Origin of the sequence: Mesorhizobium sp. WSM4311 (assembly GCF_002295115.1) — a bacterium.
Classification (GTDB): Bacteria; Pseudomonadota; Alphaproteobacteria; order Rhizobiales; family Rhizobiaceae; genus Mesorhizobium.
Genome location: NZ_NSFV01000014.1, coordinates 57,086 through 113,150 on the forward strand (window position 1 = coordinate 57,086; position 56,065 = coordinate 113,150).

54 protein-coding genes and 2 pseudogenes (2 of these 56 cut by a window edge) are annotated in these 56,065 nt (G+C 63.4%); 17 read left to right on the forward strand and 39 right to left on the reverse strand.

Going from position 1 to position 56,065, the window contains the following annotated elements; genetic code table 11:
- The 5 genes from CK226_RS27915 to CK226_RS27930 all read right to left on the reverse strand — a co-directional run.
- Positions 1-2,921 carry the 5' portion of an efflux RND transporter permease subunit gene (locus CK226_RS27915; RefSeq protein WP_095793532.1) on the reverse strand. It extends 223 nt beyond the left edge of the window, so only the first 2,921 of its 3,144 coding nucleotides appear in the window; it begins with the start codon at positions 2,919-2,921; the stop codon falls past the left edge of the window.
- Between the two features lie 3 nt (positions 2,922-2,924).
- Positions 2,925-4,220 (reverse strand): efflux RND transporter periplasmic adaptor subunit, encoded by a 1,296-nt coding sequence (locus CK226_RS27920; protein ID WP_095793533.1) that lies wholly within the window; start codon positions 4,218-4,220, stop codon positions 2,925-2,927.
- Complete coding sequence (locus tag CK226_RS34545) at positions 4,204-4,416, reverse strand: hypothetical protein (RefSeq protein ID WP_142887664.1); 213 nt, start codon at positions 4,414-4,416, stop codon at positions 4,204-4,206. The genes CK226_RS27920 and CK226_RS34545 overlap by 17 nt, the downstream gene beginning before the upstream one ends.
- Positions 4,413-4,781 (reverse strand): hypothetical protein, encoded by a 369-nt coding sequence (locus CK226_RS35785; protein ID WP_245437866.1) that lies wholly within the window; start codon positions 4,779-4,781, stop codon positions 4,413-4,415. Before CK226_RS35785 ends, CK226_RS34545 begins: the two co-directional genes overlap by 4 nt.
- A 132-nt stretch (positions 4,782-4,913) precedes the next feature.
- The gene (locus CK226_RS27930; protein WP_095793534.1) at positions 4,914-5,594 is read right to left on the reverse strand and encodes a hypothetical protein; all 681 of its coding nucleotides are present in this window, start codon (positions 5,592-5,594) and stop codon (positions 4,914-4,916) included.
- 224 nt (positions 5,595-5,818) lie between these two features.
- Between CK226_RS27930 and CK226_RS27935 the strand changes: the two genes are divergently transcribed.
- From CK226_RS27935 to CK226_RS27965, 7 genes are all read left to right on the forward strand, one after another.
- Positions 5,819-6,544 carry a response regulator gene (locus CK226_RS27935; RefSeq protein ID WP_095775152.1) on the forward strand — a complete coding sequence of 242 codons (726 nt, stop codon included), beginning with the start codon at positions 5,819-5,821 and terminating at the stop codon, positions 6,542-6,544.
- Complete coding sequence (locus CK226_RS27940) at positions 6,541-7,782, forward strand: ATP-binding protein (RefSeq protein ID WP_095793535.1); 1,242 nt, start codon at positions 6,541-6,543, stop codon at positions 7,780-7,782. The genes CK226_RS27935 and CK226_RS27940 overlap by 4 nt, the downstream gene beginning before the upstream one ends.
- 317 nt (positions 7,783-8,099) lie before the next feature.
- A complete protein-coding gene (locus CK226_RS34550) occupies positions 8,100-8,444 on the forward strand; it encodes a hypothetical protein (RefSeq protein WP_095789334.1) in 345 nt (114 codons plus the stop codon).
- Positions 8,444-9,616 carry an acyltransferase gene (locus CK226_RS27950; protein WP_095793537.1) on the forward strand — a complete coding sequence of 391 codons (1,173 nt, stop codon included), beginning with the start codon at positions 8,444-8,446 and terminating at the stop codon, positions 9,614-9,616. Before CK226_RS34550 ends, CK226_RS27950 begins: the two co-directional genes overlap by 1 nt.
- Positions 9,613-10,719: a glycosyltransferase gene (locus tag CK226_RS27955; protein WP_095793538.1), complete on the forward strand. Its 1,107-nt coding sequence runs from the start codon at positions 9,613-9,615 to the stop codon at positions 10,717-10,719. Before CK226_RS27950 ends, CK226_RS27955 begins: the two co-directional genes overlap by 4 nt.
- A gap of 4 nt (positions 10,720-10,723) precedes the next feature.
- Positions 10,724-11,755 carry a glycosyltransferase gene (locus tag CK226_RS27960; RefSeq protein WP_095793539.1) on the forward strand — a complete coding sequence of 344 codons (1,032 nt, stop codon included), beginning with the start codon at positions 10,724-10,726 and terminating at the stop codon, positions 11,753-11,755.
- On the forward strand, positions 11,755-13,539 hold the full coding sequence (locus tag CK226_RS27965; protein ID WP_095793540.1) for an ABC transporter ATP-binding protein: 1,785 nt from the start codon (positions 11,755-11,757) through the stop codon (positions 13,537-13,539). Before CK226_RS27960 ends, CK226_RS27965 begins: the two co-directional genes overlap by 1 nt.
- Positions 13,540-14,072: 533 nt before the next feature.
- Here CK226_RS27965 and minE read toward each other — a convergent pair.
- The 11 genes from minE to CK226_RS28020 form a co-directional block, all read right to left on the reverse strand.
- A complete protein-coding gene (gene minE, locus CK226_RS27975) occupies positions 14,073-14,345 on the reverse strand; it encodes a cell division topological specificity factor MinE (RefSeq protein ID WP_027047075.1) in 273 nt (90 codons plus the stop codon).
- Positions 14,342-15,157, reverse strand: coding sequence for a septum site-determining protein MinD (minD, locus tag CK226_RS27980; protein ID WP_010910549.1), 816 nt, complete (start codon positions 15,155-15,157; stop codon positions 14,342-14,344). Before minD ends, minE begins: the two co-directional genes overlap by 4 nt.
- A 105-nt stretch (positions 15,158-15,262) precedes the next feature.
- Positions 15,263-16,084 carry a septum site-determining protein MinC gene (gene minC / locus CK226_RS27985; RefSeq protein WP_095793541.1) on the reverse strand — a complete coding sequence of 274 codons (822 nt, stop codon included), beginning with the start codon at positions 16,082-16,084 and terminating at the stop codon, positions 15,263-15,265.
- A 228-nt stretch (positions 16,085-16,312) separates the two neighbouring features.
- A complete protein-coding gene (locus CK226_RS27990) occupies positions 16,313-17,473 on the reverse strand; it encodes a hypothetical protein (RefSeq protein ID WP_095793542.1) in 1,161 nt (386 codons plus the stop codon).
- Positions 17,457-18,770 carry an XRE family transcriptional regulator gene (locus CK226_RS27995; protein WP_210202261.1) on the reverse strand — a complete coding sequence of 438 codons (1,314 nt, stop codon included), beginning with the start codon at positions 18,768-18,770 and terminating at the stop codon, positions 17,457-17,459. Before CK226_RS27995 ends, CK226_RS27990 begins: the two co-directional genes overlap by 17 nt.
- Before the next feature lie 120 nt (positions 18,771-18,890).
- On the reverse strand, positions 18,891-19,946 hold the full coding sequence (locus CK226_RS28000; protein ID WP_095793543.1) for a DUF4917 family protein: 1,056 nt from the start codon (positions 19,944-19,946) through the stop codon (positions 18,891-18,893).
- Positions 19,947-20,158: 212 nt separating this feature from the next.
- Positions 20,159-20,605, reverse strand: a complete 447-nt coding sequence (locus CK226_RS28005) for a DUF488 domain-containing protein (protein ID WP_095793544.1) — start codon at positions 20,603-20,605, stop codon at positions 20,159-20,161.
- A gap of 3 nt (positions 20,606-20,608) precedes the next feature.
- Positions 20,609-21,229 carry a DUF488 domain-containing protein gene (locus tag CK226_RS28010; protein WP_095793545.1) on the reverse strand — a complete coding sequence of 207 codons (621 nt, stop codon included), beginning with the start codon at positions 21,227-21,229 and terminating at the stop codon, positions 20,609-20,611.
- A 31-nt stretch (positions 21,230-21,260) separates the two neighbouring features.
- Entirely contained in the window at positions 21,261-21,944 is a 684-nt protein-coding gene (locus CK226_RS34555) for a hypothetical protein (protein WP_142887662.1), read from the reverse strand.
- Between the two features lie 302 nt (positions 21,945-22,246).
- Entirely contained in the window at positions 22,247-22,396 is a 150-nt protein-coding gene (locus CK226_RS28015; protein ID WP_095793546.1) for a hypothetical protein, read from the reverse strand.
- Positions 22,397-22,410: 14 nt separating this feature from the next.
- A complete protein-coding gene (locus CK226_RS28020) occupies positions 22,411-22,707 on the reverse strand; it encodes a DUF2934 domain-containing protein (RefSeq protein ID WP_095793547.1) in 297 nt (98 codons plus the stop codon).
- A gap of 174 nt (positions 22,708-22,881) precedes the next feature.
- Here CK226_RS28020 and CK226_RS28025 point away from each other — a divergent pair, with 174 nt between their 5' ends.
- Positions 22,882-23,349, forward strand: coding sequence for a hypothetical protein (locus CK226_RS28025; protein ID WP_142887661.1), 468 nt, complete (start codon positions 22,882-22,884; stop codon positions 23,347-23,349).
- Positions 23,350-23,383: 34 nt separating this feature from the next.
- On the opposite strand, the gene CK226_RS28030 is transcribed toward CK226_RS28025, so the two are convergent.
- The 8 genes from CK226_RS28030 to CK226_RS28065 all read right to left on the reverse strand — a co-directional run bounded on the left by CK226_RS28030 (position 23,384) and on the right by CK226_RS28065 (position 27,998).
- Positions 23,384-23,533: a hypothetical protein gene (locus CK226_RS28030; protein WP_010910556.1), complete on the reverse strand. Its 150-nt coding sequence runs from the start codon at positions 23,531-23,533 to the stop codon at positions 23,384-23,386.
- Positions 23,534-23,548: 15 nt separating this feature from the next.
- The gene (locus CK226_RS28035) at positions 23,549-23,866 is read right to left on the reverse strand and encodes a DUF2934 domain-containing protein (RefSeq protein WP_095793549.1); all 318 of its coding nucleotides are present in this window, start codon (positions 23,864-23,866) and stop codon (positions 23,549-23,551) included.
- Positions 23,867-23,981: 115 nt separating this feature from the next.
- Positions 23,982-24,593 carry a BA14K family protein gene (locus CK226_RS28040; protein ID WP_179301140.1) on the reverse strand — a complete coding sequence of 204 codons (612 nt, stop codon included), beginning with the start codon at positions 24,591-24,593 and terminating at the stop codon, positions 23,982-23,984.
- Between the two features lie 83 nt (positions 24,594-24,676).
- Positions 24,677-25,198, reverse strand: a complete 522-nt coding sequence (locus tag CK226_RS28045; protein ID WP_095793551.1) for a DoxX family protein — start codon at positions 25,196-25,198, stop codon at positions 24,677-24,679.
- A 536-nt stretch (positions 25,199-25,734) separates the two neighbouring features.
- Positions 25,735-26,214, reverse strand: coding sequence for a tetratricopeptide repeat protein (locus tag CK226_RS28050; protein WP_095793552.1), 480 nt, complete (start codon positions 26,212-26,214; stop codon positions 25,735-25,737).
- 176 nt (positions 26,215-26,390) lie between these two features.
- A complete protein-coding gene (locus tag CK226_RS28055) occupies positions 26,391-27,362 on the reverse strand; it encodes an MBL fold metallo-hydrolase (protein ID WP_095793553.1) in 972 nt (323 codons plus the stop codon).
- 112 nt (positions 27,363-27,474) lie between these two features.
- Positions 27,475-27,696: a DUF680 domain-containing protein gene (locus CK226_RS28060; RefSeq protein WP_095793554.1), complete on the reverse strand. Its 222-nt coding sequence runs from the start codon at positions 27,694-27,696 to the stop codon at positions 27,475-27,477.
- A gap of 53 nt (positions 27,697-27,749) precedes the next feature.
- A complete protein-coding gene (locus tag CK226_RS28065) occupies positions 27,750-27,998 on the reverse strand; it encodes a DUF680 domain-containing protein (protein WP_095793555.1) in 249 nt (82 codons plus the stop codon).
- A 422-nt stretch (positions 27,999-28,420) separates the two neighbouring features.
- Here CK226_RS28065 and CK226_RS28070 point away from each other — a divergent pair, with 422 nt between their 5' ends.
- From CK226_RS28070 to CK226_RS28080, 3 genes are read left to right on the forward strand one after another with little or no spacing between them, the layout of a single operon-like run.
- Positions 28,421-32,551 (forward strand): Pls/PosA family non-ribosomal peptide synthetase, encoded by a 4,131-nt coding sequence (locus CK226_RS28070; protein ID WP_095793556.1) that lies wholly within the window; start codon positions 28,421-28,423, stop codon positions 32,549-32,551.
- A gap of 26 nt (positions 32,552-32,577) precedes the next feature.
- Positions 32,578-33,003, forward strand: coding sequence for a GNAT family N-acetyltransferase (locus tag CK226_RS28075; RefSeq protein WP_179296016.1), 426 nt, complete (start codon positions 32,578-32,580; stop codon positions 33,001-33,003).
- Positions 33,004-33,006: 3 nt separating this feature from the next.
- Positions 33,007-33,645 (forward strand): 4'-phosphopantetheinyl transferase superfamily protein, encoded by a 639-nt coding sequence (locus tag CK226_RS28080; protein WP_095793558.1) that lies wholly within the window; start codon positions 33,007-33,009, stop codon positions 33,643-33,645.
- A gap of 7 nt (positions 33,646-33,652) precedes the next feature.
- Here CK226_RS28080 and CK226_RS28085 read toward each other — a convergent pair whose 3' ends face one another.
- The 3 genes from CK226_RS28085 to CK226_RS28095 all read right to left on the reverse strand — a co-directional run bounded on the left by CK226_RS28085 (position 33,653) and on the right by CK226_RS28095 (position 36,015).
- Positions 33,653-34,747 carry a KamA family radical SAM protein gene (locus CK226_RS28085; RefSeq protein WP_095793559.1) on the reverse strand — a complete coding sequence of 365 codons (1,095 nt, stop codon included), beginning with the start codon at positions 34,745-34,747 and terminating at the stop codon, positions 33,653-33,655.
- Positions 34,748-34,945: 198 nt separating this feature from the next.
- Complete coding sequence (locus CK226_RS28090) at positions 34,946-35,836, reverse strand: NmrA family NAD(P)-binding protein (protein WP_095793560.1); 891 nt, start codon at positions 35,834-35,836, stop codon at positions 34,946-34,948.
- Positions 35,833-36,015, reverse strand: coding sequence for a DUF1127 domain-containing protein (locus CK226_RS28095; RefSeq protein ID WP_095793605.1), 183 nt, complete (start codon positions 36,013-36,015; stop codon positions 35,833-35,835). The genes CK226_RS28090 and CK226_RS28095 overlap by 4 nt, the downstream gene beginning before the upstream one ends.
- 214 nt (positions 36,016-36,229) lie before the next feature.
- Between CK226_RS28095 and gcvA the strand changes: the two genes are divergently transcribed.
- A complete protein-coding gene (gene gcvA, locus CK226_RS28100) occupies positions 36,230-37,141 on the forward strand; it encodes a transcriptional regulator GcvA (protein ID WP_095793561.1) in 912 nt (303 codons plus the stop codon).
- A gap of 253 nt (positions 37,142-37,394) precedes the next feature.
- Here the strand turns inward: gcvA and CK226_RS28105 are convergent, their stop codons facing one another.
- A complete protein-coding gene (locus CK226_RS28105; protein ID WP_095789312.1) occupies positions 37,395-37,607 on the reverse strand; it encodes a 4-oxalocrotonate tautomerase family protein in 213 nt (70 codons plus the stop codon).
- Between the two features lie 124 nt (positions 37,608-37,731).
- A complete protein-coding gene (locus tag CK226_RS28110; protein ID WP_095793562.1) occupies positions 37,732-38,490 on the reverse strand; it encodes an SDR family oxidoreductase in 759 nt (252 codons plus the stop codon).
- A gap of 103 nt (positions 38,491-38,593) precedes the next feature.
- On the opposite strand from CK226_RS28110, the gene CK226_RS28115 reads away from it, so the two are divergent.
- On the forward strand, positions 38,594-39,487 hold the full coding sequence (locus CK226_RS28115; RefSeq protein ID WP_095793563.1) for a LysR family transcriptional regulator: 894 nt from the start codon (positions 38,594-38,596) through the stop codon (positions 39,485-39,487).
- Positions 39,488-39,607: 120 nt separating this feature from the next.
- Entirely contained in the window at positions 39,608-40,543 is a 936-nt protein-coding gene (locus tag CK226_RS28120) for a hypothetical protein (RefSeq protein WP_095793564.1), read from the forward strand.
- A 301-nt stretch (positions 40,544-40,844) separates the two neighbouring features.
- On the opposite strand, the gene CK226_RS28125 is transcribed toward CK226_RS28120, so the two are convergent.
- From CK226_RS28125 to CK226_RS28140, 4 genes are all read right to left on the reverse strand, one after another.
- Positions 40,845-41,228 carry a hypothetical protein gene (locus CK226_RS28125; protein WP_095793565.1) on the reverse strand — a complete coding sequence of 128 codons (384 nt, stop codon included), beginning with the start codon at positions 41,226-41,228 and terminating at the stop codon, positions 40,845-40,847.
- Between the two features lie 228 nt (positions 41,229-41,456).
- Positions 41,457-42,584 carry a substrate-binding protein gene (locus tag CK226_RS28130; RefSeq protein WP_095793566.1) on the reverse strand — a complete coding sequence of 376 codons (1,128 nt, stop codon included), beginning with the start codon at positions 42,582-42,584 and terminating at the stop codon, positions 41,457-41,459.
- A 71-nt stretch (positions 42,585-42,655) separates the two neighbouring features.
- Positions 42,656-42,928, reverse strand: coding sequence for a hypothetical protein (locus CK226_RS28135; RefSeq protein WP_010910579.1), 273 nt, complete (start codon positions 42,926-42,928; stop codon positions 42,656-42,658).
- Between the two features lie 90 nt (positions 42,929-43,018).
- Positions 43,019-44,596, reverse strand: coding sequence for an HD domain-containing phosphohydrolase (locus tag CK226_RS28140; protein ID WP_095793567.1), 1,578 nt, complete (start codon positions 44,594-44,596; stop codon positions 43,019-43,021).
- 266 nt (positions 44,597-44,862) lie between these two features.
- On the opposite strand from CK226_RS28140, the gene CK226_RS28145 reads away from it, so the two are divergent.
- Positions 44,863-46,686 carry an adenylate/guanylate cyclase domain-containing protein gene (locus CK226_RS28145; RefSeq protein ID WP_095793568.1) on the forward strand — a complete coding sequence of 608 codons (1,824 nt, stop codon included), beginning with the start codon at positions 44,863-44,865 and terminating at the stop codon, positions 46,684-46,686.
- 563 nt (positions 46,687-47,249) lie between these two features.
- Here the strand turns inward: CK226_RS28145 and CK226_RS28150 are convergent.
- A pseudogene (locus CK226_RS28150) lies at positions 47,250-47,771 on the reverse strand (zinc-binding dehydrogenase); the annotation flags it as partial.
- Positions 47,772-47,777: 6 nt separating this feature from the next.
- Between CK226_RS28150 and CK226_RS28155 the strand changes: the two are divergent.
- Positions 47,778-48,302, forward strand: a pseudogene (locus tag CK226_RS28155) (substrate-binding domain-containing protein); the annotation flags it as partial.
- 59 nt (positions 48,303-48,361) lie between these two features.
- On the opposite strand, the gene CK226_RS28160 reads toward CK226_RS28155, so the two are convergent.
- Both CK226_RS28160 and CK226_RS28170 read right to left on the reverse strand, forming a co-directional pair.
- A complete protein-coding gene (locus tag CK226_RS28160; protein WP_142885529.1) occupies positions 48,362-49,384 on the reverse strand; it encodes an ABC transporter ATP-binding protein in 1,023 nt (340 codons plus the stop codon).
- 906 nt (positions 49,385-50,290) lie between these two features.
- Complete coding sequence (locus tag CK226_RS28170) at positions 50,291-51,841, reverse strand: serine hydrolase (RefSeq protein ID WP_095793571.1); 1,551 nt, start codon at positions 51,839-51,841, stop codon at positions 50,291-50,293.
- A 175-nt stretch (positions 51,842-52,016) separates the two neighbouring features.
- Between CK226_RS28170 and CK226_RS28175 the strand changes: the two genes are divergently transcribed.
- Complete coding sequence (locus tag CK226_RS28175) at positions 52,017-53,663, forward strand: acyl-CoA synthetase (RefSeq protein ID WP_095793572.1); 1,647 nt, start codon at positions 52,017-52,019, stop codon at positions 53,661-53,663.
- A 69-nt stretch (positions 53,664-53,732) separates the two neighbouring features.
- Here CK226_RS28175 and CK226_RS28180 read toward each other — a convergent pair whose 3' ends face one another.
- The 3 genes from CK226_RS28180 to CK226_RS28190 all read right to left on the reverse strand — a co-directional run.
- Positions 53,733-54,548, reverse strand: a complete 816-nt coding sequence (locus CK226_RS28180) for a hypothetical protein (RefSeq protein WP_245437867.1) — start codon at positions 54,546-54,548, stop codon at positions 53,733-53,735.
- A 40-nt stretch (positions 54,549-54,588) separates the two neighbouring features.
- A complete protein-coding gene (locus CK226_RS28185; RefSeq protein ID WP_142887659.1) occupies positions 54,589-55,815 on the reverse strand; it encodes a hypothetical protein in 1,227 nt (408 codons plus the stop codon).
- 235 nt (positions 55,816-56,050) lie between these two features.
- Positions 56,051-56,065, reverse strand: partial view of a class I SAM-dependent methyltransferase gene (locus CK226_RS28190; RefSeq protein WP_095793606.1) — the final stretch only. Its footprint extends 618 nt past the window's final position; only the last 15 of its 633 coding nucleotides appear in the window; the start codon falls outside the window, past its right edge — the gene reads right to left on this strand; it ends in the stop codon at positions 56,051-56,053.

A 56,065-nucleotide genomic window follows, 5' to 3' on the forward strand; every position in this document is an offset into this window, starting at 1 on the left:
GACGTCATCAGGATCGGCCGCAATCGTTGTCGCGCCGCCTCCAGCGTCGCCTCGACCAGCCCCATGCCGGCCGCCTGCCGCTCTATGGCGAACTCGACGATCAGGATGGCGTTCTTGGAAGCCAGCCCGATCGTGGTCAGCAGGCCGACCTTGAAATAGACGTCGTTGGTCTGGCCGAACAGCGTTGCCGCCGCGAGCGCGCCGAAAATGCCGATCGGCACAGACAGCATGACCGCGAACGGGATCGACCAGCTCTCGTAGAGTGCCGCCAGGCACAGGAACACGACCAGGGCCGAGATCGCATAGAGCGACAGCGCCTGGTTGCCCGAAAGCTGCTCCTGATGCGACAGCCCGGTCCATTCGTGGGAATATCCGGGCGGCAGCTGCGCCACCAGCCTGTCGATCTCGTCCATCGCTGCACCCGAGCTCACGCCCGCGGCCGCCGCGCCCTGGATCTCGACCGCCGCCGAGCCATTGTAGCGTTCCAGCCTGGGTGAACCGAATGTCCAGTGGCTGGAGGCGAAGGCCGAGAACGGCACCATGGCGCCGCTGGCATTGCGCACCTGCCATTTGTCCAAATCCTGCGGCTGCATGCGGAAATTCGGATCCGACTGCAGATAGACCGGCTTGACGCGTCCGCGATCGATGAAATCGTTGACATAGTCGCTGCCCCAGGCGGTCGACAGCGTGTTGTTGATATCGGCAAGGCTGACGCCGAGCGCGCTGGCTTTTTCCTGGTCGATGTCAACCGAGAATTGCGGCTGGTCCTCCTGGCCGTTGGGGCGCGTGTTGGCGAGCACCTTGCTCTGGCCGGCCAGGGCTAGAAGCTGGTTGCGCGTCTGGATCAGCGCGTCATGGCCGGCGCCATTGACGTCCTGCAGGTAGAAGTCGAAGCCGTTGGTGTTGCCAAAGCCCTGGATGGCGGGCGGCGCGAGCGCGAAGACCTGCGCGTCCCTGATCTTGGAGAAAGCCCCCATGGCGCGGCCGGCGATCGCCTGCGCGGCGGAAGCCGGCGATTTGCGCTGGCTGAAATCCTTCAGCCGCACGAAACCGATGCCGACATTCTGCCCGGCGCCACCGAAGCCGAAGCCCGACGCGGTGAAGACACCTTCGACCGCATCCTTCTCGTCCTTGAGATAGTGCTCGGTCACCTGTGCCAGCACGCGCTCGGTGCGGTCCTGCGTCGCGCCGACCGGCAATTGCACGCTGGTGATCAGGATGCCCTGGTCTTCTTCCGGCAGGAACGAGCTCGGCAGCCTGGCAAACATCCAGCCCATGGCAATGACGATGGCGAGGAAGACGGCCAGGAAGCGCCACGACCGGTTGATGATACCGTGCGAGCCATCGCGATAGGCTGTCGTGCCGCGGTCGAAGACGCGGTTGAACCAGCCGAACGGACCGGTCTGCGTCGCATGGTCCTTGGGCCGTCGCAGGATCGTGGCGCACAGAGCCGGCGTCAGCACCAGTGCGACCAGCACGGACAGCACCATGGCCGAGACAATGGTCACCGAGAACTGCCGGTAGATGATGCCGGTCGAGCCGCCGAAGAAGGCCATAGGCACGAACACCGCCGACAGCACGGTGGCGATGCCGACCAGCGCGCCGGTGATCTCGTTCATCGATTTTCGCGTCGCCTCTTTAGGCGAAAGGTCTTCCTCCTGCATGACGCGTTCGACATTCTCGACCACGACGATGGCATCGTCGACCAGCAGGCCGATGGCCAGCACCATGGCAAACATCGTCAGCGTGTTGACCGAATAACCGAACAGCGACAGCACGCCGAACGTGCCGAGCAGCACCACCGGCACGGCGATGGTCGGGATGATCGTCGCCCGCAAATTCTGCAGGAAGACGAACATCACCAGGAACACCAGCACGATCGCCTCGGCCAGCGTCTTGACCACCTCCTCGATCGACAGCCGCACGAAGGGCGAGGTGTCGTAGGGGTAGACGACCTCGACGCCTTGCGGGAAGGTCGAGCTCAGCCGGTTGATCGTCGTGCGTACCGCCTCCGCGGTGCTGATGGCGTTGGCGCCGGTCGCCAGATTGACCGCGAGACCCGCCGCCGGCTTGCCGTTGTAATTGGCCTGCGTCGTGTAGCTTTCAGCACCGAGCTCAACGGTGGCGACGTCGTTGAGGCGCACCAGCGAGCCGTCCGTCTGGCTCTTCAGGATGATGTTGCGGAACTGCTCGGCGGTCTGCAGCCGGCTCTTGGCGGTCACCGTTGCATTGAGCTGCTGGCCCTTGCGCGCCGGCAGGCCGCCGAGCTGGCCGGCCGAGACCTGCGTGTTCTGCGCTTCGATCGCCGAGGCCACGTCGCTCGGCATCAGCGCGTATTTGGCGAGCTTGTCCGGATCGAGCCAGATGCGCATGGCATAGCCCGAGCCGAAAAGCTGCGTCGAGCCGACGCCTTCGACGCGCTTCAGCGTGTCGTTGATGGTGCTGTCGACATAGTCGGCGAGATCGGTCGAATTCATCTTGCCGTCGCTTGAGACGAAGCCGATGACCATCAGGAAGCCGGTGGAGGATTTCGAGACGGTGATGCCGTTGCTCTGCACCACCTGCGGCAGCTGCGACTGCACCAGCTGCAGCTTGTTCTGCGTCTGCACCTGGGCGGTGTCGGGATCGGCCGCACTGGTGAAGGTCAGCGTGATCGAGGCCGAGCCGGTCGAGGTCGAGGTGGCCGTCATGTAGTCGAGATTGTCGATGCCGGTCATGCCTTGCTCGATGACCTTGGTCACCGAGTTTTCGACCGTTTGCGCATCGGCACCGGGATAGCTGGCGCTGATGTTGACCGTTGTCGGCGCGATCTGCGGGTACTGCGAGATCGGCAGCGTGGTAAGCGCGAGCAGGCCGCCCAGCATGATCACTATGGCGATCACCCAGGCGAAGATCGGCCGGTTGATGAAGAATGCTGACATCGCTCAATTCCCGGCCGAGGCGGCGCCTTGCGCCGGTTTCTGGCCACTATCGGCAACATTGGAGGTGGAAGGTGCGGTCGAAGAGGTCTGCGCCCGGTCCTTCACCTCGCCGGTCGTCTCGTCGATCGTCACCTCAACGCCGCTGGCATCGCCGCCCGGGCGCACCAGCTGCAGCCCTTCGACGATGACACGGTCGCCGTCGCCAATGCCCGAATCCACCAGCCAGTTGTTGCCGACGCCGTTGCGCACGGCCAGGACGCGCGTCTCGACCTTCTCTTGCGCGTTGATGACCATGGCGGTCGCCTCGCCCTTGGTGTTGCGGGTAACGGCGCGCTGCGGCACCAGGAAACTGTTCTGGGCGACACCCTCCTCGACCAGCGCGCGCACATACATGCCCGGCAGAAGCAGACGGTCAGGATTGGGGAACTCGGCCCTGAGCGCAAAGGTGCCGGTGGTCTGGTCGACATTGGCGCCGGCGAATTCCAGCTTGCCGGTCTGCCGATAGATGGTGCCGTTCTCGAGCTTCAGCTTGACGCTGACATTAGGGCCGCTGAACTTCAGCCGCCCTTCTGAAATCGCCTTGCGCAGGTTGAGCAGATTGGTGCTCGACTGGGTGACGTCGACATTGATCGGATCGAGCGAGCGGATGGTGGTCAGCACGGTTTCCTGGTTAGTGGTCACCAGCGCGCCCGGCGTCAGCGTCGATTTGTCGATGCGGCCGGCGATCGGCGCGGTGATCGAGGTGCGGTCGAGGCTGATGCGCGCCGTTTCCGCACTGGCCTTGGCCGAGGCGACATCCGCCTGAGCCTGCGCCAGCGTGGCGGCGGCATCGTCATAATCCTGTTTGGAAACAACGTTCTGCTTCAAAAGGCCGGCATAACGGTCGAACTTGGCTTGCGCCGTCGGCACCGCCGCTTCGGCTTTTTGCTGTGCCGCGACCGCGCTGTCATAAGATGCCTTGTAGCTGGCCGGATCGATGAGGTAGAGCGGCTGCCCCGCCACAACTTCGGCGCCCTCCTTGAACAGGCGCTGCCGGATGATGCCGTCCACCTGCGGGCGCACCTCGGCAACCAGCGAGGCCGCGGTGCGCCCCGGCAGTTCGGCCGTGATCGCGACCGATTGCGGATGCAGCGTGACGACGCCGACTTCCGGCTTGCCGACACCGCCCATGCCGGCCGGGGCCTTGCCCTGCTCCTGCGAGCAGGCTGCCAGGAGAACCGTGGCGGCAAGCACTGCTGCCCAGGGCACGAGCCGGCGCTGCTTGGCCGGCAAAGAAGGCTGACTAGTCTTGACGCGCATGGTCTGAAACTTTCCCTGGGGTTGCGGTCGCCTCGGCATCGGATCGCTCGGCCGGGAGCGAACCCGGATGCCGGCCAAAACGGGCAAGACCGGGCGCGGTCGACGAAACCTGAGAGCCGACAGAGGCGATCAATATCGTGACAACGGGCTGCGCCCGCTTGCGGGCGACGTCGAGCGAAGCTTCGAAGCGGCTCATGTCGCGCGCCTTCTGCGTGGCCAGGCGACAAGCAAGGTCAAGTTCCTGGCCGCAATGCCCACTGGCGTCAGTATGCCGACCGACGCGGACAAGCCAAGCGGCATGCCGGCGAGAAGCCTGAAAACGCGCGGCACTGCCCTGGACCGTGGCCACTCATGCAATTCGGCGGTCATGATGTCCGTGGCTAATGGGTTGCCGCGAAGCCGGCAGCGACAAGCGCCAGGCGGCAAAATGCAGGCGCACCGCGCCCTCAGCGTATCGGCCGGCAGCGCCGCCGGCGTGGCGGCATGGCGGGCGCGCTGGCCGAGCGAGAGCCTCGGGCTCATCGATGCGATCAGCCGCAGCATCATCATGGCTTCCCACATTGCCGTGCTTCCATTGCGTGAATTGGTACGTGAATTGAACGGTGGGATGGCGGAACATGCCGCCATCCCACGAGACCGGCCGACCCGGGGACGGGTTGGGCGCCGGGCCGGCCGGGCAGCCGGTCGGAGTTGTCAGCCGTTCCCGGGCTGGGATGGCGGAAGCTGTCCGCCCTGGTCGGGCGGACCTCCAGCTCCGGCTGCGTCATCCGGCGGACCGCCCCAGGGACCGGGGGGTGGTCCGTGGGGGCGCTCCGCCGAAGCGAGGATTTCGAGCTGTTCGGGCGAGAGCTTGGTGCGCAGCGCGGCGATCGCGTCCTTCAGCTTGGCGGCCGAGGCCGCACGCGCCGTGACCTCGTCCGCCAGCCTCTCCTGGAAGGCGAAAGGATCAGGCTTTCCAGCCGGACCCGCATCGTGACCCTTGGCCTCGGGGTCGCCAGGGACTGGACCGTCGGGGCCGCCGGCACCCCCAGGACCGCGATCATGCCTCGGCGGCGCAAGCACGGCCTGCAGCGCGCTGGTGTAGTCGCGCCAGGCGTCGAGTTGCTCACTGCGGATTCCCACGCGCGTCTCCAGCGCCGCCAGCCGGGCGGCCAGCATGAATTCCGGCGGTGGTCCCATGCGGTGCGGGCCCCAACCCTGAGGACCAGGCCGCATCGGCCCATGGGGGCCGGGCATCGGGCCATGGTCCGGCCCATTCTGGAGAGCGATGACCGGCGGCTCGCCGGGCGCGGCGCCCGGATCGGGCTGTGCCGCCATCACGGGGTGGATTGCGGCGACGGAAAACAGGCCGAGCGCAAGAAGTCTGCTTCGCATGACGGTGTTCCTTTCTCTCATGCATCGGACGGCCATGAGGATAGGAAGCCTGTTTGTCCGCTTCGCGTCGGCATGTTGCCGAAGGTTTCCGCAAAGCGGCAATTTGTTTCCAAATGTTTCCCGCCCCCGGCCAGAAACATTGCGTTGCAATTTTCCATGCCGCTGGCGCGCGCTCTCCCTATAATCACCGTCGAGCCCCTATCATCACGGGCAAGGGCACGATCATGCAATCACAACCCCATATCCTGGTCGTCGACGACGACCGCGAGATCCGCACGCTGCTCGGCCGCTATCTCGACGGCCAAGGCTTTCGCGTCTCGGTGGCGGCGGACCGGCGCGAATGCGAGCAGAAGCTGGGCGCCGGCCAGTTCGACCTCGTCGTGCTCGACGTCATGCTGCCGGATGGGTCGGGACTGGACATCTGCCGCACCTTGCGCGACCGCAAGCCGCATATCCCCGTCATTCTGCTGACGGCGCTGAAGGAAGATGTCGACCGCATCATCGGCCTTGAGCTCGGCGCCGACGATTATCTCGGCAAGCCCTTCAACCCGCGCGAGCTCACCGCCCGCATCCGCGCCGTGCTGCGGCGCGCCGCGCCCGAGGAGGCGCCGGCGCCGCGCCCCCGCATCTACCGCTTCGCCAGCTACCGGCTGGAACCCGACACCCGCAAGGTGACGGATCGGCGGGGCGAGCTCATCGACCTCACCGGCGCCGAGTTCGACCTGTTGCAGGTGTTCCTCGACCGCCCCGGCCGGCTGCTGTCGCGCGACCAGCTGCTTGACCTCACGCAGGGCCGCGAGCGCGACCCGCTCGAACGCTCGGTCGATGTGCTGATGAGCCGGCTGCGCCGCAAATTCGCCGACACCGGCGATGGGCCGCTGTTCAAGACCGTGCGCAATGGCGGCTACCAACTCACCGCGCGCGTCGAGACGGTGGAGACCCCGGCGTGAACTCGCTGCGCCGCCGCCTCATCCTGTTGCTTGTCGCCTCGATCGTCGGCGTCGTCGGCCTGGCGACGGCCGCCGTCATCAGCGTGCGCGGCGGCGGGCCGCCGCCCGAACTCGTCGTGCCCTGGGTTGCCCAGCAGATGGAACTCCTGGTGCGCCTGCTGCCAGGGCCTATCCCCGATGTGCTGCAGGTCCAGTTCACCGACCATCCGGCCGGTGGCAGGATCGCCCGCGCGGAGACGGCGATGCTCACCGACATCCTGCGCCGCCGCGGCTTCAACTTGCTGGCTTTCGTCAGCGAAAGGATCGGTGGACCCGGCCAGATCGCTTCGGTGCAGTTGCCCGACAATCGCTGGGCGATCGTCGAGGTGCCCCATCTCCAGCCGCCGGGGCGCGAATGGCTGATCCTGGCAGGCTGGATCTCGCTGATCGTGGCCGGCGCCACGGCCGTCTCGGTCTATTTCACCTCGGTGCTGATCCGGCCGCTGGAGATGCTGGAGGCGGCCGTCTCCAAGATCGGTAGCGACGGCGTGCTGGCAGCGGTGCCGGAAGTGGGGTCGGCCGAGGTCAAGGCGACGGCGCATGCGCTGAACCAGCTGTCGTCGCGGCTGAAGGTGGCCATGGAAAGCCGCATGCGGCTGGTGGCCGCCGCCGGCCATGACCTGCGCACGCCGATGACGCGCATGCGGCTGCGCGCCGAATTCCTCGACGAAGACCGAGACAAGTGGCTTCACGACCTCGATGAGCTCGACCGCATCGCCGACAGCGCCATCCGCCTGGTGCGCGAGGAGGTGAATCAGGACGCCGTCGAGCCACTGGACCTGGAAAAGATGGTGCGCGACATCGAAGCCGAGATGGTCTCGCTCGGCCATGCCGTCTCGATCGGCCCTCTGGACAAGGTCTCGGTGCGCGCCGGAGCGCTCGGCCTGCGCCGCGCGCTGCGCAATCTGATCGTCAACGCCGCCACCCACGGCAAGGCCTGCACCGTCGCGCTCGCCGCCACCGACAGGCGCGCCGTGCTGACCATTTCCGACAACGGCCCGGGCATCCCGCCCGACCTGATCAACAAGGCCTTCGAGCCCTTCTTCCGCGTCGACCCCGGCCGCCAGCAATTCATCCCCGGCGCGGGGCTCGGCCTGGCCATCGCGAAGGAGATCATCGAGCGTTACGGCGGAACGGTGACTCTGGAGAACCGCAAGGGTGGCGGTTTGACGCAGACGGTGGTGTTTGCGGCGGTGTGAGGCGCCGGCAAGCCACGGTCTCTTTGCCGTGTGAAAGGCCTTTGCAACACCCTGCGGCTTGGCCGAATGCCTGTCCTTTGAGGGAAGCAAGCCGCGTGGTCGCCCGACGAAAGAAGGCGACTATGCTGCACCGCAGAAGCCAATGATTTCAGTAAATTCACCGGATAATTTTGAACGAGCCCAAATAGATAAAATGTAGATTCTAAAATCCAGCGGTCTTTTTAACGAAAATTCGGGCGCTACCTATCCCTCTGGGTAGCAATGCTTCCAATCAACCAAAGCGAGCAGGCCAATACAACTCGAACCATAAGGTTGAAATGCTGTGGAAAATCGCCAAAATCCGAAAAACCGGCGGCTTTCTGCCAATTTTTGGCCTTGCTCACATAAGTATTTCAGCTCGCAAGATTTTTTGTGTTGCGCTGCACAATGCGGTGACCGAACCATCCGCCGGGGGACTCATTTGCGACTGGACATACGCCGTGAAGGATCCCGCCGGGTTCACCGACTTGAGCCGTCCGTCCGTCGATTGCGAGATCGACGCAGGCAGGCTCGCACAGCGCGGATTTGATGGTGTCCCGCCGAATTTCGTGTGCATTGGTCTGCCGCTCGAAATCGCACGCCAGCTTCATCGCGGACATCACGCCGCCGGTGGAAGCCGCTGATGGCAAACGCCCGCGACATCCAGCTGGATGCACTCAGGGCCATCGCCGTGACGATGGTGATGTACTCGCATTTCTACGCGGCGGGAGGATCTTCGTTCTGGGGCCATATCGGCGTGCGGCTGTTCTTCGTTCTGAGCGGCTTCCTGATCACCCGCCTGCTCCTGGAAGCGCGTTCGGCCGCCGCGTTTGAATCCGGCCCGGCGCTGCGGTCCTTCTACATCAGGCGGGCGCTGCGGATATTCCCTCCCTATTTTGCCGTGCTGGGTTTCGTCTGGCTGTTTGACCTGGAGCAGTCCAGGGGATCGCTGGTCTGGCATGCGCTGTACCTGTCGAATTTCTGGTATGCGCTGCGCAATGACTGGAACCCCTGGGTGCTGTGCCATTTCTGGAGCCTGAGCATCGAGGAGCAGTTCTATATTGCCTGGCCGCTGGTCGTCCTGCTGGCCCCATACCGGCGCTTCGAACAGATCTGCATCGGCGTCATCGCGCTGTCGCTGGCCTATCGCTTCTACTGGCCGATCACCGCCACCCCGGCGCTGGCGCGCGACCTGCTGCCGCCGGCATCCATGGACGCGTTGGCGTCGGGCGCGCTGCTTGCCTGCTGGCGGTCGAGGGGCGCCGGCCTGCCGCAATGGATGCGGCTGGGCTGGCCTGCCTTCGCGGCCGCGTTCCTGATGATCGAGTGGTTTGTCCCGGCGCCTGCCGATCCGACGCTGGAGTGGGCCCGCTGGCTGCTGCTGCAAATCCTGCCGCTGGTGCCGCTGATGGCCATCGTCGCCGCCTGTTCGCGCGGCCTTGGCGGCATCCCTGGCAGGTTTGCGGAACTGCCGCCGCTGCTCGCCCTCGGCCGTGTCAGCTACGGCGTCTATCTCTATCACCCGATATTGCTGTCGCTCGCCATCAAGTCGCAGCCCTGGATTCCGCTCAATGTCTCGGAGCAAGGGCCGGGGCGGTTCCTGGTTGCAAGCACCGCCACGATTGTCGTGGCCTCGATTTCCTGGCTGGTCTTCGAAAGGCCGCTCAACAGTCTCAAGCGCCACTTCCCCTATGTCAGGCGAGCCCAGGCCGGTCATGCCGGCTGGTTTGCGAGGCCGGCGCAAGCCTATCCCGGCGGATCGCCCGATGGCCGCACGCCATCCCTCGACCTCCCGCGAACGGATGCAAGACCATGACCGCCGCGCCGCTCGTCTCCGTCCTGCTGCCGGTCTACAATGCCGGACCCTACCTTGCCGCGGCACTTGGAAGCATCCTGCGGCAGGACTACGGCCGCCTGGAGGTCATCGCGATCGACGACGGCTCGAGCGACAATTCGCTCGAGATCCTCGAGCGACACCGGCAGGCCGACAGCCGCGTCTCGATCATCTCGCGCGAAAACCGCGGCCTCGTCGCGACGCTCAACGAAGGACTGGCGGTTGCGAGCGGCGAGCTGGTCGCGCGGATGGACGCCGACGACGTCGCCTATCCCTGGCGCCTGTCGCGCCAGGTGGCGCTGTTCGAACAGCGGCCCGAACTCGGCTTCTGCGGCGCCGGCGTCGACATGTTGATCCGCGGCCGCATCGCCAGGGGCAAGCCCGATCCGGTGTTCCGGTCCGGCCGCATGCCCATATTGGCGATGTTCTTCACCATCTTCATGCACCCGACGGTCGTCTACAACAGGAAGGTCATCGAAGACGCCGACCTCAACTACGACCCGACCTACAGGCACGCCGAGGATTTCGATCTCTTCAGGCGGCTGACCGCCCGCTACCCGGCGGCCATGATGCCCGAAAACCTGCTCGTCTACCGCGTCCATCAGGCGAGCGTGACCAGCCGGCACAGCAAGGAGATGCGCAGGACGCATTTGCGGATCGTGGCCGAAAATCTCGAGCGCGAGGGCCTCGCGGAAGCCACGCGCGACCTGCGCGACATCGGCGAAGCGGTCAATTTCGACACGATTACCCGTGCGGCCGACTTCATTCTCGCGTTGGAGGAGCGGATCCGCTCGCTGCCGGACGAGACGCGGCCGAGCTTCGAGGCCGGCGCGCTCAACCTGTTCTATTTCCTCTACCAGCTCGTCGCCGACGAAAAGCAGCCCGCACAGACGCATGAACTGCTGACGCGGACCGCGAAGTGGAACGCCATCCGGCGGCGCGAAAAATATGCGCTACGGCCGGGCGCCTGGGCGCCCTGGCTCAGCCGCGCCTCGCTGTCGGCCGGCAAGCAAGCCGACGCCGTGGAATATTTCTTCAAATCCGCGCCCGCCGCGGCGGTTCTGGCATCTGATCGGGCGGGCTAGAGGCATGACCGTCAAAGCCCACCAACCCCTGCGGCGCGATCGGTCGACGGCGCTTGTCGGCGCGCCGGCCGGCCCGCGACCGGAACGATCGGCGCCGGAAGTCAGCTTCATCATCTGCACGCGCAACCGCGTCGCGGTGCTCGAGGCCTGCATCAAGTCGGTGCAGGCCGCGTGCCGCGCGCATGCCGGCTTCGCGGCCGAGCTCGTGGTCGTCGATAACGGCTCGAGCGACCGCACGGCGGAACGCCTGGCCGGCATCGCCGCCATGTCGGATATTCCACTGACGCCTGTTTGCGAGCCGCGCCCCGGACTGGCGGCTGCCCGTAACGCCGGGTTGAGGCGCGCCAGGGGGCGCGTGCTGGTCTTCGTCGATGATGATTGCGCCGTGCATTGCGACTATCTGCGCGACCTGGAGCGGCATTATTCTTCCGGGGAACAGGGGCTCATCCGGGGAGGCCGTGTCGAGCTGGGGGATCCCAGGGACCTGCCTTTCACGATCAAGCGATCGCGGGTGCGCGAGCGGCTGACGCCCGATATTCACCCCGGCGGCTTCGTGCTCGGCTGCAACATGACGATGCACCGCGACGTCGCGGCCCGCATCGGCTATTTCGACGAGCGCTTCGGCGCGGGCGGGCCTTTGCGGTCGGCGGAGGATACCGATTACCTCGTGCGGGCGGTGCTGCTCGGCATTCCGGTCGAGTATGTGCCCGACATGACGATATTCCACCACCATGGCCGGCGCGATCGCAAAGCCATCGAAAAGCTCCATCGCGACTACAGCCTGGGCAATGGCGGCCTCTGCCTGAAACATGTCCGCCACGCGCCCTGGCTGCTTCGCCATTTCTACTGGGCCGCGAGAGGCGCCTTGCGGGAATTGGCGGGCGGGCCCGCCTTCGATCGTGAACTCGATCTGTCGCACTGGCCGATCGTCGGCATGAATGTGCTTGGCGCGGCCAGATACGCGCTGCTCCTGTTGGCGGGACGGCCGCAGGCCGAGCCGGTGCGGCAGGACCAGCAAGCCAATGCCGAGGCCTGATGCCATTGCTCCCGCCTAGCCTGCCGATGCTGTTCCGCGCCTTCGGAACGCGGCAACTGCGCCTGGTTCCGGCCGTGGTGGGCCTCGGCCTGGTCAGCGCTGCCCTCGAAGGGTTCGGCATCGGCCTGATCATCCCGCTGCTGGGCATCATCATGGGACACGGCGACGCGACGGGAATGGCCGGCTTCTCCGCTGTTCTCCAGCAAGTCGGATCGGGCTTCAGCGAGCGCGACCGGCTTGTCGTCATTTCGGCCGCCATCCTCGGCTCGATCATCCTGAAGAACGTCTTCGCCTTCGCCAACACGCTGTTGACGACCTTCATCTCCGGCAAGGCCAGTCATTCGATCCGCAGCGCATTGTCGGAGCAGCTCCTGCGGGTCGGCTATCCCTTCTTCCTGCGGCAGAGCCCCGGACGGCTGCTCAACATCATTTCGAACGAATCCTGGCGGGCGTCGGATGCCATCCAGATCATGCTGTCGGCGATCGTCAGCGCATCGGCCGCCATCATCCTCCTGGCCTTCCTGCTTCTCCTGTCCTGGCGCATGACGCTGCTGGTCACGCTCGGGCTGGCGCTCGTCCAGATCGCGCACGCCATCCTCTCGGCCAATCTGAAGGAGCCCAGCCGCAGCGTCGCTTCGCGCAACAGCCACCTCGCCTCGCAGATGCTGCATCTGGTGCATGCCGGACGCCTGATCCGCATCTTCGGCCAGGAGGGCCGGGAGAAGGCGATCTTCGACACCGCGTCCGATGCGGTTCGCCGCGCCTCCTTCGTCCTGCAGGTCCGCCAGGGCGCTTTGCCGCCGCTGACGGAGGTTCTCCACGCCATGCTGTTCCTGGCGGTGGTGATCGGCGCCTGGCTGGCGCAGGTGAGTTTCCCGCTGATCATCGCCTTCGTCATCCTGCTCTACAGGCTGCAGCCGCATATGCGGGCCCTGCAGGGCTCGTGGAGCCAGTTGCAGGGTCTGAGCGGATCGCTGGAAGAGGTGACATGGATGCTGGATCCCTCCGGCAAGCCCGGCCCGCCGCAAGGCGACGGGCCGTTCCACGGTTTGCGCCGGGGCATCGGGTTCGATGACGTGACTTTCACCTATTCCGGCACGGACCAGCGTGAGGTGGTGCTGCATGCGGCGACGTTCGAAATCAACAGTGGCCGCTCGACGGCGCTGATCGGCCGCTCCGGCGCCGGCAAGACAACGATCGTCAACCTTCTGTGCCGCTTCGTGGAACCGGACAGCGGCAGGATCCTGGTCGATGGATCGCCGCTGGACCGCATCGACGCCAGCCAATGGCGGCGCCACATCGCGCTGGCCAGCCAGGAGCTGGAACTGGTCGACGGCACGATCTTCGAAAACATAAGCTACGGCCAGGACGCGGCGACGCTTGGCGACGCCGAGCGCGCCGCGAGACTGGCCGAGGCGCATGAATTCATCGAACGGCTGCCTCAGGGCTACGAGACGCTCGTCGGCTACCGGGGCGTCAATCTGTCGGCGGGACAGAGGCAACGGATCGCGCTGGCCAGGGCCCTGGTGCGCGACCCCGATCTGCTCATCCTCGACGAAGCCACCAATGCGGTCGACGGGCTGTCGGAGGCGGCCATCGTCGAGACCCTGAAGTCGAGGGCCGGACGGCGCACGACCATCGTCATCAGCCACCATCACAGCACCATCTCGTTCTGCGACGACGTGGTGATCCTGAGCGGTGGCCGGGTGAAGAAGCAGGCCCCTTTCGGCGCCCTGGCGTCGCTCTCGATGGACGAGCTCTACCAGCATGATCCGCAGGACTGACAAGGGCCGGGGCCGCGATTCCCGGCACGGCCCTAGGCAATCCGAATCAACGGCCCATGACGTGCCGCTGGCACCCTGCGCGATCGCACCAATGCCATGCGGTGCGCGGACTCGCTACCGTTCCTTCACGGCGGACCTGTCGATCCGCCCGGGCCGGTGCCCATCGCTTACTCTCCAGATGCGGCGCCGGCCTCCCCTTGCTCTGGTCATCCGCCGCCTTGCGCAAAACGGCGGCGTTCGCGGCGACGTGACCGGATGGGAGGCTGGCAACGTCGGCGGGACAGCACCCCCCTCTGCCCTGCCGGGCATCTCCCCCTCAAGGGGGGAGATCAGATGTCGGGTCGGCTTTCGCCAACCACCAACGTCGCAAGGAGTGAGCTGTCGCGGAAACTGCCAATCTCCCCCCTTGAGGGGGAGATGTCCGGCAGGACAGAGGGGGGCGCCTGGCGCCAGTCTTCGGAGTACAGGCCTGCGTCGCGCAGCCCCCACCCCGCTGCTTCGCAGCGACCCTCCCCACAAGGGGAGGGTAAAGATCAGCCCGCGATCGCCATCGGCACGGCGCTCTTGTTGGGGATCTGGATATCGATCTCCAGCGTCGACATGGTCTCGCCGCGGTCCATCGAGACCTGCAGGTAATCCTGGTCGATCTGCACGTGCTTGGCGATCACCGCCATGATCTCCTCGCGCAAGATGGAGACCAGGTCGGGCTGGCTGCGGTTGCGGCGCTCATAGGCGAGCAGCACTTGCAGCCGCTCGCGCGCCACCGGCGCGCTGGAGCGCCGCTTGAAAAGGTCGAACACGTTCATGCCGCCCTCCTTCCCAACAGACGGTCGAGGAAACCTTTGCGCTCGAAGGGGACGACGACCGGCAGATCCTCGCCTTCCAGCCGCCTTGCGGCGTCGATATAGGCCTTGGCCGCGGTGTTGAGCGGCTCAGACAGCGTGACCGGCGCACCGAGATTGGAGGCGCGCAGCACGTCCTGGCTTTCCGGAATGATGCCGAGCAGCGGCACCGACAGGATTTCCAGGACATCGTCTATGGACAGCATTTCGCCGCGCGCGGCCCGCCCCGCGTCATAGCGGGTGACCAGCACGTGCTTGGCGATCTGCTCGCCCTGTTCGGCGCGCATGGTGCGGGCGTCGAGCAGGCCGATGATGCGGTCGGAATCGCGCACCGACGACACTTCCGGATTGGTGACGATGACCGCTTCGTCGGCAAAGCGCATGGCGAGCTGCGCGCCGCGCTCGATGCCGGCCGGGCTGTCGCAGAAGACATAGTCGAACACCGAGCGCAGCTTGTCGATGACCTCGCCGACGCCCTCTTCCGTCAGCGCGTCCTTGTCGCGCGTCTGCGAGGCCGGCAGCAGGAACAGCGTGTCGACGCGCTTGTCGCGGATCAGCGCCTGCGACAGCTTGGCCGTGCCCTGGATGACGTTGACGAGGTCGAACACCACGCGGCGTTCGGCGCCCATGATCAGGTCGAGGTTGCGCAGGCCGACGTCGAAATCGACGAGCGCCACCTTCTTGCCGGTCTTGGCCACGGCGGCACCGAGCGCCGCCGTCGAGGTGGTCTTGCCGACGCCCCCCTTGCCCGATGTGACCACCACTACCTTGCCCATGAAAAAAGCCTCCGTTGTTATCAGTTTGTTGTCCCGGGCCGGCTTGCCGGCCTTTGTTCAGTCAGCGGTCGTCAGCTCCCAAGCCGCTTCAGCTCCCAAGCCGCTTCAACTCAAAGCCTCGACGCGCAGGCCGTCGCCGTCGAGGAAGGCCTGCACCGGTTTGCCGCGCGACACCCCTTCCATCTCCTCGGCGGTGATGTACCAGCCGTCGACCGACAGAAGCTCGGCCTCGTTGCGTCGGCAGAAGATGCGCGCGGCGGTATTGCCGAGCGCGCCCGCCGAAGCACGCCCGCGCAGCGTGCCGTAGACATGGATCGAGCCGGCGGCGACGATCTCCGAACCGGACGCGACCGAGCCCAGCACGATGACATCGCCATGCGCATGCATGATCGCCTGGCCGGAGCGGATCGGCGTCTTGATCATCAGCGTGCCCGAATCGTAGTGCGAAACCTGCGGCCCGCTTTCCTCAGTCTTGCTTGCGCCAGCCTTGCCCTTGGCAACGCCACCAGCGTCCATGCCATGGTCTGGCGCCCCGCCCTCGGCGGTCTTGCCGTCCGGCTTGCCGGAAGCCTCTTGCCCACCCTTGCGGCCAGGCAGCAGCCCCTCCGTCGTCGCCTCCTTGGCGCCGACCAGCAGAGGCGGCAGGTCGGGCCCAAGCGAGGCCCCTTCCAGCTCGATGGCATAGATGCGGATGCCGCGCGTCCCCAGCTCCGCCACAAGTGCCGCGATCTCGCTTGGCTGCGGCTTCAAAACGTTCAGATCCAGCAGCACCGGCCGCCCGGCAAAATAGCCCGGCGAATTGCCGATCCAGTGATCCAGCCCCTGCAGCCACTCCACCATGGGCGCTTCCGGGGTCAATGTGAAAGCGACGAAAGAACGGGCACGAAAGCGAATGGATTTGGCCTCGAGGGGGGCGGCAAAGGTCACGGCTGGCGAATCCTTACTGAGAGGTAAACGCTAGCGAGGGAATGGTTAACGAATGGTTAATGAGGGGGTGGCGTTCACGAGCTTAGAAAGGCCATTGCTGACAAGTCGTTGCGGACGCGGCTGCCGGAGAAGCCAGTGCTCTGTCCATTGCTGCCGAAATCGGGCTCCGAAAATTGTAAGGTTGTCAGAGGTAGCTCGCTGAGTCTCGTGCAACGTCAGGCTAGAGGTTCAACTGGTCGGAACTACCGTTTCCAAAAGAGACAACTGCGTATCAACCTCTCTTCCAGGTGCCTTTTTGATCACAATGCCGCGTATTTTGGCAATGTCAGCTACCGCCTGGGTGATGTGGTGCGTCGTGTTGAGCTGACGCCAAGTTGTCGCATTGCCCGGTTTTGCGGAGGGGTTCTTGGCTGCATATGCGACATAAGCATCTGCGCGTGAAAAGCCTTCGCCAGCAAATTCGGCACTCTCAAAGATCGCCTTATAGACTTCGTGCATACGTTGAACGTCCTTGCCAGATTTCACCGCTCGCTGGATGCGCCAGTCATTAGACGTAGCCCAGCGAATGTGCCTAATGGCGGAGGCGTTACTGATTCCAAATTTCATCTTAGCGCTATCTGCAGCATAGTCGCCAAAGGTCATATATTCCGCCGTCGTGGGATCGAACTTCACAGCTCGCCGCCAAGCAAGCCATTCGTTACGCGGCCAAATTTCCGCAGTTCCTTCCTTCGCCGGATTTGTATCCGGATAGTGGGTGCCCTGAAAAATGATTTGCTGCCACGGGCCAAAATCTTGAAGCGTTTCCAGCGCTGCACTGATAATCGGCGCAACGATCGTGGGACTAGTAAAATCGCTTCCTCCGAAATCGGCCAGCACTGCACAGTCCCTAGCCGTCAAGTTGAGGCGATCGAGCGCTACTTGCATGGTGACCGATAATTCAGGATCGACCATTGCCTCGGACTGAACACAAATTGCAAATCTTATGCTTTCATCTTCCGTGATCGCGGCACGGAAGGCAGGCACCTCGGCGTCTCCCAAATCTGTGAGTAACGCCATGGGAATGGCCCTGACTTGGCTCTTCCGTGCCCGCTCGAACAATGCGGGGAGCCAAACTCCAAGCCGATCTCTGCCATACTCATCAATAATGTGGGTCGCGTCGATAAGAGCTGGGCGCTGCCGCCAATGGGCCCCGAGAGCGACGCTGACGTCAGGCATGTCATCGACATCAAACAGCAAGGGATTCGTCTCATCGCGCTCACTCTGTGGCGGCACAATAAAACGAGGCAGCACTCGGTCGGCCACATCCGCCGCCAACTGACGAACACCTTCAAGTTCACCCGCCTTCATACGAAGAGCGGGGCAATAGATCGGATTAGGTGCCTGGCTCATGGTTTACCTCTGAGATTTGAGAGAAAAACTGCTTGCGAACTTGGCCTCTTCCTATTTTGTCTGGGAACAGCTTGTAGTTTTGACGTTCCATACGCACTCTTCCGAACACGATTGCTGGTGCAATGCGGAGCTGCTTTGCAAGGCGTTCGATTGGTTCCGCCGTTTTTGTAATACGTGCGGGAGAGCGTCTCCATATCTCGTCAGGGATAAGTATCGCGCTCGCGAACTGGTTTGCCTCCACCTCTAATTCATCAATCTCCGGGTTGTCGACGTCATCAAAGAAGCCTGAAGATAGTCCGGTACGATAGTGGAGAATCACATGCGCGACTTCGTGCAGAAGAGTGAACCAGAAATTATCGATAGTATCGAGACGCAGCGTCATGCCTATGACCGGGACTTCATCGACTAAGAACGCGGCTCCATCGATCTTCATGCCTGGAATTTGAGGCTCCGTGACAAGTACTATTCCATGCTGGAATAGAAGCGCTCTCGCTTGCACAGGTCCATCGTCAAGAGAACTAAGTTGCACGAGATCATTTAGCCACGAGACATGCAGCGGGCGGTACTTAACTCGGTTCCGCTGTGTGACCTTCAGCGCAGCACGAGTGACCTGAGCCTTCCATGCAAGAAGCAGCCAGTCTTCGGTATGGCCGGTAACGTTCAAACCGGTTCGGAGCAGTGAAGGCGTTCCATACTCTCCGACATGCTCAGCGACTGTGCGTCGGAGTTGGCTAATCCCGCTCTCGTCCGTCTGATCAGCCCTATCGAGCCACCCGTGCGCTCGCGCGTGCTTAAGTACCTTCTGCAGTTCCGTCAATGTCATCTCGTAGGACGGAAGCCACGGCTCATGCACAGGTTTCGAGATATCAGCAGTCAAACGAACGCCAAGAGTTCTCGCGACACGTATCAGGTTTCCGAGACTGATACTGCGGTAGCGCTCAGCCTCATACCTTTGCACCTGTTGCTCTGGCAGGAAAAGCCGACGGGCGAGTTCCTTCTGCTTCCAGCCCTTCGCCACGCGCGCGGCAACCAGAAGCGCTCCGAGATCATCGCCTGCGCGGGATTTCAGCTCATCGGCCTCGCCGCGCTGCGCCTTCTGATAGGCTTGGAGGCTCTCGACCAACTCCTTCCGCTCAACTGTCAGCGAGCGACGAACACCATCGATGACTTCGGAAGGGAGACCGTCGACAATCGACTTGAGCACGTGCTCCGATGACAGGGCATCCGTGATCTGCTCGATAAGGATACCCACCTCACGCTCTTGGCGTTCATTTGTGATAAGTGAGACAACCGGCATCAGCCTTGCTGACACATCATATCTGTTGTGTCAAGTTTAGAGCGCGCCAGCAAACGATGGTTCCTTCCCGATCTTCGCCTGGTCATAGGATTGGCCCGTTACCCATCCATAGGATGGACCCTATCCCCATATCTTGGCGGAGGCTGCGTCATAAATTTCCACGCTGAGGGGAGACGATGGCCTTCGCATCGCTGACAACGCGTTGGCTCGTGCTATAATTTGCCTATTGCCCTCTGAAGCAGGATCACCAAACAAGCTAATATAGAGTTTGGGGAAACGACTTGCGCCGATCCGCCTCAGTATATGGTCATCGTTTTCTGCCAATGAATGGCCATGAATGAAGAAACAAACCTTGGTCTGCTGAGCATTAGCAACCAATTGCTTGAAACCTTGGTAGAGATATGCGTTGTGGCGTATTTTTGCCTTCTTCTGCCCGCTGGTGCCTTCCGCCACGAAAAGCGGAAATTTATTGCTGCCAATGGCGCTGCGTGCTTGATCCACTAGCCGCGTATTTGTTCGAACCCAAGTGTACTTTTGGAGATCAATTCCTGCGTCAAACAAATGGAGAGCGCCGTGCAAGAAGTGCACCTTTGCGCTATGGGCCGCTGTTTCACCCTGCCAAACTACATAGTCTGCAGTCGGGTCATCCTCGTCGTTGCCAAACCCATCATTTGTCGGAATTGGCACGGGGCGCGCAACGAAAGGGTCGTCCCCGTGCATAAGGGCCCAGTACAGAAGCAAATCATAGTTTAATGTGAAGACTTGCCCGTCGTTTTGTCCGAGGAAATGGCGAAGGAAAGTTCGGCAGGCCCAAAACTTTGAGTCTGGAATATCTGCCGGAATATCCGGATGGTTTGCAGCAATCGTCTCCACAAGAATTTCTTTGAGAGCCGCTGAATCGGCCAGCATTGCCGCTACGGAAGAGGCGGTGCTTCCGTAAATTGGTGCAAGTTTGGCTCCCGTTTCCAAGCTTCGAATTGCAACTTCAAAATCCTGAGTGCCTAACGCTTGAAAAACCTTCGGCAATTGGGGATGCATCGAGAAATCGGCTCTCTGAAATAGGGAGCCGTAGTGAAAAATGTCTGGCCTAAGTGCAATGCTAAAGCCATTTCCGAGAAGCAAGTGGCGCTTCGAAAACTGAACTGAGTCTTTGATTGCGTCCTGAAAAGACAGCATGCCCCCTCCAAAATAAGCTCAGCAAGATGCGCGTTCAAATTATCCGCATGCGGATCATTCGCTAGACTTTAGGCAACAATCTCATCCTCACGGACAAGGGCGCGTACCTTCAGAAACCATCAACCGGCTCCCGTGCGCGGGAAGCGCACTAGGTTGGAGATTTCTCACCTCTATCAGAGACCTGGGTCCAAATCGCAGATCAGCTCACGTGACTAAAGATGCCTAACGCTTAGGGCGTCGCCCCATTTATCATTCAGATACTCGCATACGAGGCGCCGATGGCAGTGATGTGGAGTAGCCTCCGAACAAAGTAGACAGGCGCCCGCCAACATCTCCGGCTTGAGACGTTGCTCGATTTTACGCTCTGCCATCAAATCCAAAAAGCGTTCTTGGTACACACCCCAATCACCCTTCTCCTTTTTGTATGCCTTCAGAATATTGTCAGTCGGAGCAAGTATAGGCTGATGAACATATTGAATTCCACCGATTTTTTTCAAAAAATATGCCAAATCATCAGCCTTAGCGAATGCTGCGAGCTGTGAGGTATTGTGCAAACGCACATCGACAACCTTTTTTACACCAGACTTTAAAAGGCGTTCAAAAAAATTCTCAGCGTTTGATTTTGTAAATCCTATCGTAGAAACATTGATCTTTTCCAAAGTCTACTCCGCAGCTATATGATCTGATGTATCACTGGGCGGTTCTGAATACGCCACCTTCCGAGATCGTTCCCGATAGGCTGCCGCCAGTCTATCTTCGCGCGGAACGAATAGATCTTCATCCTGCTTGCCTTCTAAACGCAGCAGCTTTTCCTCGATATCTCTCTGATCGACGATTTTTCCGTTTGATAAGATATGTCTAACTGCCAAATCACGCTCGGAAAGGGCCCGACCAACCAGCAGACAGCGATGGCAATCCAGAGGATCATGCTCGGAACACATCAGTGCAATGCGATACTTCTGGGCACCCTCAAGCACACGCTGAATCCCACGCTTGAAGTCTGATGACTGAGCCATGCGTTCATAGTTTGCCACACCCTCGCAATAGAACTGCTTACCTGCTGGTCGACCACCAAGCTCTTTACCCAAGAACGAGTAGGCGACGCCATCCAGCGGGAGTTCGCTTTTGAGTTGGGGCTGGCTGAACTGCGGAGAGCGGCGCGAGAAAGGTGACGTTCGGACATCAGCGATTGCAGTTACGCCAGCTTGCCGAAGCAGCGATAAAAAAGCCTCGTAGCTAAGGTTCGAATGGCCGATTGTAAAAATTTCGCCGGCTGCCTTCATTTTCTCGTCCTGCGAGCGGGGCCCGCTTAGTTCAGGGAAGAACCGCAGCTATCAGTTTGTAGGCGTTCCCTTGCCACGGCTCTCCTAAACTAATGCAAAGAGTGGCAGCACCAAGGTCGAAAGCTCCATCCTTGCCTGCTAGATACCGCCTTTCCACAACTGGATCGGTTATGCTCAATAGATATTCCGCCCCGTTGAACGTGAAAAGGCCCCGTACCCTTCGTTTGCCATTCCCAAATTCGGCGCCTTCCACCCCTACATGCACCTGCAGATTATTTACGGATATCAGGCGAAGTGAATATCCGAGCTGATTCGCTTGGGGTTCGGACACCCTATCATGCCGGCCATTGTAGCTGGACGACTGGTTGTTCCAAAGGGGGCCATTCACATGATCAATCGCGGCTGCTACCTCTTCGGCGGTCGCGGTACGAATTCTCTTCCAATAATAATCGTCATCTATGACGTGGTTTTCAACCTGGAAGCCGTGCGGGTTTGGTCGTTTCATAGGAATTGATATTACGTCAAGCAGTTTCGGATCGGCACCATCTTCGAACCGGCGGTCTGTCTCAGACAGTTCGCCGCTCCCCCTGTCGCTCACGGGGCGAACCCAACCGCCCACACCTTGCTCATTAACTTCCTTTCCAGCAATACACCTCCCAGAAATCTTTCTTGAATTCGCCAGGCATATTATCACTTTCCGATACGCTATCGACATTTTACCCCCCTTATCTTTTCTTCTTAGGCCCCCTCATTTCATAATTTATCCGTAATTTTCGCTCTTTAATCAAGCTGTTTCGTATAGGATATTATTGATCTTCTGAAACAGCCCATGAAATCATTCCTATCATGATAGTCGGTTGCCGCCACTACGAAGATTTTGTCTTTGCAGGGCCCATGTTTTGAAGAGAGTGCACTGTATTACTTCCAGCTTGACGACTGTCGCAGATTGACACCGCCCCTCCAAGCCGCAGACATTTCTTGCGATACCAGCAGGTATCGTTGTCGCCTTGGGCTCCCTCACCGCCTCTTAAAATACTGCACCTCCTTCTCATGCTTCTCCGCCGCCTCGCGCGTGTCAAACGTGCCCAGATTGCGCCGTTTCCCGGTCCTCTCATCCTTCTTGCGGGAATAAAGCCGGTATTTGCCGTCCTTGAGTTTGCGGATCATCTCGCTCTCCCTGATCAGGATTTGGCGGCCTTCCTGGCCTTCCGCCCGCGCGCGGCGTGATCGGTGCCAAGGCGGTCGAGCAGTGCCTGCGCGTCGTCGCCCGATATGCCGGTGGGCATGGCCAGTTCCTCGACCTCCAGCACGTCGGTGCTGGCGATCTCGCGCGGCAGCGGGTCGTCGGCCGTCAGCGGCAGGGCCGCTTCCCTGTCGATCTCCATCGCGGCCTGGTGCCAAAGCCGCTCGTGGTCGCCGCCGCCTTCGCGCTGCCAGATGGCGTAGGCGCGGTCACGGATCTCGCGGTCGTCGGTCATTCGTCAATCCCCCGCAGGGATGAACGCCGTGCCGGTGCGAACGTAGAACGAAACCCCACGATCGCCTGTCTCGCCCCGTGGAGTTCGAGAACCCACCCATGCTAGCCTCCATCGAGCCGCGAAGCTCGGGCCAGGGGGCAAGTCATGTTGGATCAATGGACTGATTTCTTCGTCATGGTGGGCGGCGGCGCGGCGGGGCTTGCCGGGTTGATCTTCGTCGCGATCTCGATCAATCCCGAACGCATTGTCCGCAACACGACGCACAAGAACCGGGCAATCAACATGCTGTCGGGCTTCAGCGCGATTTTCATGGCATGCAGCCTTGCGCTTCTGGGAGGTCAATACCTTCCGGCACTCGGCCTCGAATGGCTTTTGCTCTGGGGCATAGCAACATTCATCTTCGTCAGAGGATATGTCGTGGCCATCAAGGCGGGGATGAGCACCATCGGGTTGACCGGGCCGCGGCTGGCGGGCGGAACGATGTGTTACCTGGCCGAAGTTGCAGGCGCGATCTTGCTTATTCTCGGGCGCGGCGTGGGCCTTTACATCGCGGCCCTCGGAACCATCGTCCTGTTCGCCTTCCTGATTTCAGGCGCATGGCTCCTCATCATCGGCATCTACGAAGAGCCGACCAAGGGATGAGATCGACGCCAGGCGCTGCAGAGGCAAGCACCCCTCAATGCCGCTTGAAATACTGCACCTCCTTCTCATGCTTCTCCGCCGCCTCGCGCGTGTCGAACGTCCCCAGGTTCCGCCGCTTGCCGGTCTTCTCATCCTTCTTGCGTGAATAGAGCCGGTATTTGCCGTCCTTGAGTTTGCGGATCATCTCAGCTCTCCCTGATCAGGATTTGGCGCGCTTCCTGGCCTTCAGGTTGCGTGCTGCCTGTTCCAGCGCAGCGCGGTCGGTGCCCAGGCGGTCGAGCAGCGCTTGCGCCTCGTCGCCGGATATGCCGGTGCGCATGGCCAGTTCCTCGACTTCCAGCACGTCGGTGCTGGCGATCTCGCGCGGCAGCGCGTCGTCGGCCGTCAGCGGCAGTGCCGCTTCCCTGTCTATCTCGGCCTCGGCCCGGTGCCAATGATGCTCGGGATCGCCGCCGCCTTCACGCTCCCATATCTGGTATGCGCGCTTCTGGATCTTCTCGTGCCGTTCGTCGCCCATTGTCGTTCCTCCTTCGTGTCAGGGATGAACGCCGCGGTGATGGGATTGATCCAAAAAATTTGCGTGATCGCAGGTCCGAGCGGAATTGCCGGATGGGTGGGAGGGCGCGTGGCGCCTATTCGCACTGGCGCCTCGGCCCACCGGAATAGGGCTGGTAGCTGTTGTCCTCGGGACGGTAGGAGCGGTAGCGGCTGAAGCAGGATTGGACGTGGTCGTCCGAAAGGCCCGCTGTCGCCACCAGCGGCGCGGCGCCGCCCTCGACATAGCTGACATCGTCGGGCTGCTGCGCGGCCTGGCCGGCGTCGGCACTGGGGTCGAGATAGGGCGAGACGCAGGGGCGCTGCTGTCCGCTGTAGGACATATAGCTGTTGTCGTCGGGGTTGTAGGAGCGATAGCGGTCTGCGCACCAGCTGAGATGAGCCGCCGGCAGCCTGGCCAGCTGCTCGCCCGCATCGGGCGCCACCGCACTGGTAATGGTCGGGTCGACCGACTGCACCCTGGCGGCGGCATCGGGCGCGGGAGGCTGCGCGGCGGCCACGCGCTCCAGGCCCGGCGCGGCCTTGTCCACTGGCAGTGCGTCCTTGGTCCACAGCTGCGAGACGCTGCCGGCGGGCCTGGCCTGATGCACCGGCTTGGCCAGTATCAGCCAGGCGGCGAAAGCCAGCCCGCTGGCAAAGACCGCAAGGGTGAGGACGAAGCCTGCGACCAGTGCCAGAACCGCTTTCATCACACACTCCTTGAGCCTCCGCTAATAGAATGCGGGGGATCAGGACTGGTTCCAGCGAGCGCAATACTGACGGCCTTGCTGCCTCAAACCGGCAGGTGCACATCCACGGAGAACTGGTTCTCCACGGCCAGCAAGGCCCTGACCATTTCCTTGTCGCGCTGGCGCTTTTGCAGATACCCGGCCAGCAGCCAGTCCAGCGAGAACCGGCCGGCGCCGACGGCGGCCAGCACGAACATGCCGCCTGATATGGCGAGGTCCTTTTCGAAATGCAGCAGCTCGTTCTGGCTGGCGAAGTTGACGTGGAACAGCAAGGCCGTGGCCAGGCAGAACAGGCCGAGCCCGATGCCGCCCAGCCGCGTCAGCAGGCCTGAAGCCACCGAGAGCCCTGCCCCCAGTTGCAGCGCGATGGTGGCGACGAACAGCGGCAGCCCGACGCCAAGTGCTGCCATCGCCTTGGCGGCACCCTCGAAATGGGTGGCCAGCGTCACGCCCTCATGCAGGAAGATGAAGGACATGAGCAGGCGGCCGGCAAGCAGTGTCACGTCCCTGATGTGGTATTTCGTGGCGAGGCCGGTGAGCTTCGCGGCGATTTCGTTCGGTGTCATGGTCAGCCTCCAATTTTTGAGCGCAGGCAAGCGCCGCCCGCCGTGGGACGCGCGCAAGCACGGCGCCTGACGGGTCTGATCTTCGAAAAGGCCGGAGCCGGCTCGAGGGAGAGGCGCCGGCTCCGGCAATGGGCGCCAGCCACGAGCGCCCAAACTGGTGGTGGGGGACTGGATCGGTCTGTGCCAGTCCCCAACGCGGGCCGCTTGGCGGCCACCTCTCCCCCAGTCCGCGACTGACCAGCTCGAGGCTTGATTGCCACGTGGTTCCCCCAATCCGTCGCTGCTTCGCAGCGCCACCTTTCCCCCTCCGGAGGGAAAGGAAGGGAGCATTGCCGGACGAGCGTTGCCGGCAAAAAGCCTGGCGCCTTTCCTCTACCCCGTCGATCGGGGGGTCCGAAGGACGGGCGAGACCCGTGGCTCGCCCCGGCAGTGGCTCGGCGAAGCCGAGACGGAGTGGGGGTCGACCGACGCAGCATAAGACAATGCATGGCCAAGCTCATGGCCACGTCCGTGGGGGAGTTGGAACGGGTCACCGCTTACTGCGTCACCTTGGTGTCGATGGCCTTCTGCAGGTCGGAAAGCTCCTCGCAGCCGGCGGGGCAGAGTTTCTGCAGCGAGGCCAGCTGCTCCTTGGCCTTGTTCATGTCGCCGGTCTCGACATAGAGCTCGCCCAGATATTCGCGGGCGGCCTTGTGGTCGGGCTTCAGCTCCAGCGCCTTGTTGTAGTAGGTCAGCGCGGTGGTGACGTCGCCGGTCTTGCGCAGCGTGAAGCCGAGCAGATTGTAGACGTCGGCCTGCTGGTTGTCCTGCGCGAGGTCGCGCAGATCGGCCAGCGCGCCCTTGTAATCCTTGGCGGCGATCTTGGCCTGGACGGCGGTGAGGTCGGGCGCATCGGCGCCCTCGATATCATCCACCGCATAGGCCGGCATGATCGTTGCAACGGGAACGATGGTCAGCACGGCGATGGCGCCGAGCAGGCCGAACAGGGCGTTTCTGCCCAAAATAAGCTGTTTCATTGTCTTTCTCGCTTTGGTTTGTGCGTTAGCGTTGAGAGACCGTTTCGAAATTCGCTTTGGCGAGTCATATGATGGTGGTTTCGAGAACCGGAGCGGAGCGGACGTTCGGGTCCGTGAGCACCGGAAGCGCAGAAAACGCCTTCAGATGGCCGCCAGAGTAGAGTTTCCAAACGGTCTCAAATCTGAACGGGAGAGAAGCCATAGGCACTCCCGTCCTTGACGAAGACGCCGGTGCCGGGGAACGGGAAATGCGACCCGGAAATGCGGATATTGTCCGCGATCACGCGGTCGATGATCTTGTGGCGCGTGGCAATCGCGGTCGGCCCATCCTGGTCGTAGGCGCCCTGCCATTCCGGATGCGGCGCCAGCAGGGCCGGCACATACATGGTGTCGGCCGAGATCATCAGCTGCTCCTTGCCGGAATTGGCGAGGTACACCGAATGTCCCGGCGTATGGCCAGGGGCGGCGACGATCTGGATGCCCGGCGCCACTTCCGCGCCGTCCTGAACCAGCTTCCAGTTCTTCCATTTCGGGAAGTTTTCGGCGATGCGCTTGCCCGCCGGCTTGCGGCCCTCCGGCAGCTTGGCCAGCCGGCTCGGGTCGGTCCACCAATTGTATTCGGTGGCGTTGACGATCAGCTCGGCATTGGGGAACACCGGCGTGTTGGTGCCCTTCTCCATCAGGCCCCAGACATGGTCGGGGTGGAAATGCGAGATCATGATGGTGTCGATCGCCTTGTAGTCGATGCCGGCGGCGGCCATGTTGGCCGGCAGGTGCGTGGCATTGGCCTGCCACTGGCCGACGCCCGAGCCCGCATCCATCATGATCAGCTTGCCGCCCATCTTCAGCACGACGACGGTGAGCGGGATGGGCATGAACTCGGTGGTCAGCCCCGCCTTGGCAAGCGCCGCCTTGGTGTCTTCGACCGAGACATCCTTGATGAAGGCCGGGTCGTGCGGCTTCTTCCAGATGCCGTCGTAGATGGCGGTGACCTCGATGTCGCCGACCGTGTATTTGTAGAAGCCGACGGTCGGCTCGACCGGCGTCTGCGCGAAAGCGGGGTGGGTGAATTCGAGCTTGGCGGCAAGGCCGAAAGCGGCAGCGGCGGCGGCGGATTGAAGCACTGTGCGGCGTGTCATGGTGAACATTGTGGTCTCCTGGGTTGTTGTGGCGGAAGGGCGACGGAGGGCCACGCCACATGGCCCTCCGTCCTGATCGCGGGCTGGGTCAGGACCCTCGAGAGCGGTCCGGACCCAGAACTCAGTTGCCCCAGATGCCCTGGCCTGGTTCGTCCGCGTCAGATTTCGTTGTCGCCTGGACACCGTGCCGGACCATGTCGGCCTTGCGGATCGAGGCGGTGTGGGTGTTGTCGACCATGGCGGCCGTCTGGTTGGCGGTGCGGTCGCCAAAATGATCGCTGCCGGCAAAGACGCCCGTGGTGGCCACGAGGATGGCGGCGGCGGTGAGAGCGAGGGTTTTCATGTCGGTGCTTCCTGTTTGTGAGGTTTGAGAAGGGGTTCGAAGATCGGGGGCGCTCAGCGGCCCCAGAGACCCTCGTCGTTGTGCCGGTTGATGATGTCCTGGACCGAACCTTGGCTCGGCCCGGTCGTCACCTTGGTGTCGACGCCGGCCGGGTGCGCAGTGTAGGGGATCGAGGCGGTGGCATTGGTGTCGACGGAAGCGACAGGCTGATTGACAGTGTCGGCGCCGAAATGGTCGCTGCCGGCAAAGGCGGCACTCGAGGCAAGCAACATCGCGGCCACGCTGAGAGCGAGCTTGGTCATGTTCGTAAATCCTTGTTTCGTTTCTTCGCGTCGCGGACCGGATTGGCCCCGCTGAAGGGAAGACCCGGCAAGCCGGTGCTTTATTCCCGGGGGTGGTGAGATTTTTTTGAGAGGCGGGGATTCAAGGGGCGCGGCCAGACAGGATCTGGGTGAAAGGCGGCGGCATCACCTCCGGAAAAGACCTTCAAGGGCAAGGCAGGAGGAGCGCTCAGACACAATTCAGAAACAAGTTTCAACAATTCGGAAAAACTGGCGAAAAGATCGGATGGCATAACCATCCCGCGGGGGACTGTGGGGACTTCCTTTTCGGAACTTTCGGTCCGCCATCGACAAGGGTCAAATTGCAGCAGCGGCACTGCCGAAAATGCCTGCTCGAACGGCGGCATGAACAGCCGGGCGATGCGCGGCCAGGACGAGAAAGTATGGAAATGGATTACGGTGTCGACTTTGCCAGCCTGGACAGGGACACGGCACGACCGGGCGCGGACCCCGAAACCGGGCTGGCCCAAAATGGCCTGGCGGGCGTCGATACCCTTGTAAGGGCCGCTCAGCGGGCCGCGCATGCCCAGATTCTGACCGGCGCCGATTTCGCCCGCGCAGGCCAGCCCGACGAGCGGCTCGACGCGTTCTTCGAAGAGCTCGCCGCAACATTCGCCACCTTGCCGGCGGTGATCTCCGACGGAAATGTCTGGACGTATCAGGAGCTGGACAGCCGCGCCAACCAGTTCGCCCGTGTGCTGATCAAGCGCGGCGTGCGGCCGGGCCACCGGGTCGGGCTCATTCTCGACCGGTCGGCGGAGACCTATGTCGCCTTGCTTGCCGTCGTGAAGGCGGGGGCCGCCTTCGTGCCGCTGGCCAGCGCCTTTCCGCAAGAGCGCATGGCGCTCATCATCGAAGACGCCAGCGTCAGCCTGATCGTCACCATCGCCACCTATGCGTCGCGGGCCGACCAACTGCCGGTCCCCCATGTGCTGATCGACAGCGCCGCCGCCGAGATCGCCAGACAGTCCAGCGCGCCGCTGAAGCCGCAAAAGGCGCTGGCGGAAGACATTTGCTACATCCTGTACACGTCGGGAACGACCGGCAGGCCGAAGGGCGTGGCCATCCGGCACCAGAGCTTCGTCAACTTCATCCGGGTGGCCGCCGCATCCTACGGCTACAGGCCGGGCGATCGCGTCTACCAGGGCATGACGATTGCCTTCGACTTTTCCTCCGAGGAGATCTGGGTGCCGTTCGTCGCCGGCGCGACCGTGGTGCCCGCGCCCGGCCAGATGCCGCTCGTCGGCGAGGAACTGGCGGATTTCCTGCGGTATCATGAAATCACCTGCATGGCCTGCAGCCCGACGCTGCTGTCGTCGATGACATCGGATGTGCCCAGCCTGCGCACGCTGCTGGTCGGCGGCGAGGCCTGCCCGCACAATCTGGTGGTGCGCTGGTCGACGCCGGGCCGGCAGATCCTCAACACCTATGGCCCGACCGAGGCGACCGTCACGGCTACGATGGGCGCGCTGACGCCGGACAAGCCCGTCACCATCGGCGCGCCACTGCCCACCTATTCCATCGTCATCCTCGACCCGTCGCTGCCGGAACTGGCCGAGCCTGGCGAACTGGGCGAGATCGGCATTGCCGGCATCGGGCTCGCGGTCGGCTACCTCAACAGGCAAGACCTGACGGAACAGAAGTTCATCGCCGATTTCATCGGCCTGCCGAACAACCCGTCGCAGCGCATCTACCGCACGGGCGACCTTGGCCGGATCAACGGCGATGGCGAGATCGAATATGCCGGGCGCATCGACACCCAGGTCAAGATCCGCGGCTATCGCATCGAGCTCGGCGAGATCGAGGCGGTGCTGCTGGACCAGCCGGAGATCGCGCAGGCGGCCGTCACCACCTGGGAGATCGAGCCCGGCCGCGTCGAACTCGTCGCCTATTACGCGCCCAAGGCCGGCCAGCCGGCGCTCTCGCGCGCCGATCTCGCCCAGACGATGAAGCGTCGCCTGCCGGACTACATGGTGCCTTCCTATCTCGAGGAACTGCCCGCGATCCCGATGACGGTCTCCAACAAGGTGGACCTTCGCCAGTTGCCGAAGCCGACAAGCGTGCGGCTTTCCGCCGACCGGGAGATGGTTGCGCCCGGCAATGACGACGAACGTTTCCTGGCCGACGCGCTGGCCGCGGTGCTGAAATTCGACGAGGTCTCGGTCGAGGACAATTTCTTCGACGATCTCGGCGCCAACTCCCTGCTGATGGCGCATTTCTGCGCCCGCGTGCGCACTCGCAAGGAATGGGCGACGACGTCCATGCGCGACATCTATCTCCATCCGACGGTGGCGCGCCTGGCCAAGCACCTGAGCGTCTCGGAAGAGGTGACGACCGCCGCCAACGAGCCTGTTTTCACCCGCCAGGCATCGAATCTTGCCTACTGGACCTGTGGAATGGCGCAGTTGCTGTTCTACGCGGTCTACAGCTATGCGGGCCTGTGGGCGCTCAACATCGGCCTCAACTGGATGTATGACACGCTCGACGATCCGCTGCAGCTCTATATCAGGTGCGTGGCGCTATCGGCCGGCGTGTTCTTCGGCATGACGGGCTTTGCCGTCCTGGCGAAATGGGTACTCGTCGGCCGCTGGAAGGCAGAGGCGTTCCCCATCTGGGGCCTGCGTTACTACCGCTTCTGGGTGGTCAAGACCTTGATCCGCACCGCCCCTGTCGTGCTGTTCCGCGGCAGCCCGCTCTACAGCTTCTATCTGCAGATGCTGGGAACCAGGATCGGGAAGAACGCCGTCATCGAATCCAAATCCGTGCCTGTCTGTACGGATCTGATCTCGATTGGCGCCAACACCATCCTGCGCAAGGAATCGCTGATCCTCGGCTTTCGCGCGCAGTCCGGCTACATCCACATGGGACCGCTGACCATCGGCCGCGATGCCTTCGTCGGCGTCGGCTCGACGCTCGACATCGACACCTCGATCGGCGACGGCGCCCAGCTCGGCCATTCGTCCTCGCTGCAGCGCGGGCAAAGCATCCCCGATGGCGAACACTGGCATGGCTCGCCGGCCGTGCCGACCACGGCGGACTATTGCAAGGTGCGCAACGAAAACCCTTCCGACATCCGGCGCTTCCTCTTCGAGGCGGTCCAGCTGATCGGGCTGTTTGCCATTGTCATCCCGCTGCCGCTGCTGTTCCACAGCTATTGGGAAAATGTCGGCGACGACTATCAGGAGACGATCGGCGTGGTCGCCGTCGGCACCACGGTCACGCTTTTCGGCTATATCGCCACGGCTTTTATCGCCGCGACGGTGCTGCCGCGCCTGCTCAGCGTGATCCTGAAACCCGGCCGCACCTACACGCTTTACGGCTTCCGCTACTGGCTGCAGGCCGCCACCGAGTTCACCAGCAATTCCCGCGTGCTGGGGCTGCTGTTCGGCGACAGTTCGGCAATCGTCTATTACATGCGCGCCATCGGATGGAACCTCAACAAGGTGGTGCAGACCGGCTCCAATTTCGGCTCCAACCAGCAGCACGAAAACCCGCTTCTGTGCGAGATCGGCACCGAGACCATGGTGTCGGACGGCCTGTTCATGATCAACATGCACAAATCCGCCTCCGCGTTCCGGCTCGAGCGGACGCGCATCGGCGAACGCAACTATCTTGGCAACAACATCTACTACCCGCCGGATGGACGCACGGGCGACAACGTCCTGCTTGGCACCAAGGTGATGATCCCCATCGATGGGCCGGTGCGCGAGAATGTCGGGCTGCTGGGTTCGCCTGCCTTTGAAATCCCGCGCATGGTCAATCGCGACAAGGAACTCATCGCCGGCGTCGACGAGGCGGACCGACGCCAGCGCATCCCGCACAAGAACCTGCACAACGCGGTGACGATCCTTCTGTTCATGGCCACGCAATGGGTCATGCTGTTCGCCACGCTGGCGATCTGGGACCGGGCGCTGAACTACTACACCGAATGGGCTGAAGTCGCTCTCTTCGCCGCCGTGCTCCTGACCTCGGCGATCACCATTCCGTTCTACATCTTTGTCGAGCGGGCAAGCCTTGGCTTCGGCAGGCTGAAGCCGCAGATGACGACGATCTACGACGTCGCCTTCTGGCGACACGAACGCCATTGGAAGCTTGCCGATTCTCCGATCGTGCGCCTGTTCTCCGGCACGCCTTTCCGGCCGATGATCCTGCGCATGCTGGGCGTCAAGGTCGGCAAGCGGGTTTATGATGGCGGAGCCAACCTCACCGAGCGCTCCCTGGTCGAGATCGGCGATGATGTCACGCTCAACGAGGGCTGCGTCATCCAGGCTCACTCGCTGGAGGAAGGCGCGTTCAAGTCCGACTATATCCGCATCGGCAAAGGCTGCACGCTCGGACCGTCCGCCTTTGTCCATTACGGCGTCGTGATGGGCGAAGGATCGGTGGCCGACACCGATTCCTTCGTGATGAAGGGCGAGGAACTGGAGCCCTACTCGATCTGGCGCGGCAACCCGGCCAAGCTGCATCGCTTCGTGATCCCGGTCACGAATGACGGCGCCAAGGCGTCGGCTTGAAGGCCGGAGAAATCCGTCTCGCCCCAGTGACCAAGGCCAATCGGGCCTTGGTCGCGTCGCTGGAACTGGCGCCGGAGCAGATGGATTTTGTCGCCGGCAACGCAGAGTCGCTGGAGGAGTCCCAATCCGACGAGGACGCGCGGCCCCGCGCAATCATGGCCGGGGATCGCCTCGTCGGTTTCCTTATGTACGACGCGCCGGAAGATGACGACGAGGCGCGCATCTACCGCTTCATGATCGACCGCGCCTGGCAGGGCAGAGGCTACGGCAAGGCCGCGTTGCGCGCGGTGCTGCACGAGATCGGCGGGCTCGGTCACGTCAGGCACGTCTCGATCTGCTACGAACCGGAGAATGAAGCGGCACGCCAGCTCTATCGCACCGCCGGTTTCGTGGAAGAAGGGCTCGACGAGGACGGAGAAATGATCGCCGACCTCGTCCTGGCGAAGGGATGACCATTGACCCGGCCGCCCTCCCCTGAAGCCGCGCTGGCCGAGGCGATGGCGGCAATCGCGCCCCGGAATGTCCTGACCGGATGCCGGGTGATAGGCCATGCGGACGAGACCCATCTGCTGCCCGAGGAAGCGCGCTCCATCCCCGCGCGCCGGCCGGCCATGCGGCGCGCCAGCGGCGCCGCCCGCTGGATCGCGCACCGGCTGCTGGCCGATGCCGGCATCAGCGACCTCGCCATCCCACGCGCGCCATCCGGCGCTCCGGTCTGGCCGGACGGGATAATTGGCTCGCTCGCCCATGACGACGACATGGCCGTCGCGGCGGTCGCGCCTGTCGGCGGTATCGTCTCTCTCGGCATTGACGTCGAGCCCGCCGAACCCTTGCCCGACGACATTTTCGCGATCGTTGCAACCGGCGCGGATCGCACCGGCGCGGCGGATCCGCGGCTTGCCGGCCGCATCCTGTTTGCCGCCAAGGAGGCGGTCTACAAGGCGGCCTTTCCGCTCGATCGCCAGGTGCTGGGCTACGAGGATATCGCCGTGGACCTCGACGCCGGCCGCGCGACGACGAAGACCGGCCGCATGCTCAGCCTCGCCTACTGCGTCGCCCCGCGCGTGGTCGTGTTGGCGTTTGTCGGGCAATAGCGCCGATCTATTCGCCGACGATCTCCCGATAGGTCCTCACCACGCCGTCCTGGCCGCGTATCCGCCAGGTGTCCCCTTCGCGGCCCTCGATAGGACATGGCCCGAGCGACACCTTGCCGCCGCCTTCCGGCAGGTCGAGCACATAGACGGGATTGCAGATGCCCGACAGGCGTGCCCTCAGCGCCTCCACCAGCGCCTGGCCCTGCGCGATCGTGGTGCGCCGGTGCGCCATGCCGCGCGCCAGATCGCCATGGTGCAGGTAGTAGGGTTTTACGCCCAGCCGGTACATCAGCTCGCGGCAGAGCTCCTCCAGCACTTCGACATTGTCGTTGACACCCTTGAGCAGAACGCTCTGGTTGAGCAGCACGAAGCCCGCCTGCCGCATGATCCGGCATGCCACCTCGGTCGCGGGCGTGATCTCCCGCGCGTGGTTGAAATGCGTGACGACCGTGACCATCAGCCGGCCCTGCAGCACAGCGACCAGCCCTGATGTGATGCGCGACGGCAGCGCCACCGGCACGCGCGTGTGGATGCGGAGCAGCCGCACATGCGGGATCGCCTCGATGCGCGCGAAGATTTCGGCCAGGGCCTTGTCGGGCAGCGACAGCGGGTCGCCGCCGGTCAGGATCACCTCGCGGATCTCGGGATGATCCGCGATATAGGCCAGCGCCGGCTCGAGCGCCTCGCGCGTATAGCCGCGGCCGATCGAGGTCAGCGATTCCTTGCGGAAGCAGAACCGGCAGTAGACCGCGCATTGATAGGTCGGGAACAGCAGCACCCGGTCGGCATGGCGGTGCGTCAATCGCGGCACCGGACTGAACTCATGGTCGGCGATCGGATCGCCAAGCTCGCCCTCCACCTCCTCCAGTTCGCCCAGTGACGGGATGACTTGCGCTCGGATCGGATCGGCCGGGTCATTCCAGTCGATCAGGTCGAGATAGGCTTTTGGCGCACGCACCTTGTGCAGCGCGGCCGCCGCCTGAGCTGCTGCGCGCTCGGCCGGCGACAGCGGCAGGCAATCAAGGTCGCGCACATGGCGCACGCCCTGGCGGACATCGTCCTGCCAGTCGGGGGCGCGGGTTGCATCTTTGAGGTCGGTCATTGCAGGTCTCGGAGTGGTCGCGCGGACCTATCGGCCGTAAGTAGGCTTCCGTCAACAACCGCGCTTGGCGCAGATTGTCTTGCGGCATGGGGGGAGGAACCTAGGTGTTGCAGCGCCGCGCAGACCCCACCCGGAACCTCGGTCCAGTGGGGGCCTGGCGCAAGGCTTGCAGAACCAGGTTCGTGACACACAACCTGATCACACAGCCGTTCCCGCCGCCATCGCCACAAAAGCACTCTCAATGCTCTCGAACCTCAGCTCCGGATAAAGCGCACCCGCCTCCGGAGTGTCCGTTTCAAGCGCGGTCTCGCCACGGATCCAGAAGGCCCGCAGCAGACCGAGGCTGGGGACCGCCGCGATCAACGCCTCTAGCTCCTGCGCGCTCATCTTCACGACGCGCGGCGAGCGGCCGCTGACCCGATGCCACAGATCGATCATCGCGCCCTGCGTGATCCTGTTTCGCGCGATGCGGATCTCGCGGCGGACGGCATTGGGGTCCTCCAGCGCGCGCATGGTGACGGCGGCGATATCCTTCTCGCTGACGAAGGTCGCCGGCACGTTGCCGTCGCCATAGAGCGTCACCTCATCAGGCGGCAGCACGGCCGAACCGAAGCGCGTCAGGTCGCCCAGCGTCGCCACCCAGGTGGAGAAGAAGCCGTTGGTGTAGATCACCGTATAAGGCAGATCCGCCTCCCTGACCGCGTCGAACACGGCCCTCTTGACGTCGAGCGGCGCGATCGTGCCGGCGGCGGCGGCGGCAAAGTCGAGGCCGAAGCCGGCGGAGGGCACGAAGCGGGAGACGCCGACATCCCTGACGGCGCGCACCAGCGTCATCTCGCTGGCCGAACCGACATGCACCGAACTGATGACGCGGTCGACCTTGCCGACGGCTCGCACAAGGCTGTCATAATCGTCGAGATCGCCGACATGCACCGTCGCGCCCAATTCCCTGAGCGGCCGCATCCGCTCTTCATTGCCTGAGGTGGCTGCCCGAACCAGGACATGCAGGCTGTCGCCATTGCGCGCGCTGGCCTTGGCCATTTCGCTGCCCAGAAGCCCCGTCGCGCCGATGATCAGGGTGCTGGTCATATCCCCCTCCCATTGTGCAAGATCGAACCGTCCCAGTCGCGCTCCAGGCCAATGTCCTGCAGGCGGCGGTCGGAAAACCGGGAAATCCGGCGCAGCACGCGGCGGCGCTCGAATGCCGCCGTGCTGCGCGTGGCAAGGCCGCTCAACGCGGCGCCGATGGGTCCAAGGGTCGAGGTCATTGTCTGTCTCCTATATTCGTAGGGCGCAAACGTGCCGGTGCCGCCCATCGGGCGAGCATGACGATCGCTCACACATATCGTTGGTCTTTCAGCGCATCGGAGAACCGGAAAAGGTCGACATCGATGCGGTACGCCCTGATATTGGGCATTTCCGGGCTGGACGACAAACGACTCTTTATGCAGGATTTGTGAGCAACGCTCACAGGTCGAGATCATGCCGCGCAGATTGCCGCCCCTCACCGCCCTGCCCGCCTTCGACGCCGCCGCCCGGCATCTGAGTTTTTCCAAGGCGGCCGACGAGCTCAACCTCACCCATGGCGCGGTCAGCCGCGCCATCCGCAACATCGAGGACAGGCTCGGCATCCAGCTGTTCGATCGGGGAACGCGATCCGTGCGCCTGACCGCCGTGGGCGCGGCCTATGCGGTCGAGGTCGGCAAGGCGCTCGACCGGATCGCCGCCGCCACCATCGCCGCCACGCCCGACCGCTCGACGCGCATCCTGAGCGTCTCGACGTCGGACGGCTTCGCCGGCCGCTGGCTGGTGCCGAGGCTGCATCGCTTCCACCGCGCCAATGCCGATATCGACGTGCGGCTGGCGACCTCGGGCGTGCTGGCCGATTTCGTCAGCGACGGCATCGACATCGCCATCCGCTACGGCAAGGGCGGATACACCGGCGTGACGGCGGAATTTCTCGCTGACGAGGAGGTCTTCCCGGTCTGCAGCCCGGAACTGCTGCAAGGCGAGCATCCGCTGCGCCGGCCCGGGGACCTCAGGCACCACAAATTGATCCATGACGCCTTTCGCATCGACTGGGCGACATGGCTGCAACAGGCCGGTGTCGATGGCATCGACCCCAAGCGCGGCGTGCGCTTCGATTCCGCCACCTTCGCCGTCGAGGCCGCCGTGCATGGCGAAGGCGTGCTGCTCGGCCGCAGCGCGCTGGTCTCGGCCGACCTCGCGGCGGGGCGGCTGGTGCGGCCCTTCGACCTCGCGCTGAAATCGGCGGCCAGCTACTACCTCGTCTATCCCGACGGCGCGCTGCGACAGAAGAAGATCAGGGCGTTCCGCGACTGGCTGTTTGCCGAGGTGGCGGCTGACTGGGTCGGAATGTCCAGGAGGGATTGAGGTTGATCTCGCCCCTTCTTGGGTGAGGAACACAAGTCTTCCAAGGGTAGCGCCAGCACCCGGACCTTCGGTCCAGTGGGGCGAGCCGCGGGTCTCGCCCGTCCTTCGGCCCCCCACAAGGGGGAGGTAGAAAGCCCGCCTTTTGCCACATCTCCAGAAGAGCACTATCGCATGGGCGGACGAGGCGCTTCCTCACCCTCCCCCTTGTGGGGAGGGTCGCTGCGAAGCAGCGGGGTGGGGGCAGCGCGCGCGCCTACTCTTTGGCGCGATAGGCTTCCGGTATGACGAACACTTCGTCGGCCCGGCCATAGCCGCCGTCGGCGATCTCCTCGACCAGCACCATGGTGGTGGGCCGCACGCCTTCGCCGAAAAAGTCGACGAACATGGCTGTGGTCCGATGGATCAGGTCTTCCTTCTGCGCCTTGGAGAGTGCCGCCTGCGGCAGCTTGATGTTGGCGAATGGCATGATCGTTTCCTTTCTGTAGGGATTGGGTTTTCAGGCTTTGGGACGGAGCAGGTCGGCAAGGCCGATCCGTTCCAGGAGTTGCGCGCACGCGGTGATCAGGATTGTCCGTTGCATGTCAGCCTCCTCAGATCGCCCCGCCATTGGCACGGATGATTTGTCCGTTGACCCAGCCACTGTCCGGCCCGGCCAGGAACGAGACCACGCCGGCAATGTCATCGGGCTGGCCGAGCCGGCCGAGCGGGATCATCTTGCCGATGGCCTCGATCTGCGCCGGGCTCTTGCCGTCCATGAACAGCGCGGTCTCGACTGGGCCGGGCGCCACGGCATTGACCGTGACGCGGCGCCCGCCAAGCTCCTTGGCCAGGATATGCGTCATCGCCTCGACGGCCGCCTTGGTGGCGGCGTAGACGCCGTAGCCCGGCTGCAGGAAGCCGACGACGCTGCTGGAGAAATTGACGATGCGGCCACCCTCGCGAAGGCGTTTCGCGCCCTCGCGCATGCCCCGGAACACGCCGCCGAGATTGACCGCGATCTGCGCGTCGAAGGACGCATCGTCGGTCTGCGCGATCGGCGACAGCTTCATGATGCCGGCATTGTTGACCAGCATGTCGACGCCGCCGAACGCCTTTTCGCCGGCATCGAAAAGGGTGGCGATGCCGGTGGGGTCGGCGATGTCGGCCTGCACGGCGATCGCCTTGCCGCCTTCGGCTTCGATCGCGCCGACGACCGCTTCGGCCTCGGTGCGGCCCCGTGCATAGTTGACGACGACGGCGAAGCCGTCGCGGGCGAGCCGCTGCGCGATCGCCGCACCGATGCCCTTGGAAGCGCCGGTCACGATCGCGGTTCTGATTGGGTCGCCCGTCTTTGTCTGCTGGTTTGTCATGGGAGTCTCTCCGTGTTGCTGGTGACACGGATATAGATGCAGCCTCCTTTTGGATAATCAGCCGTCACTTGACATCACTATTCGGAAACTGCGAACAAAGGCCATGGATCGCCTGGACACGATGCGGCTCTTCGTTCGCGTGCTCGAGCGGCGCAGTTTCACCGCTGCCGCCGCCGATCTCGGCCTGCCGCGCTCAACCGCGACGGAAGCGATCCGCCGGCTCGAGGAACATCTCGGCGCACGTCTGCTGGAGCGGACGACGCGGCAGGTGAACGCCACGCAGGACGGCGAGGCCTATTACCGGCGCTGCCTGTCGATCCTGGCCGAGATCGAGGACGCGGAAGCCGCCTTCCGCAAGGCCGAGCCCTTCGGCCTGCTGCGCATCGACGCCAGCACGCTGCTCACCCGCACCTTCCTGCTGCCGCGCCTGCCGGAGTTTCTTGCGCGCTACCCCCGCATCGACCTGCAGATCGGCCAGAGCGACCGGCTGGTCGACCTCGTGCGCGAGGGCGTCGATTGCGTCATCCGCGTCGGCGAGCCGCCCGACAGCGGCATGATCATGCGCCGGCTGGGGATGATCCGCGAGATGACCTGCGCCAGCCCCGCCTACCTCGAACGTTACGGCGTGCCCGCCTCCCCCGACGCGCTCGACGGCCATCAGGCCGTGGGCTTCGTCTCGTCGCGCACCGGCGAGGTGCTGCCCTTCGAATTCACCGTCAACGGCAAGACCCGCGAGATCAGGCTGCCGGGCCGCGTCGCCGCCAACAATTCCGACACCGCCGCCGATCTGGCGCGGCTCGGCCTCGGCCTCATCCAGGCGCCGCGCTATCGCTTCGAGAAGGACCTTGCCCAGGGCACGCTGGTCGAAGTGCTGGCCGACTGCCCGCCCTCGCCGACGCGGCTATCGGCGCTCTACCCGCAGAACCGCCAGCTCTCGCCGCGCCTGCGCGTCTTCCTCGATTGGGCCGCGCACATCTTCGCCGAGGCCAATCTGTAGGGATGCGGCCATCGGTCGTGCCCATCATGGGTCTCTCGCCGCCATCGACCCCATCGCCGACGAAACCATAGGTATTGAAGCAAAATAGCGGTATTCTGCGCGGGGTCTTGGGATAAGCGGATGGATTTCAGCACGGGTCATGGCTACCTCCTCATTGGCGGCCTCATCCTGGTCGGCACCGGGCTGCTGATCCTGTCGCTGATCGTCAATCTTGGCGTCGCCCACAGCGTGCGCAACGACGTGCGCCATCGTGAAAAGCTGCTCGAATATTATCGCAACATCTTCTCACAGCTGGGCGTGATCCTGATCGGCATCGGCGTGTCGCTGTTCATCTTCTTCTTCCAGCAGAACTATCAGGACCAGCGCCGGCGCGAGACCGAGCTGCAGCAGGTTCTCGCCAAACTCGCCGCGCGCATTGCCCGCGGCGCGCCGGTGATGCAGTCGCTGGAAGAATTCGACGAGTTGCTGGATGAAGGCGGACCCTATCTCAGCCCCCAGCTTGGCGGCAAGAACACCGCCGTCAGCCTCCACGGGACAGAGCTCGGCAAACAGGCGGCCAGGATCCTGCTGGTCGAGCGAGACGTCGATCTCGCGGACTTCGAGGTGCTGAACCTGTCGCGCGATTTCGAATCCTCTTTCGTCGTCAACGAGCTGGATTCCAGGCTGTGGTTCGACATAGTGCGCGACGAGAGCGAGATCAAATACGCCACCACCCAGCTCGCCCTCGACTACAAGGACCTGCGGGACACGATCGGCGGCGATCCGCCGGAGGCAGCGGTCGCCGACCCGGAAAAGGAGAGCCGGGTCAAGCGGGAGGTGCTCGACATCTTCTACGATGCCGATCTGCTGCGCCAGCGCTCCAGGCAGCATCTGGCCCGCGCCTGCTGGCTGTTCAGCCAAGGGCGTGGCTTCATCGGCGCGGCCCCGGTCAATGCGATCGAGGCCGATGCCAGGTCGCACCAGGAATGGCTCGATCGCTCGAAGCCGGTGTTGTCGCAGGCGAAGTCGGGCAGCGGCGATTGCTTCACACTGCTCCGGTTCGGCCAGGGGTCTTGAGTTGGGGGCGATAGGCAAGGCCCGCTGCTCGGTGACAAAACCAATCACTTTCAAAGACCGGGTTGGCCGGGAGACACATTCATAGTGGTCCGAGCGTTGGTACCCGGACTTCGACAATGGCGCCCCAGATTCCAAAGGAGTAGGCTTCACTCTGTACCTAAACCTCTTGGCTGGTCGAATGAGGTTTTCGATGAACCCCCTTCGACGGCCCCCCATTCTCATCTAGTTCAGTGCTCGCAAAATTGGAGGTAGACCAAAGCGAGGGGTTCGTGAGTGGGACAGCCTCGACCTTCTTGCTACGTCACGAGGATAAGATCACCGTTGCCGCCCCAAGGGCCGCGAGGACCTGCTGGTAGGTCTCGGCGACAAGTGTGAACGTGCCATTTTCCGCAATGATAGCGCAATGACCGGTTTTCGTTTCATGTATTTCAACAATGGCGTCAGCATTGAACCACGTAGGAATTGAAGCCTTCCCACCCACAAATAGGCGAAAAGTCACAATTCTTGCCTGGGTCATTATTCGCGCGGCGATAACTTCGGCCGCCTCGGCCGTTTCATCGCTCCAATTGCTACAAATTATGCTGGTCCCCGACTTTGACGTATGTCTGTCGACATACAAAAGCTGAACCAAATTTCTAGGATTTATAGATGACGTAAGCCCGTCGCTGTTTACGAATTCGATCATCGTTTCCTCCCTCGCAAGTTGCTACATTGATCGCTTACCCTTATGTAGTCAACAAGTATTCAAATCGAACTGCGCCATTGGTCAGCTTTACTTAGGTACGGAAGCGACATGGATCGCCCCATACGCCGAGACCGATGCTGCCGGGCATGTCTGGGAAGCTGCTCCGACTCTTCTGACTAGGTGTCTGAAATGGGCCGGAAGCGGACTGTCCGTTTCCGACCCCGCCACTTACCCCGCGTTGCTTACTTCGTCGCTGAGCGCACGCTCGTTGGGATCGATCGAACCCAAATTCTTGACAACCCGGAACCGACCGCCCTGCGCCTGCGCGATGTACATGTTCATGCGAACATGGTGCTGGCCGGGGACCATTTCGGCCGGGCCACCCGGTCCCTCGCTGATGCGGGCGTGATCGAGCGCCCGGATGACCGCGTCCCGCTCGGCACTGCCCGCTTCCTTCACCGCCGCTTCCCACATCTTGATCGCCCGGTAGTGCCCGGTGCATCCGCTGCCCGCGGTCAGGGTAGCGCCACCGGGGAACCGTTCACCGTAGCGGCGCAACAGCGCGCGACCGAACGGTTCGTCGAGTTCCTGGTAGTAGTCGAGGCAGCTGTAGAGGCCTTCGATCTGATCGGACGGCACCAGATTGAAGAAGTTCTCGTCGAAGTAGGTGCAGACGATCTTGCCGCCGCGTTTGCCGAAACCCGCCTTGTGCAACTCTTCGAGAAACGGCGTCAGGCCCGGCGGGACGATGGTGTTGAAAACCACGTCGGTGCCGCTCGCCATGATCTGCTGCACCGTCCGCCGGAAATCGACGGTGTCCAGCGGAAAATACTCCTCGCCGACGATCTCGCCGCCATTGGCGCGCACCGCCCGGCTCGCCGCCTTGTTCAGCAAATGGGGCCAGATGTAGTCGGCCGATGGCAAATAGAACCGCTTCGCGCCGGTGCTGTTCATGAGCCATGGTATCAGCGGCTCGACCTGCTGGGCGGGCACGGGCCCGGTGCAGAAGATCAGCGGATCGTTTTCCTGTCCCTCATACTGTTCGGTGTAGATGTAGAGCGTCCTGCCCCGGGTGACCGCCTCGCTCTTGATGGCCAGGCGGGTCGAACTGTAGATGCCGCCGACGACCACGTCGACCTTGTCGACGTCGACCAGTTTCGCGGCCCTTGCCTTGGCAACGCTGTCCGTGGTCTCGCCATCCTCGATGACGAGTTCCACCGGCCGGCCGAGCAAGCCGCCTTTGGCGTTGATGTCGTCGACAAGCATGGTGGTGAGGTTCGCATTTGCGACGCCCATGAAAGACAATGGGCCGGTGAGTTCGGCGACAAGGCCGATCTTGATGGGTTTCGGATCCATTTGATTTCTCCAAATCTTGGGGTTCGTCGGGGGCGCGCCGCCTGGCGGCAGGCGGCACCCGGTGCGGGACATCAGGCCTCGTAGTGGCCGAGCAGCAGTGCCGCCTGCGGCTTGCCGACATGGCCGGCTTCCTGCAGGATCGCTGGCACCTCCGGATCGGACACGAAATTCTTCCAGCCCTCGGCGTCCCAGTCGAAGATCGCCCAGACGCGGTCGGGCTCGCTGGGGTCGCGGAAGACGGTCGCGCCGTTCGAGCCGTGCAGCCGGCGCTTGTCGGCGCCCTTGGTCGAAAAGATACGGATGAAGTGGTCGATATCAGCCACTTTGGTCGTTGCGAGCAGCATCTGATTTCCTCCTGTCGGTTGCGGCCGTCATTGGCCTGTCGACGGGATCACGATGCGCGCCCTGGAGCAGGCGCGCATGGGGTGGATTCCCTATGCCGGCGTTTCGCCCGGCCGGACAAGGCCGTGCTCGACCGCGTAGAGCGCGGCCGCGGCACGGGTGGTCACGCCGATCTTGGCATAGACGCTCTGGATATGGTGGTCCGCGGTCTTGGGCGAGATGTCGAGCTTTCGGGCCACTTCCTTCGCCGTAAGTCCGGCGGCGATCACGCGCAGCACCTCGACCTCGCGCGGCGTCATTCCGGCCAGCGCTCGCGGCACGGCCCGCCGCGACGGCTGCCCGGCGAAGGACAATACGGCCTCGGCGGCGTCGGGGCAGATACAGCCGTCACGCACGGCGGCTCGCAGCTGCGCCGCCGCCGCCTCGCTGGACAGCGCCTTGCGATGCGGACGTTCCTCTCGCGACGTCTGGAAGGCTTCGGCGGCGGCCAGGATCCTTGCCGCCGGGGACAGGTCCGAGCCGCCGACCTTGCGGTGATAGCCCGAGCCGTCCAGGCGCTCGTGATGGCGAAGCACGAGCGCGGCCATCGCCTCGCCCTCGCGACCGAACGAGGCCAGGGCCCGCTCGCCGTAATAGGCGTGCAGCTGTGCCGCGTCGCGTTCGCGCACCGACAGCGGACCGTTGCGCATCCAGGTCGCCACCGGCACCACCAGTTCGCCAATGTCATGGATGCAGCCCGACCAGCGCAGCGCGCGAACATCAGGGTCGGGCAGCCCGATCCGCTTACCCGCACCCGCGGCCAGTTCCGACACCATCCTCGAATGGCCCTGCGTAAACGGCATGCGCATGTCGATCATGTCGGCTATGGCCAGGAACGCCTCGTCGCAAGCCCCCTCATCCAGCGTCACCGGCGGATCCGGCTCGAGCGCCAGGATGGTCTCGCGGTCGACCGTCGCGCCGATGCCCGCCATCAGGACCGCCGCGTTGGCCGAGACGAGCCGAGCCAGATCCGCTTCGTACGGACCGTCGCCGCGGCTGGCGACGGTTTCGGCCATCCCGTCGATGCCGACGGCATCGCTGAGCGCAATCGCATCCTGCGCCAATGTGATCAGGCGCACGGCGGGCAGGACATCCTCGCCACTCAGCCCGCGCGGCAGGCCCTTGCCGTCCCAGCGTTCGTAGATCTGCCCGAGATTGCGCCGGATCTCGTCGGACAGGCCGAGCCGCTCGCCGATCCGCTGCGCGACCTCGCAATGCGCGGTGAGCACCGGGCGCGCCACCGCGAGCGCCTGCGACATCGCGGCCTCGATCGCCCTGCCCTGCGCGTCAGGCTCGAGATCGTAGTAGAATCGCTTGAAGGCCTGCACGAAGACCCTGCCCAGTTCCGCTCGATTGCCCATGTCGAGACCGACAAGATCCTGGCGCAGCGCGATTTCGTCGCCGAACGTGGCCGCCAGAAGGTCCGTGTCGGCATTGCAGCCGACATAGCGCAGCATCGACTGATGGTAGGCGCTGCGCCGAACCTCATCGGAAACGCCCGCAAGCTCGGCGATCCGCATTGCAAGCACGCAGGATTTCAGCGCGAAGTCGCGAGAATGGCCCGTGGCGAGGTCCGAGGCATAGGCCAGGACCATCATGAAGTCCGCCCGGCGTATCGAGACAGCTGTCATCGCACACCCCCAGTGATCCCTATGCTAGCCCCCTGCACCGCCGATACCTAGGGGAAAAAATCTCGAGCCGGATGCAGGTCCTGCGAGAAACAGAGTGTTCTGTTTTGGGGCCGAGTTCTGACTGTCGGCTTCCGGGCGTCGAGGCTTGAATAGCTGCCGTTAGGCGCGCGCTAATTTCAACGACGACTTTCGCCAGGATCGCACCCATCGAATGGGGAGGCGCTCAACGGTTCGTTGTGCTAACCTCGATAGCCGCGGAGGGCGCTATGGGTGAGAATCGCAAGCTAGCCGCAATTCTAGCCGCAGACGTGGTCGGATATAGTCGGCTCGCCAGCGAAGACGAAGATCGCACCTTGGCGAGGTTGCGGGCACTACGCAGCGACCTGATCGATCCGACCATCGCCGTGCACAACGGGCGCGTGATCAAGCGCACCGGGGATGGAGCGCTGGTCGAGTTCCGCAGCGTGGTGGATGCCGTGCGCTGCGCTATCGAGGTGCAGAACGGAATGGTGGAGCGCAACGCCGGTGTACCGCAGGACCGTCGCATCGAGTTCCGGATCGGCATTCATCTGGGAGACGTTGTCGAGGAAAGCGACGGCGACCTGATGGGCGATGGTGTCAACATCGCTTCGCGTCTGGAGGGCGTTGCGGCGCCCGGGGCCATCTGCCTGTCCGAAGATGCCTATCGCCAGGTCAAAGCGAGGCTCAACCTCTCGGTCGCCGATCTCGGCAGCACGCAGCTCAAGAACATCGCCGAGCCGATCCGAGTTTATTCGCTGGCGGTCGGTGCCGCCGGCGCGAAGGCGATCGCGACGTCGGAACCCTCGACGAGCCGGCCGGCAGGATCAAAGTCGGCAAAGCTGTCGATCGCCGTCCTGCCGTTCGCCAATATGAGCGGCGACACCGAGCAGGACTACTTCGCCGACGGCATCAGCGAAGACATCATAACCGACCTGTCGAAGGTCGCCGGCCTCTCGGTCATCGCCCGCAACTCCAGCTTCACCTACAAAGGCAAGAACATCGATGTCCGGACGGTCGGGCGCGAGCTCGGCGTGACTGCGGTGCTCGAGGGCTCGATCCGCCGCGCCGGCAACCGCGTCAGGATCAATGCCCAGTTGATCGATGCGCGGACCGGGACCCATGTCTGGGCGGACCGCTACGACCGCGACATGACCGATATCTTCGCGCTGCAGGACGACGTGACGCACCGCATCGTCGAAGCCCTCAGGGTTGCCCTGACCCCGGCCGAGTCGGCGCGCATCGCCCATACACCAACGAGAAACATCCAGGCGCATGATCTTTTCCTGCGCGGGCGCGAGGTCTTGTCCGGTCCTGATAAGACAAACGAGACATTCGAGCGCGCGGTCGCCTTGTTCACCCAGGCAATTGAGCTCGACCCCGACTATGCCGAACCGTATGCCGGCCTGGCTCACGCTTACAACCACGACTTTCAGAACCACTGGAGCGGGCGCACCGACAGCAAGGAACTCTCTGCCCATTATAGTCGGCTGGCGCTCGAGAAGGACCCCAACCTGCCCTATGGGCATTACATGGCCGCGCTGGTGAAGTTTTGGGAGAAGGATCCGGCCGGACATCGCGAAGAGGTGGAGAAGGCGCTTGCTCTCAACCCCAACTTCGCACTGGCCTTCGGCCTGCGCGGGGTGGGCAACATCTACAACGGCGCGCCGCTGGAGGCGATTCCGGATCTGAAGCACGCGCTGCGCCTCGATCCGCTGCAGGGCCATTTGACCTGGCACTTCATCGGCTCGGCTTATCTCCTGGCCGGGCAGTACCAGAAAGCGGTCGAGGCATTTCGCGAGCGTATCCGCGTGTCGCCCAAGACCGACCTGTCGCGGGGGCTCCTTATTGCCGCGCTTGGCCACCTCGGCGACGTCGATGAAGCACGGCGCGTGAGCGCCGAGCTAAAAGAGATAAACCCGAGCTATCGCTTTTCAGAGCACGTGGGGCGGCTACCCTTCAGCAATCCGGCCGACGCCGAACGCATCCGGCAGGGCTACGCCAAGGCGGCGATACCCGAATACGCGGACGAAAGCCCTGCGCCTGCACTAGAGGTTTCGAGGGGCCGCTAGGTCGGCGGCGCGATGAAGGCCGGCACCATTATTAAGTGGGTTTCCCCATCTCGGTGTTGGTATTTTTGATGGTATCCAACCACCTGATGTATTTTGGCGATTGGCAGGATGAAGGACCAAAAATCCTGGCTTAGTGCCGTTTTCACCAGTTTGGTTGCACCCAGTTAGAATCCGGCAACCGGAATTGAACCGCCGCCAACCAGCTGTCTCATGCGACATCCGCTCATCGAGGACGATGTCCAGTAAGCCCAACTCCAGGACGAAATATGCAGAGCGACCAAGGTCCCTTGCCATCGCTACGTTAAGACGCGAGGTCGCAGGCGGGTCAGCTTGGAGGCCGCAAGCAGACGGTCCGGATGCGGCATGCGGGTACCGATAGCAGATGCTTAACTGCGTCGACCCGAAGCGGGCGCGGACTGAATGTCAGAAAAGCGGCGCTTATGAAACGCTTCCAATTCAGCCTTCAGCTCGCAAACAGTCATGGTTGATTCGTCGATATCCTCGGCATTTTGATGTAAGCGCCCTGCCATGTCAGCGCCTCCAACGAAGTGCATCCACTGGAGTCAGCCGATCTCGATCACGAGCTTGCCTTTCGCGCTGCGGTCCTTGATGGCCTGGTGCGCAAGATGCGTCTGGTCGAGGCTGAAGCGGCGGGGATCCAGCTGAGGCATCACCTGTCCAGCCTCTACCAGCGTTGTCGCCTCGCGCAGGATCTCGCCATGGTGCGCGCGTCCCTCGCCGGAGAGCATCGGCAGAAGCGTGAAGACGCCGGAATAAGTGGCGGCGCGGAAGGATAGCGGCGCCAGCGCATGGGTGCCCCAGCCGAGGCAGCTGACCACATGCCCGAAGCGGCGAATGGCATTGAAGGACCTGTCGAGCGTGGCCCCACCGACTGTGTCGTAGACTACGTCGAAGCCGGCTCCCGCGGTATGCTCGGCGACATAGTCCTCGACAGTCCGCGTCTTGTAGTCGATCGGTGTGGCGCCCAGCCCCGAGATGAAGTCCGCCTTCGCGGGCGAATCCGCTGAGAAGACCTCGGCGCCTAGAGCAACCGCGATCTGGATCGCGACATGTCCGACACCACCGGCGGCCTTGCCGAATTCGCTGACCTTCATCCGCGCGTCATTGTCGAACTTCTCACCGACCAACGGTTTTACAGTCTGCCGCGAAGGGAAGCGGATCTCGTCTTCCGAATCCGGCCATTCGGCGAGGCCGAGGTGATCTCTCGACGGCTGTTACGCATGGACTATGGCGTCTATATCCGCGCCGGCCAGCCACACCCTATGCCGGGCAACGGTGCGGGTTGTGCGATGGTACTGATGGACACGGCGTTCGGCGGCATGCCCGATGTGGCCTGGATCCAGCGAATGTTGCCCAAGGCGCATGTGGTCCTGCGGAGCAACAATCGCGAAGTCCAAGCCCGGCTCTGCGCCCTAGGCGCTGGGATTGCAGTGCTGCCACGCCCGCTTGGGGATCCCACGGAAGGTATCGAACGTGTCGATCTCGGAGAACCGCCGCCGACTCGCGATACGTGGATCGGCTATCATAGGGACATGCGGCGCATGCGCCGTCTCCGAGCGCTGGTCGATCTGGTGATCGAGCGGCTGGCGAATTGATCGGCACCAGGCACTGGTGGAAGGGCCAACATCCTCTCGATGTCTGGCAAGATCATCGATCAATTCTGGCTGTGCTCGGAATGTCCGGTCTGCGCGGGATGATCGCCGTCGACCCACTGGACGATCATCCGGAATTGCACTTTCGCTTCCGAATACGTGCGATAGAAGTCGAGAAGTTCTCCCGTGGGTTCCGACAATCGTTGAAAGCCCGAAATGAAGGCGACGACCGTGCCGATCGTCGTCTGCCCGCGGATCACAAGATAGCCGCCAACGATCAGGACCATTAGGGACCCCACCGCGTTGGCTATATTCAGCAATGTCTTCAGCCCGAATTTCAACAAATAGAATTCAATGCGATTGCTGAAGATCGTGCGTATGGTGCGGAAGGCTACTCGGCGCTTCGGCGAGTGGCTGGCGAAGGAATTGACTGCTTGGTTGCCAAGCTTTCGGACCAGCGCGACCTGCCGTTCCACGAGTGTGTTCAGGTCCTTCTGCATGTAAAGCGCAAGCAGGATCTGCGGCAGGAGTGACATACCGCTGACCAGAGCGATCACCGGCTGCATGTAGATCATGTAAGATACGACGGAGATCATGATCGTGACGTTGACTACGCATTCGGAGATGCTGGTGCCGACAAATCCGCCAACATAGTCGATCTCGTTGCCGATGATGCTGGCGGTCTGACCACTCCTTGCGTGGTCGCGAGCGGACCTTTGCGTGGCGACCAGAGCGAGTTGGTCGCGGGCCGTCTTGACCACGCTCTCTCCGAGCCAGCCCTGATAGACGATCATTGCGTATTTCAGCCCCGCATGCAGGAGTATAGTCGCAAGATACAGGCCGCCGAGCATCAGAAGTGCCCGTACGTTCTTGTCGGCGATCGCCACATCGACGACCCGTCTCTGCAGGTCGATAGGGATAAAGTTGGCCAAGGCAACCGAAATTGCGATCACGCTGATATAGACCTGATGCGTGCCGCTGGCGCGCCGGACAAAACTGGGAAACTTCTCGCCAGGGCGCATCGCATCGGCCCTCGGCTCAAACGGGGTGAAGCGCCCTGCAATTGTCGCGAAAATTCTGCTCACCTTCGGTACCCCTCCGTCGCCTCCAATTCCGGTCCAACCGCTAAGGACAACGTACCCTGTCGGTGACCAGCTGACAGGGCATTCTCAATCGGACCCCGAACTGTCGCTCGGCCATGCCTTGCGCGCCGGCATCGGTGAAGGCCGCGAGGCGCGACGATCAGGATCAGAACCAGCGGATTGCAAAACTGCCGCAACAGGACCGCCAGCGCCTGTTCTCGCCGATGATCGGCGAACGTGTTTGGCCCGTTGCGCGCCTCGGTCGAAGTCAGCCCGGTAGGCCGAGAGCGGCATTCCTGCAGCACCTCGATAGCCGGTCGCGACCAGTAGGGCTCGCCAACGCCGCGCCACGTTGGGGATGCTGGGTTCTCGATCATCACGGTTTGATAGCGAAGAAGGCCGCGAGCCCCCTTGATCGACATCAAGGCTGGAGGAATTTACGATCCGAGCTGAAGCAGGCAGGCTGCGCGATAGATGCGCAGGAGAGCTCAGAGCGTTGCGGGAACCGGGACCACCGTCCTGCCGGAGCCGCGCCCAGGTGCTAGAATTTGATATGAGGCCCTGCGGGCGCGATCTCTAAACGTCTGTGAGATCCTCGAAGGCCGAGAAGTAGCGCAAATGCGCCATCTCGCCTGTTCGCTAGAATGTCAGCTGTTGGGATGCGGCTATGGTCTGCTCAACGACCGACATCAGGCCCAAAGCGGATGTCGTTTTCGTAAAGTTCACCTCAGTAATGCGTCGTGAGAAAAATCCGATCGCTTGTCAGGCTGCTTCCAGCGCCGGCACTATCGCCCATCGCGATCGCGTTGCGGCGCAGTGAACCATCGCAGCGTCCTTTGCGGCGATCCGGCATCGGGCGTCTGGGGCTGCGGCACAACATCCGCGTCCGGCGCGTTGCCCCCGTCAGCCCTAGTCGCCCACGCGCCGCAGCGTGCCGAGATGATTGTCGTCGAGGAAGCCTATGGTCATGGCCGACGCCTTGCCGTCGGGGCCCACGACGAAGCTCACGCCGGTTGGCCTGTCCGGTGTCTCGGCATCGGGGAAGGTCAGGAAAAGATCGCCGTCGTAATGCGCCAGGGAATAGGACCGGGCGCCGGCCGGGCCGACCTTGAGCACGAGGCCGTCTCCGGCACTTGCCACGACGGCATTGCCGAAGAAGTCGTTGGCGTAGCGGCCTTCATAGGCGCTTGCCGGCCTGGCCGGCCTGGCCGGAGATGGCGGCGCGGCATAGGTGGCCTTGGCCGCCGCGACCGCCGGGCCGAACATTCCGGCATAGATGCCGTCCCATGCCTTGACCCAGTCCTTCTGCCCCGAACCGTCGAAGACGAGGTCCGCGAAACTTTCGGACAGCCCTTCCGGCACGCCGGTCGGAAAGGCGTTGGCGATGATGACGATGCCGAGCTTCTCCCGCGGGAAGATCGTCACCAGCGTGCGTGCGCCGACGCTGAAGGCACCGGCATGGCCCCAGCTCAAGCCATGCCGGCCGAATTCGACATTCCAGCCGAGGCCGTAGAAGGACGCCCCGCCGGAGACAGGGTTCTTGCCCCGCGTCATCAGCGGCACATGCGTCTGGTCGAGCGCATCGGCAGCTATCAGCGTCTTGCCGGCATAGACCCCGTTGCCGAGGATGAGGCGCACCCATTGCGAGAGATCGCGCGCGGTGGAACTGACGCCGCCGGCGGGCGCCTGCGCATCGGGATTGCGCTCTATCTTGGCGGCCCAGGCGCCATCGACCTTGATGTGCAGCGCGGCACGATCGGCGTGCTTGACGAAGTCCGAATGACGGGAACTGGTCGAGGCCATGCCAAGCGGACGGTAGAGCTTCTCCTCGGCGACCTCCTCCCAGGGCTTGCCTGTCGGCAGGGCGGCCGCGACGGCGCCCTCGGTCAGTCCGAAATTGCTGTAGGAGTAGCCGGCACGGAAGCTGGACGACGGCGGCACGAACCGCAGGCGATGCAGGATCTCGGCCCGGTCGTAGCCTATGTCCTCGAGGTCGTCTCCGGCGGTGCCGGGCAGTCCGCTGCGGTGCGAAAACAGGTCACGGACGGTGAGTTGGCTGGTCGGATAGGGATCGGCCAGCCGGAAGGCCGGATCGAGGTCGGCGATCTTCGAATCCCAGGACACGATCCCGTCGCTGACCAGCGCCGCCACGACGGTTGCGGAGACCGGCTTGGAGAGCGAGGCGATCTGGAACACCGTGTCGGCGTCGACCGCCTCCGGCTTGCCGGCCTCGCGGTGGCCGAAACCCTTCAGGAAGATCACCTCATCGTCGTGCACCACGCCGATGGCGAGACCGGGCACCCCACCGTCCGCGACGGCGCCTTGGGCGAGCGCTTCTAGCTTCGACAGGGCGACAGCGATGCGCTCCGGCGCAATGGTGTCGGCCGACGCGGCACGCGGCCAAAGTGCCAGTAGGGCGATGCAGACCCAGATTCGCCAGAGGTTCCGTCCCAGCCGCACGTCCGACCCTCCTCTCCTGCATTCACCTGGCTATGATACAGGCCGGTGCAAACGAGGCCAATGCCTGCCGCCCCACGGTCCGCCTTCGTCGCAATCGACCATCACCACGATTTCAGGCAATCTGACGGATGAAGGCGCGCCATGGGGAGACGGAGCGCCGCCAGGGAGGACTGACATGACCGGCTTGCCACGCTACGAGGACGCCGTTGCGGCCTTTCGCATCGAGGATGAAATCGCCAGGCTTGACGGCGACCCGGCGACCGGCATCAACGCCTATGTCGAATGCTGCGGCCGCCATGCCGGTGAGAACCGGCTGGCGCTGCGCGCCATCTCGGCCGGCGGCGAACTGCGGCAGTTCAGCTTCGACGACCTCGCGGACATGTCAGGCCGCGTCGCCAACCTGCTCAAGGATGCAGGCGTCGGCCCCGGCGATGTCGTCGCCGGCATGCTGCCGCGCATTCCCGAACTCATCGCGCTCATCCTCGGCACCTGGCGCATCGGCGCCGTCTACCAGCCATTGTTCACCGCCTTCGGCCCGAAGGCCATCGAGCACCGCCTCGGCTACAGCGGCGCCAAGCTGGTGGTGACCAATCCGGCCAATCGCGGCAAGCTCGACGAGATCGAGACCTGCCCGCCGATCGCCACCCTTCTTGGTCCCGGCGATGCCTTGCCTCAAGGCGACATCGATTTCCGCGCCGCCCTTGCCTCTGCCTCCCCCGATTGCGAACCCGTCATGCGCAAGGGCGACGACCTGTTCATGATGATGTCGACCTCGGGCACGACGGGCCTGCCCAAGGGCGTGCCGGTGCCGCTCAGCGCGCTGCTGGCCTTCGGCGCCTATATGCGCGACGCGATCGGACTGCGCCCCGATGACGTCTTCTGGAACATCGCCGATCCCGGCTGGGCCTATGGCCTCTATTACGCCATCACAGGCCCGCTGCTGCTCGGCATCGCCACCACCTTCAACGAGGGCGCGTTCAACGCCAGGAACACCTATGATGTCATCGAGCGGCTCGGCGTCACCAGCCTTGCCGGCTCGCCCACCGCCTTCCGCCTGCTGCTCGCCGAAGGCCCTGAAGCCGCCGCCCGCATCAAGGGCCGGCTGCGGGTGGTGAGCAGCGCCGGCGAGCCGCTGAACCCGGAAGTGATCCGCTGGTTCGACGCCCATCTCGCCGTGCCCATCCACGACCATTACGGCCAGACCGAAAACGGCATGATGGTCAACAACCACCATGGGCTTTCGCATTCCGTGCGCGCGGGCTCGGCCGGCTTTGCCATGCCGGGCTATCGCATGGTGGTGCTGGACGACGAAGGCAACGAGCTCGGCCCCAACCAGCCCGGCATCCTCGCCGTCGACATCGCCAACTCGCCGCTGCGCTGGTTCGACGGCTACCACCAGGCCGAAACGCCGGCGATCGCGGGCGGCTACTACCGCACCGGCGACACGGTGGAATATGAGCCGGACGGCTCGGTGTCCTTCATCGGCCGCGCCGACGATGTCATCACCTCGTCGGGCTACCGCATCGGCCCGTTCGATGTCGAAAGCGCGCTCATCGAACATCCCGCGGTCAATGAGGCGGCTGTGGTCGGCGTGCCGGACCCGCAGCGTACCGAGATCGTCAAGGCCTTCGTCATCCTGGCGCCCGCCTACCAGGCCAGCCCTGACTTGGCCGAGGAACTGGCGCAACACGTCCGCAAGCGGCTCTCCGCCCACGCCTATCCGCGCGAGATCGATTTCGTCGCCGAATTGCCGAAGACGCCGAGCGGCAAGATCCAGCGGTTCCTGCTGCGGAAGGCAGAGGTGGAGAAGCGGAAGGGGTGAAGGGCCGCCTATGCCGGCTCAAATCGGGCGACGCCGGCGCAGCGGCGCGTGCCCTGTTGCAGATCGGTTCTACATTATCGCTATGACCCTGCCCGCCGCATCGAGGCGACAACCGACTTGTGCTTGCCGGACTTCGATGCCACCGCGTCCCGCATAGTCTATTCGCACCTGGATCGGCGCCGTCAGTGCACTTCCACGTCGACGCAAGGCACCTGCGCTCACCGCGCGGACCCGCACGGCGCCAAGCGGCCTGGCGGCGGACAGGATCGCCGCGCGGCAGGCTTGCACGACCGCGACTGGCGTGCCGGGTTTCGCTTTCAGTGCTTCCAGGGGTGCAAAGGGATATCCCCTGGCGAGGTCGCCCTGACCGGCTTTGGAAGGCCTGAGGACGGGCGGCAGGGCGATCGATGGCCTGGCGGTCTTGGCAATGACGGCGTTGGCAGTGGCGGTCTTGCCAGCGGCGGTCTTGGCGGACCCAGTGCCTTTCGCGGCAGAACCGCTGGCTGCCGTGGCGGCCGAACCACCGGAAGCGGCCGCCGATCCGTTTCCGGCGGACGGATCGGCGCCCAGGCCGACACCGGTCGAAAGGCCTCCGCCTGTGGAGCCAACGTTGCCGCCGGCACTGACGCCTGCGGAGCCTACGCTACCGCTGGCACTGACGCCTGCGCTGACTGATCCGGCGCCTGCGCCGACGGAAGCGCCGACATTTGCTCCGCCGACACCGCCGACGCTCGCGCCCACCCCTACGGACGCGCCTTGCGAACCGGCGCTCACTCCGGCGTCGAGCCCGAGACCGCCGACCTTGCCGCCTAAACCTGCATCGAGGGCCGAAGCAGGCCCGATCGCGATGCCGATCGTCAACGCGGCCGCGACATATTTTTTCACTGTCATCCTCCCTGCGCCGTGCATTTCGCTCACCTGTCTTTCACTGCGAGAGTGGGCGGGTTGGCAGCAATGCGGGGGGAAGAGCCATCGTTGCCAGCAGGACAGCTTGTGCTGACCTTCGACCCTTCACCTTCCATTTTTTCGGCAAGCCCGGTTGATGGGCTGCGACCGGCAGCGAACTCGCGAGCGCGCTCTTGGAAACACCTGCCTTGGGCGCGCGCACCACTGCCGCGGTCCGACGTTTCTCCCTGATACTGTCGATTTTGGCGCTGTCGATTTCGTCGCGCGCGGCACTGAGGCTGCGGGCCAGGCCGTTGGCTCTTTCGCGCTCCTGGTCCAGCGCCGCGCTCAAATCCATCGAGCTCTGCTTCAAGGCGTCGCTTTGCTTGCGAGCAATGTCGAGGGCACGCATGGCTGAATCTGCTCGTTGACGTTCCAGTTCGAGCGCTTTGCGAGCCTGCTTCGCGGCGTCGTCGGCCTGTTGCCGGTCCTTCACCGCCTTGGCCTGCTCCGCGGCGGCCAGATTTGCGCCTGTCTTGAGCGCATCGATGGTGTGACGGGCCGTGGCGAGTTCCTGCTCTAGCAGCCCGACCTTATGGCGCTCCTCATCCAGCGCCTGCTTCGCGGCGTCGTCGGCCTGTTGCCGGCCCTTCACCGCCTTGGCCTGCTCCGCTACAGACAGATTTTCGCCTGCCTTGAGCGCATCGATGGTCTGACGGGCCGTGGCGAGTTCCTGTTCCAGCAGCCCGACCTTATGGCGCTCCTCATCCAGCGCCTGCGTCGCGGCGACCTGGGAGCCATCCACGGAGGGCGGCGCTTCAGGCATCGCGGCTTTCTTGCTATCCCAGAGACTGGCTTCCGCCCTGAAATTTTCGATGGCACGCTGCGCCGTCTCCAGATTGAGCGTGAGCGCTTCGTCCGTCCGCTGCTGCGCTTTCAGGGCCTGCGCTTGCCTGGCCAATTCAGCCCGTGCCGCGGCCAGTTCGCGGCGCAAGGCCGCCTGCTCATCGTCGCCTTTGGCGATATCGGTGCGCTCCGAAACCGCGACCGGCGACCCGCCATTGGCTGCGGCGGTCGCGGACGCATCGGGCGCCAGCTGGCTATTTGCCGGAGATGCCAACAGCAGGATGAGGATTGACGAAACGACCGGCAGCATGGCGTTGCACCCGCCGCCAAATATCCCGTGAAGCACGATCGAAGGCCGTCGTTCGGTAAAGGTGAAGTCAAAGCGCAGACATTTGGACCTGGTACCCTGCAAATGATTCATCACTTGACCTCACCTGGCGCGACCCTCACCGCGATCGTATTCTCCACTTAATTCGAGCTACGGCTGGATGCCGCGTCACCTGGACGCTACCTCCTATTGCCTTGCTTGTTGTCATTCGAACGAACGAAACCTTGCTGGGGGACGGCTCCGTTCGAAATAGCGGCGCCGAGCATGCCCCGGCAGGCGCGCGGCCAGATTTCCGCGGCAGTGCCAATCTCATCGTTGGCGAACAGTGTCAGATCTTCACAAA

Excerpts from the sequence above, each read along its gene's own strand:
- minE (WP_027047075.1), bottom strand. The coding sequence starts at position 14,345 with ATGAACGTGTTCGACCTTTTCAAGCGGCGCTCCAGCGCGCCGGTGGCG.
- CK226_RS28035 (WP_095793549.1), bottom strand. The coding sequence starts at position 23,866 with ATGGGCGACGAACGGCACGAGAAGATCCAGAAGCGCGCATACCAGATA.
- CK226_RS28045 (WP_095793551.1), bottom strand. The coding sequence starts at position 25,198 with ATGACACCGAACGAAATCGCCGCGAAGCTCACCGGCCTCGCCACGAAA.
- CK226_RS28085 (WP_095793559.1), bottom strand. The coding sequence starts at position 34,747 with ATGACCGACCTCAAAGATGCAACCCGCGCCCCCGACTGGCAGGACGAT.
- CK226_RS28065 (WP_095793555.1), bottom strand. The coding sequence starts at position 27,998 with ATGACCAAGCTCGCTCTCAGCGTGGCCGCGATGTTGCTTGCCTCGAGT.
- CK226_RS28050 (WP_095793552.1), bottom strand. The coding sequence starts at position 26,214 with ATGAAACAGCTTATTTTGGGCAGAAACGCCCTGTTCGGCCTGCTCGGC.
- CK226_RS28060 (WP_095793554.1), bottom strand. The coding sequence starts at position 27,696 with ATGAAAACCCTCGCTCTCACCGCCGCCGCCATCCTCGTGGCCACCACG.
- CK226_RS27920 (WP_095793533.1), bottom strand. The coding sequence starts at position 4,220 with ATGCGCGTCAAGACTAGTCAGCCTTCTTTGCCGGCCAAGCAGCGCCGG.
- minD (WP_010910549.1), bottom strand. The coding sequence starts at position 15,157 with ATGGGCAAGGTAGTGGTGGTCACATCGGGCAAGGGGGGCGTCGGCAAG.
- CK226_RS34545 (WP_142887664.1), bottom strand. The coding sequence starts at position 4,416 with ATGAGCCGCTTCGAAGCTTCGCTCGACGTCGCCCGCAAGCGGGCGCAG.
- CK226_RS28110 (WP_095793562.1), bottom strand. The coding sequence starts at position 38,490 with ATGACAAACCAGCAGACAAAGACGGGCGACCCAATCAGAACCGCGATC.
- CK226_RS34555 (WP_142887662.1), bottom strand. The coding sequence starts at position 21,944 with ATGTCGATAGCGTATCGGAAAGTGATAATATGCCTGGCGAATTCAAGA.
- gcvA (WP_095793561.1), top strand. The coding sequence starts at position 36,230 with ATGCCGCGCAGATTGCCGCCCCTCACCGCCCTGCCCGCCTTCGACGCC.
- CK226_RS28105 (WP_095789312.1), bottom strand. The coding sequence starts at position 37,607 with ATGCCATTCGCCAACATCAAGCTGCCGCAGGCGGCACTCTCCAAGGCG.
- CK226_RS28055 (WP_095793553.1), bottom strand. The coding sequence starts at position 27,362 with ATGTTCACCATGACACGCCGCACAGTGCTTCAATCCGCCGCCGCCGCT.
- CK226_RS27960 (WP_095793539.1), top strand. The coding sequence starts at position 10,724 with ATGACCGTCAAAGCCCACCAACCCCTGCGGCGCGATCGGTCGACGGCG.
- CK226_RS28135 (WP_010910579.1), bottom strand. The coding sequence starts at position 42,928 with ATGCTGCTCGCAACGACCAAAGTGGCTGATATCGACCACTTCATCCGT.
- CK226_RS27995 (WP_210202261.1), bottom strand. The coding sequence starts at position 18,770 with ATGCCGGTTGTCTCACTTATCACAAATGAACGCCAAGAGCGTGAGGTG.
- CK226_RS28145 (WP_095793568.1), top strand. The coding sequence starts at position 44,863 with ATGGGTGAGAATCGCAAGCTAGCCGCAATTCTAGCCGCAGACGTGGTC.
- CK226_RS28010 (WP_095793545.1), bottom strand. The coding sequence starts at position 21,229 with ATGAAGGCAGCCGGCGAAATTTTTACAATCGGCCATTCGAACCTTAGC.
- CK226_RS34550 (WP_095789334.1), top strand. The coding sequence starts at position 8,100 with ATGCTGTGGAAAATCGCCAAAATCCGAAAAACCGGCGGCTTTCTGCCA.
- CK226_RS27950 (WP_095793537.1), top strand. The coding sequence starts at position 8,444 with ATGGCAAACGCCCGCGACATCCAGCTGGATGCACTCAGGGCCATCGCC.
- CK226_RS28000 (WP_095793543.1), bottom strand. The coding sequence starts at position 19,946 with ATGCTGTCTTTTCAGGACGCAATCAAAGACTCAGTTCAGTTTTCGAAG.
- CK226_RS28125 (WP_095793565.1), bottom strand. The coding sequence starts at position 41,228 with ATGATCGAATTCGTAAACAGCGACGGGCTTACGTCATCTATAAATCCT.
- CK226_RS28025 (WP_142887661.1), top strand. The coding sequence starts at position 22,882 with ATGGTGGGCGGCGGCGCGGCGGGGCTTGCCGGGTTGATCTTCGTCGCG.
- CK226_RS28185 (WP_142887659.1), bottom strand. The coding sequence starts at position 55,815 with ATGAATCATTTGCAGGGTACCAGGTCCAAATGTCTGCGCTTTGACTTC.
- CK226_RS28020 (WP_095793547.1), bottom strand. The coding sequence starts at position 22,707 with ATGACCGACGACCGCGAGATCCGTGACCGCGCCTACGCCATCTGGCAG.
- CK226_RS28140 (WP_095793567.1), bottom strand. The coding sequence starts at position 44,596 with ATGACAGCTGTCTCGATACGCCGGGCGGACTTCATGATGGTCCTGGCC.
- CK226_RS27965 (WP_095793540.1), top strand. The coding sequence starts at position 11,755 with ATGCCATTGCTCCCGCCTAGCCTGCCGATGCTGTTCCGCGCCTTCGGA.
- CK226_RS35785 (WP_245437866.1), bottom strand. The coding sequence starts at position 4,781 with ATGTGGGAAGCCATGATGATGCTGCGGCTGATCGCATCGATGAGCCCG.
- CK226_RS28175 (WP_095793572.1), top strand. The coding sequence starts at position 52,017 with ATGACCGGCTTGCCACGCTACGAGGACGCCGTTGCGGCCTTTCGCATC.
- CK226_RS28090 (WP_095793560.1), bottom strand. The coding sequence starts at position 35,836 with ATGACCAGCACCCTGATCATCGGCGCGACGGGGCTTCTGGGCAGCGAA.
- CK226_RS27935 (WP_095775152.1), top strand. The coding sequence starts at position 5,819 with ATGCAATCACAACCCCATATCCTGGTCGTCGACGACGACCGCGAGATC.
- CK226_RS28040 (WP_179301140.1), bottom strand. The coding sequence starts at position 24,593 with ATGAAAGCGGTTCTGGCACTGGTCGCAGGCTTCGTCCTCACCCTTGCG.
- CK226_RS28120 (WP_095793564.1), top strand. The coding sequence starts at position 39,608 with ATGGATTTCAGCACGGGTCATGGCTACCTCCTCATTGGCGGCCTCATC.
- CK226_RS27990 (WP_095793542.1), bottom strand. The coding sequence starts at position 17,473 with ATGAGCCAGGCACCTAATCCGATCTATTGCCCCGCTCTTCGTATGAAG.
- CK226_RS28030 (WP_010910556.1), bottom strand. The coding sequence starts at position 23,533 with ATGATCCGCAAACTCAAGGACGGCAAATACCGGCTCTATTCACGCAAG.
- CK226_RS28015 (WP_095793546.1), bottom strand. The coding sequence starts at position 22,396 with ATGATCCGCAAACTCAAGGACGGCAAATACCGGCTTTATTCCCGCAAG.
- CK226_RS28095 (WP_095793605.1), bottom strand. The coding sequence starts at position 36,015 with ATGACCTCGACCCTTGGACCCATCGGCGCCGCGTTGAGCGGCCTTGCC.
- CK226_RS27930 (WP_095793534.1), bottom strand. The coding sequence starts at position 5,594 with ATGCGAAGCAGACTTCTTGCGCTCGGCCTGTTTTCCGTCGCCGCAATC.
- CK226_RS28115 (WP_095793563.1), top strand. The coding sequence starts at position 38,594 with ATGGATCGCCTGGACACGATGCGGCTCTTCGTTCGCGTGCTCGAGCGG.
- CK226_RS27955 (WP_095793538.1), top strand. The coding sequence starts at position 9,613 with ATGACCGCCGCGCCGCTCGTCTCCGTCCTGCTGCCGGTCTACAATGCC.
- CK226_RS28070 (WP_095793556.1), top strand. The coding sequence starts at position 28,421 with ATGGAAATGGATTACGGTGTCGACTTTGCCAGCCTGGACAGGGACACG.
- CK226_RS28130 (WP_095793566.1), bottom strand. The coding sequence starts at position 42,584 with ATGGATCCGAAACCCATCAAGATCGGCCTTGTCGCCGAACTCACCGGC.